Source organism: Ruegeria sp. A4, assembly GCF_056543025.1.
In genome coordinates this window covers 1-48755 of the sequence record NZ_JBQGAW010000013.1, presented here as the reverse complement: position 1 = coordinate 48755, position 48755 = coordinate 1, and the positions used below count along the sequence as shown (strand labels likewise).

Below are 48755 nucleotides of genomic sequence, written 5' to 3'. Positions count from 1 at the left end.
CTAAATCCTAACCTCAGATGCCCCCGGTCTCTCCCGAGTGTAACCGCCGCTTCCGCCGCGTCCCAGCGCCTCAGCAGCGCCGGTGAAGGGGGTTCTAAGTATAACAAACAAATCCCGCAAGCGGAAAATACACAAAAACAGAAGAAATTCTTGAAAAGTTCATTTATCCATCAATTACAGATACTTAAACCGGATCAATCAAGCGCACCGCCGCTGACAACCATGTAATGACAGGTCAGAATTCCCGGTTCAGCGCGTTATGCACATGATTACCCACAGACTCACGCCCGAGTCAGGCGGAATCGGCCCTGTTGGACCGGAAAGACAGGTTGGGAATCGGCCGGCGCAGTGCAAGCAGGGCGATGATGGCCGCCAGGTAAGCAAGCGGCTCGATCTGAAATCCTTTTGCCAGCAAGAGGTAATGCATCGCCCCCAACAATGCGGCCGCGTACACAAGGCAGTGCAGCTTGCGCCAGCGCGGTCCCAGTCGGCGCACCGACCAGTTGTTGGAGGTCAATGCCAGCGGAAGCAGAAGAAGGAACGCCGCCATACCGACCGTTATGTACGGGCGTTTGAGGATGTCCGCCCAGATCTGGCTGGGAAGCTGCACATCCAGAACCAGCCACACAAGAAGATGCAACGCGACGTATACAAACGTGAGCACCCCGATCGCGCGGCGAAACTTCATCAGGTTGAGGCCGACATGCCGGCGCAGGGGTGTGACCGCCAGACCGGCAATCAGCAACTGAAGGGCAAGTTCCCCATATCTGTGCTCCAACGCCTCAATCGGTTCGACCCCCAGACCACCGTTCAGGCCAAGATAGAACAGCCAGGGCGCGGGCAACGCCCCCAGCAGATATATGACCCATACCGGAATACGGCGGAGTATCTGGTTAATCGCCGACATGGTCCTAATAGTTCTTGGTCAGATCCATGCCTTCATAAAGGCTGGCGACCTCTTGTTCATAGCCATTGAACATCAGGGTCGGCTTGCGGGACGCGAAAAGCCCGCCCCCGATCTCGCGCTCTGAAGCCTGAGACCAGCGTGGATGGTCCACGTTGGGGTTCACATTACTGTAGAACCCGTATTCGCGTGGATTGGACATGTTCCAGCTGGTGGGCGGTTCATCCTCGGTCAGCGTGATCCGAACAATCGACTTGATCGATTTGAAGCCGTATTTCCAAGGGACGACCAGACGCAAGGGGGCACCGTTCTGGTTGGGAATTGGGCGGTCGTAAATTCCGGTTGCCATGATTGTCAGAGGGTGCATCGCCTCGTCCAGGCGCAAGCCCTCTCGGTACGGCCAATCAAGAACGGGAAACCGCGTTCCCGGCATCTCGTCCGGGCGATAGGCCGTCTCAAAAGCCACATATTTCGCGCCGTCTTGCACGCCCGCCATATTGAGAAGGTCGGCCAGCTCAAACCCGTTCCACGGAATTACCATCGACCAGGCTTCCACACAGCGGAAGCGGTAGATCCGCTCCTCTATCGTCATCCCGGACAGGATGGCCTGAAAATCATAGTCGCCGGGGCGGTCGACCAGACCGTCAATCGTGACGCTCCAGGGTTCGGTCACCAGCGTATGAGCATATTTCGCCGGGTCATCTTTTCCGGTCCCGAACTCATAGTAGTTGTTGTAGGTGGTGATCTCTTCCCACGTGTTCGGCTCCAACCCATCCTGTGCTGCCGCCGGTTTGGCCATCGCAGTCAGGCCGACACCTGCCAGCCCGGCCATAACCTGCCGCCGGTTGAGGAACGCCGCCCGGGGGGTGACGTCGGCATGTGTCAAAGTATTGGTCCAGCGATGCGCCATATGGGTCTCCGTCATCTTCAGTGGTCGCTATTGACGTAGTGTGCTGATAGCACAGAGCCACGGAAACAGGCGTAACGATTGAGCGAAGTGATTGTAACGTTCCGATGTGACCGGGCATTCGAGTAACGTTTTCAGCACCGAAAACCATAGACCCGAGAACTTTTGGAGCCCGGCGGAAAACCGCGGTTTTCGTGGATTACCGTCAGAACACGGGCACAAAACTTTACAACTGCGGGCGCAAGGCTGCACTCTGTCAGACGGGCGCCATGCCAAGCCGAACGCGAGGCAAGGCTGCGATTGCAGCCTTTTGGCCGCAATGGGAGGAAGAAAAATGTGTGATATCTGCGTAATGAATGCCGTCAAAGACAAGATGCTGTCTCGTCGCGGGTTCTTCAAAGCTGCCGCCGCTTCGGGTGTTGCAGCAACCGCAACCGGGGCCGTCGCGCCGGCAGCACTGGCGGCCGGGCATGGCGGTGTCGAAGATATGACCCATACGCTGAGCCCGGATTTCCCGACATGGGGCGGCGAACCCGGCATTTCCGCCGAGCAAGCATTCAACTTTGCTGATCACGGCTTCAATCTGTTCAACCTTTCAATCAACGAACATACGGGCACGCATATCGATGCGCCGCTTCACTTTTCGGCGGATGGGACGTCGGTTGATGAAATCCCCGTTACGGATCTAGTCGCCCCCTTATGCGTCGTGGACATCGCCGCCCGAGCGGCCGAAGACGCTGACACGCGCGTCACCCCGGACGATCTGAAAGCCTGGATTGCGGCCAATGGCGATATCCCTGATGGTGCCTGCGTGGCGATGCACTCCGGATGGGCAGGCAAAACCGCCACGGATGAGTTCCGCAATTTCGACGGCGAAGCGCAGCATTACCCGGGCTTCCACGTTGAAGCCGCGCAGATGCTGATGGAAGAGACCGGAGCGCGATCAATTGCCGTTGATACCCTGTCTCTTGATCACGGCATGTCCGCAGATTTCGCGACACATTACGCGTGGTTGCCGTCAGGCCGGTTCGGGATCGAATGTCTGGCTGGGCTGGATCGCGTGCCTGCGTCGGGTGCAACGCTGGTGATCGGCGCACCCAAGCACCAAGGGGGCACCGGCGGGCCGGCCCGGATCTTTGCGTTGATCTGACGAATGCCCGGGCGGCTGACCAACGCCCGCCCGGCCATCTTTCCGGCAGGGCCAAAACTCCGCCACAGTTGCAGACCAAGACTTCGCGCATTCTTGATCTGTTCGGGACGCCCTGCCTCCATGTTGCTCAAACCACTTGTTGTTTCTCTGTCTTTGCTGTGCGGACCGGCATTGGCTGATGTTCAATCGTGCAAAAAGCTGTTTGAGCGCGCGCCACAGGTCCTGAGCGATCTGAACCAGATCGGGTCGGAAGTTTATGAAGACAGCCATCCGGGCCTCGACTATTCCGCCACTTTCGCAGACCCGCCCTACAAGATCACGGTTTTCTTCTATGACCATCAACAAAGGGACGTCTCATCCGAAATGGCCCTTGAAAGCTTCAAACAAGCTGCACGCGATATCGGTGCAATAGCTGCGCGGCGCGATGCCGAGCTTGGCGAAATCAACGTCTTTCAGTTGCGTGATCCGTCGCAGGTGTTGCCGTATCGGGCCGAGGCCAAAGCATCAGATGGCCTGTCCGAACTTCTGGCAGTCGGCGTCGTGGAAAATTGTATTGTGAAGCTGAGGTTCACGGCCCAGTTTCAAATGGAGAAAGCGCAGGTCTGGATGAAGGTCCTCAGTGATTATCTGAACAAAGGCTATGGAAAGCCGACATGAAAAAGGCCCGCCAAAAAAGCGGGCCTTTCAGTTCACGGTGTCAGATCAATGCACCACGGCATCGTCCGGGCGGGGTCGCTCGGAAGTTCCCAAACGATCACCGATGATCAAACCATCGGGCCCGGCGGTGACCGGAACGACGTCACCATCCTTGATTTCCCCGGCCAGCAGAGCTTCGGCCAACGGGTTCTGCAAGGCGCGCTGGATGACGCGTTTCAGCGGGCGGGCACCGAAGACCGGGTCATAGCCTTCATTGGCCAGCCATTCCTTGGCGCTGTCATCCAGGGCCAGCTCGATCTTGCGGGCGGCCAGACGTTTTTGCAGACGTGCCATCTGAATATCGACGATGCCATCCATATCGGCCCGCTTGAGGCGGTCAAAGATGATCGTTTCGTCCAGACGGTTCAGGAATTCGGGCCGGAAATGTGCCCGGACCGCGTCCATCACGTCGCGCTTGGCCTGTGAACTGTCCGCACCTTCGGGCAACTGGCTGAGCGCCTGAGACCCAAGGTTCGACGTCAGGATGATCAGCGTCTGTTTGAAGTCCACGGTGCGGCCCTGACCATCGGTCAGAACGCCATCGTCCAGAACCTGCAACAGCACGTTGAAGACATCCGGGTGCGCCTTTTCGACCTCGTCGAACAGCACGACCTGATAGGGCCTGCGCCGCACGGCTTCGGTCAGCACACCACCTTCGTCATAGCCGACATAACCCGGAGGGGCACCGATCAGACGGGCAACCGCGTGTTTCTCCATGAACTCGGACATGTCGATGCGCACCATCGCGTTGTCGTCGTCGAACAGGAAATTCGCCACGGCCTTGGTCAGCTCGGTCTTACCCACGCCGGTTGGCCCAAGGAACAGGAACGAGCCCAGCGGGCGGTTTTCGTCATTCAGACCCGCACGCGCACGGCGTACTGCATTGGCAACAGCGGTGACAGCCGCATCCTGACCGATCACGCGCGAATGCAGTTCTTCTTCCATCCGCAGCAGTTTCTCGCGTTCGCCTTCCAGCATTTTGGCGGTCGGGATGCCCGTCCAGCGTTCGACAACGCTGGCGATCTGTTCCGGACGTACCGTTTCCTCGGCCATCATGGCGTTGCTTTCGGCATTCTCGGCCTCGGACAGCTTTTTCTCAAGCTCGGGGATGATGCCATAGGACAGCTCACCCGCCTTGGCGAGGTTGCCTTCGCGCTTGGCGATTTCCAGATCGGCCCGCGCCTTGTCGAGCTGTTCCTTCAAATCCCGCGCGCCAGCCAGCTTGTCGCGTTCGGCCTGCCACTGCGCGGTCATCTCGGCGGATTTTTCCTGAAGCTCGGCAAGATCCTTCTGCAAGGTTTCCAGGCGATCCTTCGATGCCGCATCGTCTTCCAGCTTCAGCGCCTCTTCTTCGATCTGCATCTGAAGGATCTGACGATCCAGCTGATCAAGCTCTTCGGGCTTGGAGTCCACCTCCATCCGCAGACGCGAGGCCGCCTCGTCGACAAGGTCGATGGCCTTGTCGGGCAGGAACCGGTCGGTGATATAGCGATGCGACAGAGTCGCCGCCGACACCAGCGCCGAATCCGAGATGCGCACACCGTGGTGCAGCTCGTATTTCTCTTTGATACCGCGCAGAATGCTGATCGTGTCCTCGACCGTCGGTTCCTGAACCATCACCGGCTGGAAGCGGCGCGCAAGGGCCGCGTCTTTTTCGACGTATTTGCGATACTCGTCCAGTGTGGTCGCACCGATGCAGTGCAGCTCACCCCGTGCAAGCGCAGGCTTGATCAGGTTGGCGGCATCCATCGCACCATCCGATTTGCCCGCGCCAACCAGCGTGTGCATCTCGTCGATGAACAGGATGATCTCACCTGCGGCCTCGGTCACCTCGGTCAGAACAGCCTTGAGGCGTTCTTCAAATTCACCACGGTATTTCGCGCCGGCAATCAGCGCACCCATGTCGAGCGCAAGCAGCTTCTTGTCCTTCAGCGATTCCGGCACGTCGCCGTTGACGATGCGCAGGGCCATGCCCTCGGCGATCGCGGTTTTACCGACGCCGGGTTCACCGATCAGAACCGGGTTATTCTTGGTGCGGCGCGACAGGACCTGCATCGCGCGGCGGATTTCCTCGTCGCGGCCGATGATCGGGTCGATCTTGCCTTCGCTCGCAGCCTCGGTCAGGTCGCGGGCATATTTCTTGAGCGCGTCATAGCCCTCTTCCGCCGTTGCGGTGTCAGCAGTACGCCCCTTGCGGATGTCGTTGATGGCTTCGTTGAGCTTTTGCGCAGATACGGCACCCGCCTCCAGCGCCTCTTTGGCCTTGGATTTGACCATGCACAGCGCCATCAACACGCGTTCGACCGGCACAAAGCTGTCGCCCGCCTTCGTGGCGATCTTTTCAGCCTCGTCCAGAACCTTGGCCGTCTGGCCGTCCATGTAAATCTGGCCGGCATCGCCGCTGACTTTCGGTATCTTGCCCATGGCTGCGTCAAGCGCCTCGACCACGCGGATCGGCGCGCCGCCCGCGCGTGTGATCAGATTGCTTGCCAGCCCCTGATCGTCATCCATCAATGCTTTGAGTATATGTGTGGGTTCCAGCCTCTGGTGCCCCTCGCGCAGCGCAATGGTCTGCGCCGCCTGCACGAATCCCCGTGCCCGCTCGGTGAACTTGTTCAAGTCCATGATATTCTCCTTTTCCAAGCGCCCGGTGAATTTGCGCCCGCTTGGCAGCACGCAATGGTCCGGGCCTTGACCTCAATCTGGGAAACTTCTCCGCCGCTTCAAGAGGCTAGAGAGTGAAAAAACTCCTCAACCACGCGGAATCGTATAGACGGTGTAGCCCCCGGTTTCAGCCACCTGCTGAGCATCGTTCGCCTCGACCAGAGACTGCGCGGCGGCGCTGCCCGTGGGGCAGGATACAAGGTCGGCGGTGTGGTCGAGGAAATTGCCGGTAAAGGCGGTTTCGCCGGTCAACTGGCACCAGTCATCTTCGGACCGATAGCCCCGAACAAGATACAAATCATCATTGGTCGGGGGCGGCGCGACGCCTGTTTCGGTCTGTGGCGGCGTGTCGTCGCAGGCGGCCAGCGTGGCGACGACGGCCAGCGGAACAAGGTGCTTCATGGTCTGTCCCTTTGATGCAATTTTCGTTTCAGAATGGCAGCACCATAGCACAGTTGGGACAAAGCGGGGACACCGCTGGCTCCTTTGTCAGCCGTGGGCGTCAACCGCCTTCGATCTGCCGGATCAGCTTTTGCGCCTCGTCATCGTCTTGCTCGGCCGCGAGGCGAAGAAACCTCAGCGCCTCTTCGACATCGCCGGTTTCATAGAGCAACCGGCCGAATTTGCGCTGCGATTTCACATCGCCCAGCTTTGCTGCCCTGCCCCAGAACAACAAGGCTGCTTCCGTGTCCTGGGGCACACCGTCCCGCCCGTGATAGGTCAAAGACCCGAGATTGTGCAGCGCCACGACATTGTTCTGCTTGGCGGCCTGGAAATAATAATCCAGCGCCTGTTCGATGTCCTTGGAGTAGCCGTTCTCGCCGATCTCGTGGATTTAGCCCAGACGCGCCGCGGCATCGGCGCTGCCGTTTGGGGCCGCCATCTTCAGATAGTCGACCGTGCGCTGCATATCGCGTGCGACATGCGTGTCTTCGCGATAGATTACGCCGAGGTGCAGCAGAGACGGCTCATATCCGAAGAATGCGGCCCTTTCATAATAGTACAGCGCCTTGTCGATGTCGGGCGCAATACCTTTCCCGTTCTCGTAGCCATAAGCGACGTTGTGCATCCCCATCGGCAGACCGGTTTCGGCAGCCGCCATGTACCAGGCAAACGCGGTCTCGTGGTCCGCGGGAACGATCTCGCCATCATTATAGAGAGAAGCGAGCGTGTTCATCGCCAGCCCGCTGCCCTCCATCGCGGCCAGTTCCGAAAACTCGAGCGCCATTTCCAGCTTGCCGCCTTTCATGAGCGCCCGGCCAAAGGCGGCGGCGACCTCGGCATCGACATCCTGGTCTTTCAGCAGCAGATCGGCACAGATCGCCATCGCATTCTCGGCGTCCATGTCGGCCCATTTCACCCCGTCGAAATAGGGCGACTGCCCCGGAGCGGCAGCGGCCATCAGGCAGTCACACTCTCCATCCGAATAGTCGGGGTCCTGCGGTGGATCGTCAGGGTCGGGTTCCGGCCGAGGCCACCACACCCAACCGTATCATCCCGTTTTTTCCTGCGTCTTTTCTTGTCTCAATGCGTCACACGCTCTACAGAAGCGCCGATCCCGTCAAGTTTGAAAGGCCGAAACAATGTCCCGAACCGCAGATGACCGCCTGATCGTCGCCCTCGACGTCCCCAACGCGCTGGAAGGGCTGAAGCTGGCCGAGACGCTGGGCGACGCCGTGTCGTTCTACAAGATCGGCCTGGGCATGCTGACAGGCGGCGGGCTGGCACTGGCCAACGAGCTCAAGCAGGAACATGGCAAGCGCATCTTCCTGGACATGAAGCTGTTCGACATCGGCAACACGGTGGAAAACGCGGTGCGGGGGCTGGCGCAGTTCGATCTGGATTTCCTGACCGTGCATGGCGACCCGCATGTGGTGCGCGCCGCCAAGGAAGGGGCGGCGGGCAAGGATCTGAAGATCCTGGCGGTGACAATCCTGACCTCGCTGAACCGCGACGATCTGGATGCCGGCATGATGAAGGCCGGTGACGTTCAGGACATGGTGGTGGAACGCGCCGCCCACGCCTTCGAGGCCGGGGCCGACGGCGTGATCGCCAGCCCGCAGGAGGCCGCCCTGATCCGCGCCCTGCCCCAGGCGGCGGGCCGGCTGATCGTAACCCCCGGCGTGCGTCCGGCAGGCGCGGCACTGGGCGATCAAAAACGTGTGGCCACACCGGCCAGCGCCATCCAGGACGGAGCGGATCATATCGTAGTTGGCCGCCCCATTTATCAGGCCGAAGATCCGAAATCCGCGGCCGCGGCCGTTTTGACCGAGTTAAATTCTCTAAAAACGTGATGAGAAGGGCCTTCGTTTCAACTGGGATTCATGCTGAAAAAACCGCCGCAACAGGTTGACCTTACGTCAATTTTTCGCGAATCCGCGCCAAATCGTCCCTGTGCCAGAAAACACACATTCAAAAAGCGAGTTTTTGAAAAGCGCGCTTAACCCTATCTCAGCCCGAAAATCTTAGCGATTCTTAAGGGGATTTACTCCCCAACGAACCTACTCTTCCTGAGGTTCGTTACTTCCCCCCGCAAAGCGCGGGGGGTTTCTTTTCTCTGAATGATCTTTGATCGATACCACTGGATGATATAAGGAACCCCCAAGACAACTGCGGAACACACGAGGACGCAGATGCCCGGTCTTTGCCGAGATTGCCTGACCCCTTTGACGAACGAACGGCGCTGCACGGCCTGTGGCAGCCCCAGGGTAAAGTCTCATCCCGAACTGTTTGATCTGTCCATCGCGCATATGGATTGCGATGCCTTCTATGCTTCGGTGGAAAAGCGGGACAATCCGGAACTGGCAGACAAGCCTGTCATCATCGGCGGCGGCAAACGCGGTGTTGTGTCCACGGCATGCTACGTGGCCCGAATTCGCGGTGTGCGATCCGCCATGCCCATGTTCAAAGCGCTGCAACTGTGCCCCGATGCCGTCGTGATCAAACCACGCATGTCCGTATATGCCCAGGTGTCACGGGACATCCGCGCCATGATGGACGAACTGACACCAGTGGTCGAACCCCTGTCCCTTGACGAAGCTTTCATGGACCTGTCCGGCACCGAACGCCTGCACGGAGCCCCCCCGGCCGTCATGCTGGCGCGCCTGGTCAAACGCATGAAGGATGAACTGGGTGTGACAGGATCCATCGGGCTGAGTCACAACAAGTTTCTGGCCAAGGTTGCCTCGGACCTCGACAAGCCCCGCGGGTTTTCGGTGATCGGCAAGGCAGAGACGGCAGAGTTTCTGAATGACAAACCCGTAAGGTTGATCTGGGGCATTGGCCCCGCCGCGCAGGAAACACTGGACCGGGCAGGGATTCGAACCTTCAACGACCTGCTGCGTTGGGATCAGGAGGCTTTGACTGCGCGTTTCGGCTCGATGGGGTATCGCCTGTGGCATTTGGCACGGGGTCAGGACAAACGGCGCGTTTCAGCCCATGAACCGATGAAATCCATCAGCAATGAGACCACGTTTTTCGAGGACACCGCCAATATTGATGTTCTGGACGGACATTTGTGGCGCATGGCCCTGAAGGTCTCGGACCGGGCCAAGGCCAAGGATCTGGCTGGCCGGGTCGTTACGCTGAAGCTGAAGAAAGCCAATCACAAGGTTCTGACACGGCGCGTGTCATTGCGGGACGCAACGCAGATCGCGGACAGGATTTATCGCACCGCAAAAGGGCTTTTCGATCAGGTGGGGGATCAGGGGCCGTACCGCCTGTTGGGGTGTGGCCTGTCTGACCTGTGCCCGGCGGATCAGGCCGACATCTCCGGCGACCTGCTTGATCCCGGCGCCGCCCGCAGATCACAGGCCGAGCGGGCCACCGACCAAATCCGCCAGAGGTTCGGCCCGGAAGCAATCGTGAAGGGCCGTGCTTTGCGCTAGTTTCATTCCGCCGCCAGACGATGAGGTTTGGAACCGATCCTGGATATGTCGCGCACCACCTGCCGAAGGAGTTTCGAAAACGTCATGAAATTGGCGTTCGGCGCAATCTTTTCTTCGTCCATATACAAGGCCCGGTCGATTTCAATCTGGATCGCGTGTTGCTGGCGGGTGGGGCGGCCATAAGTCTGAGTCACATAGGCCCCCGCAAACGGGGCATTGCGCACAACATTCAGACCTGCCGCAGCAAACGCCGATTCGACGAGGTCCACGATTTCAGACGAGGCCGAAGCACCGAACCGATCACCCAGCACGATCTCGGGCCGTTTGTTTCGGGTCGTACCAGCCATGGCCACCGCCTCATGCGGCATGGAGTGGCAATCCACCAGTATGGCCTGGCCGAATTTCTCGTGTGATTCGGCCAGCAGGGATTTCAAACGTGCATGATAGGGGCGCCAATAGGTGTCGATACGCAGCCGCGCCTCGTCCATGGTCAGCTTGCCGCTGTAGATTGCCCGTCCATTGGCCACAACGCGGGGTATCACACCCAACCCTGATGCGACCCTGGGGTTGTGCCCATGCCTGCGGGCACCGCTGATCAGCGCCGGGTCCAGTTCATCCAGACTGCGATTCAGGTCCAGATAGGCGCGCGGCATGGTCGCTTTGATCAAAGGCGCGCCATTTTCGGCCGCAGCAGCAAACAATTGATCCACGAAGGCGTCTTCCGAGGATCGAATCACGCTTTGATTCAGAACGGACCGCTTCAAAAACGCTTCTGGATAATTCCGCCCGCTATGCGGAGATGAAAAAACCACGCATGAACTGCGGTTTTCTGGCATATCCAATACAAAGGCTGCGTTCTGCATGATCCCTCCATGTTCGCAATCAACATAGACCGGAAAATAGTTCTACCAAACCCCTTGAACCCCTTTGCGACTCCTTTTATAGACCCCGCTACCGGCGCGGGGTTCCGCGCCCCATTTCGTTATGGGGCTGGGCACGCAAAGGGAAAGTGGGCGGTTAGCTCAGCGGTAGAGCACTTCGTTGACATCGAAGGGGTCACAAGTTCGATCCTTGTACCGCCCACCATGATTTCACTGTTCCGGAGATCCGGGACACCCGAGTAACCCAGGCGCTGGCCACGTCCTTGATGAAGGCGCCGCAGATTGGAGACAGACCATGAAGGTCAAGAACTCGCTCCGCTCGCTCAAGAATCGGCACCGCGACTGCCGTATTGTGCGTCGCAAAGGCCGCGTCTACGTTATCAACAAGACGCAGCGCAAGTTCAAAGCTCGTCAGGGCTGAGAACAGCGAAACATCGTTTTAGAAAACCGCGCTCTTGAGCGCGGTTTTTTTTGTTTTCTGCACCTGTGCGCCCGACGTGCTACCCTTGCTTCGATATTGCGGAGTGTAAAACCCATGCGCGAACACGGCATCGACGTACTGGTGGGGACGACCAAGGGAACGTTCATTATCTCTGGTGATCAGAACAGATCAGGCTGGAAAGTGACGGGCCCGCATTGCGAAGGATGGCCGATCAACCACGTCATCGGCGACAAGGGAACGGGCACGCTTTGGGCCGGGGGCGGTGGTGACTGGCATGGCGCCGGTGTCTGGTGTTCCGAAGACGGCGGTGTGACTTGGCAGGTCGCAAAACTCACCAAGGGCCAAATGGACGAGTGGGCCGCCAACGATCAGGATTTTGCCCAGATGATTGGCTGGACCGGAGAACCCGCACCATTCGCCGATGAGTTTTCTCAGGTCTGGTCTTTGCGTTATCAACATGGAACGTTGTACGCTGGCACAAAACCGGCCCGCCTGCTTGCCAGCCACGACAATGGTCGGACATGGGACACGCTTGAGGGCCTGACAAACCACCCCTCAGCACCCGATTGGAATCCCGGCGGTGCGGGACTGGTCCTGCATACAATCGTGACTGACCCAAATGATTCGAAAAAGCTCTGGGTCGGCATTTCCGCTGCGGGTGTGTTTGCAACCGAGGATGGCGGCGCAAGCTGGGAGCGGCGCAACAGATTGTCCAACGCCGAATCTTGCACGCATCATGATCATCCCGCTGCCCCCAGGGATGGTGAAACGGGTCATTGCGTCCACAACATGGTTCAAGCTCCGGGAACCGCGGATTTGCTCTACCAGCAAAACCATCACGGTGTCTGGCGCTCGGCCGACGGAGGGCGCAGTTGGGATGACATCACCAAAGGCCTGCCATCCACCTTTGGATTTCCGATTCATGTGCACCCACGCGATCCTGACACGATCTGGACATTACCTTTGAACGGAGACAGCATCGGGCGCTATCCACCGGATGCCGCTGCGGCAGTTTGGAAATCCACAAATGGAGGCGCAACATGGCAAGACCAGCGGCGTGGGTTGCCGCAAGAAAGCTGTTTTTTCACTGTTCTGCGACAGGCCATGGCCGGAGACCACCGAGACCCCGCCGGTGTCTATTTCGGGACCAACAGCGGCTCGGTTTTTGCCAGTGTTGATGAAGGGGACACCTGGACGGAAGTCGCGCGCCATTTGCCCACGATCCTTGCAGTTGAGGTACTTGATCGTGAGTGATCCAGACACTTCCCTGTGACGCGGATCTTCCCGTTCAACTCAAGTCGCGCCCGCCCGGAAAAGCCTCGCAAGGGCGCCTGCGCTCATTTGACCAAGTAAATCTGTCGGATTTTCTTGCATCTCGCTGAGAATCGTATAATTGAGCAAATCAGTCGGGATATCGACCGACGCGAAATTCAATTGTTGGGGCAAACAATGCTGAAATCCACAACCTGCCTGGCTGCCGCTCTGTCGGCATTGATCGCAACATCAGCCGCGGCTGAAGGCGAGCTGAACCTTTATTCGTCGCGCCACTATGACACTGACGAACGTCTTTACACGGACTTCGAAGAAACGACCGGCATCAAGATCAACCGGATCGAAGGCAAGGCGGATGAATTGATCGCGCGTATGGAAGCCGAAGGCGCGAACTCTCCGGCGGATGTCATGCTCACGGTCGACACGTCTCGCCTGGCGCGCGCCAAAGATGCGGGCATTCTGCAAGCCATCGACAGCGAAACCCTGGAGGAGCGCATCCCCGCCAACCTTCAGGACGAAGACAACCAGTGGTTCGGCTTCTCGCAGCGCGGTCGGATCATCTTTTTCAACAAAGAAAACGTTGCCAATCCGCCGGCCACTTACGCGGACTTGGCCAAGCCGGAATACAAGGGCCTGATCTGCATCCGGTCCTCGACCAACACCTACAACCAGACCCTGCTCGCCTCGATCATCACACATGAAGGCGCCGAAGCTGCAAAATCCTGGGCGGAAGGCGTTGTCGCCAACATGGCCCGAGACCCGCAGGGAGGTGACACCGACCAGCTGCGTGGCATCGTTTCGGGTGAATGCGACATCGCTGTATCGAACACCTACTACTATGCACGGGCTATCCGCAAAGACGTCAAAGGCCTGTCCTCTGATCTCGACAAGATCGGCTGGGTCTTCCCCAATCAGGACAGCTATGGTGCGCATATGAACCTGTCGGGCGGTGGCGTCGCGGCACACGCACCGAACAAGGAAAACGCAATCCTGTTCCTCGAGTATCTGGCAAGCGATCAGGCGCAGAAGTACTTCTCGGCGGGCAATGACGAATTCCCGGCAGTACAGAGTGTTGAACTAGCGGAATCGGTAAAGGCACTGGGTGAGTTCAAAGCTGACGGCGTGAACCTGTCGGAAGTCGCAAAAAACATCCCGGAAGCACAGAAAATCTTTAACGAAGTCGGCTGGAAGTAATCCACTGCCTCGTCAAAAGCTGGCAGAGGGCGCGGAGTTTCTGCGCCCTTTTTCATTTACACAACCATATTTCTTTTGTACTTTTCCCGTAAATGAAAACTCCTCTCGTTTTTGATCCATGCTCGACAACCTCTCAAACCGCCTTGCCGTCCGTTTGAACGATCTCCGCCACGGGCGCGGATGGTCGCTGGATCAACTGGCCGCTCAAAGCGGAATCAGCCGCGCCACGCTGTCCCGCATGGAGAAAGGAGAGGTCAGCCCCACCGCTGAGAATCTTGGCCGCCTCTGTGCCGCTTATGGCCTGCCGATGTCCCGGCTTTTGATGATGGTCGAAGACAGCTTTGACCCCAAAGTGCCGTTTGAACGCCAGACCGAATGGCGCGATCCCGAAACTGGCTTTACCCGCCGTGCAGTTTCACCCCCTGCAAACGGCCTGAACGCCGAGGTCGTGGAATGCCACCTGCCGCGCGACACGGTCATCACTTACGAGGCGCCGCCCAAGTCCGGACAGGAACACCATCTGATCCTGATCGACGGCGCACTGACACTGACTGTTGACGGAACACCTCATGCGCTGAGCGCCGGAGATTGCCTGCGCTATCACCTGTCGGGCCCGACCCGGTTCGAAACAGGCGCATCTCGCGGTGCGCGTTATCTCTTGGTGCTGATATGATCTCGCGTCTGACCGATCCCGATTTCAGCGCGGCAGTAGATGATCTGGCGGAAATCCTCCACGCCTGTGTGCATGACGGGGCCAGCATCGGCTTCGTCCTTCCGTTTACCGAGGGTGACGCACGAAAATACTGGCTGCAAAACGTTCGACCTGGGCTGAAATCCGGTGCATTGGAGCTGTTTGTCCTCCACGACAACGGGCGCATTCAGGGCACGGTGCAACTGATCCCCGCGACCATGCCCAATCAGCCGCACCGCGCCGATGTCGCGAAACTTCTGGTGCACCCTAACGCCAGACGGCGCGGTTTTGGCCGCGCCTTGATGCAAGCCCTTTTTCAACGAACGACAGAGTTGGAACGCACGATGCTGGTTCTTGATACCCGCAGCACCGACCCTTCTCGATTGCTTTATCTGGACCTTGGATTTCAGATCGCCGGGGAAATTCCGAACTATTGCCGGAACCCGTTCGAAACCAGACTGGAACCCACAACTTACATGTATAAAGAGCTGTCAGCCTGACGCCAAACAGCGGCCGTATAACCGTGGATCATGGATTTTTCCCCAGTGGCCCACGCGAAGTCGTGCGAAAGGTTCGGGGCATTCCCATGCCGCGCTTTTGCGCGGCGCGCGCTGCAACCAGGCCTGAACACAGCGGAACTCAATCGCCCGGCCACCTGAAGGGATGACCGGGCAATCAACTTTGTGCCTTGCGTTTAGAAATGCGCTGACTTCGTGCCTGCGGGCTTTTCCATCGGAGGCGCAAATTTGGTCAGGTCGATACCTTTCACGGCCGATTTGTATTCCTCGGCGGTCGGCATTCGGCCCAAAACAGCCGACAGCACCACCACCGGGGTCGAAGCAAGCAGGGATTCGCCTTTCTTGTCCGCCGCGTCCTCAACAACACGCCCCTGGAACAGGCGTGTGGACGTGGCCAGCACAGTGTCACCCTTTGCGGCTTTCTCCTGGTTGCCCATGCAGAGGTTACATCCCGGACGCTCCAGATACAGGATGTTCTCGTATTCCGTCCGCGCTTTGCTCTTTGGGAACAGATCGTCGAATTCAAAGCCTGAATACTTCTGAAGAATGCTCCACTCGCCTTCTTCTTTCAGCTCATCGATGATGTTGTAGGTGGGCGCAGCAACGACCAGAGGGGCCTTGAATTCTACTGTGCCCTTCTCCTGCTCGATGTTTTTCAGCATTTGCGAGACGATGACCAGATCGCCCTTGTGCACCATGCACGATCCAACAAATCCCAGATCGACCTTCTTTTCCCCTTTGTAGTGGGAAACCGGCCGGATCGTGTCGTGGGTGTAACGCTTTGAGACATCGGCGTTATTGACATCCGGGTCGGCGATCATGGGTTCGCTGATCTCATCCAGATCAACCACCAGCTCGGCAAAATACTTGGCGTTTTCATCCGGTTTCAGGGCGGGCTTTTCACCCGACTTGATTTCCGCGATGCGCGCGTCGGCCTTGTCGATCAGACCTTGCAGTGTCCGGGCCTCGTTATCCATTCCCTTGTCGATCATGATCTGGATACGGCTTTTCGCGATTTCCAGAGATTCGATCAACGTGTCATCCGCCGAGATGCAGATTGAGGCCTTGGCCTTCATCTCGGCCGTCCAGTCAGTAAAGGTGAATGCCTGATCCGCCAGCAATGTGCCGATGTGAACTTCGATGATCCGGCCCTGGAACACGTTGTCGCCGAATTTCTTCAGCATCTGCGCCTGGGTGGCGTGAACCACATCGCGGAAATCCATGTGATCCGCCATCTGGCCCTTGAATGTCACCTTGACCGATTCCGGGATCGGCATGGTGGCTTCGCCAGTGGCCAGCGCCAGTGCGACAGTACCCGAGTCAGCGCCAAACGCGACGCCTTTGGACATACGTGTATGCGAGTCGCCACCGATGATGATCGCCCAGTCATCCACGGTGATGTCGTTCAGAACCTTGTGGATGACGTCTGTCATCGAGTGATAAACACCTTTGGGGTCACGCGCGGTGATCAGACCAAAGTTGTTCATGAATTTCATCAGTTTTGGGATATTCGCCTGCGCTTTGGAATCCCAAACCGAAGCAGTGTGACAGCCAGACTGATAGGCGCCGTCAACGGTGGGCGAGATCACCGTAGCCGCCATGGCTTCCAGTTCCTGCGCCGTCATCAGGCCGGTGGTGTCCTGCGAACCGACGATGTTGACCTTCACCCGAACATCCGAGCCCGCATGCAGAACTTTGCCTTCGGCTACGCCGACCGCGTTCTTGTTGAATATCTTTTCAACCGCCGTCAGGCCCTGCCCTTCATGCGAGATCTCTTTGGACGGTGCAAAAGCGGATTTCAGCTCGATGCCGAGCGTCTCGGCTGCGAATGTCTGGAGCTTTTTACCAAAGACAATGGCATAAGATCCTCCGGCCTTTATGAACTCGGTCTTTTGCGGCGTGAAGGATGATGACAGATCGACCAGCTCTTTGTCGCCTGCGTCATTGTACAGCTTTTTGTCCTTGGTGTTGATGGTCAGTACCGTTCCGGTCTCGACGGAATATTTCTGCTCGAGGATAGGATTGCCGTCATTGTTCAGGATCGGATTGCCGTCGGCATCCACTTTCTTGACCCAGTTCTTGAGATCGATGCCGATCCCGCCGGTGACGCCGACGGTGGTCAGAAAGATCGGTGAAATCCCGTTTGTACCGGCAACAACCGGCGCGATGTTCACGAATGGAACATAGGGGCTAGCTTGCTTTCCGGTCCACAATGCAACGTTGTTGACACCGGACATGCGCGACGATCCAACGCCCATCGTCCCTTTTTCAGCAACCAGCATGACGCGCTTGTCCGGGTGCTGTTTTTGCAAGTCCTGAATCTCGGCCTGTGCTTCGGGTGAGATCATGCACTTTCCGTGCAATTCGCGGTCCGACCGCGAATGCGCCTGATTGCCGGGCGACAGAAGATCGGTCGAAATATCCCCTTCGGCCGCCACATAGGTCACAACCTTGATTTCTTCTTCGATGTCGGGAAGCCGGGTAAAGAACTCGGCCTTGGCATAGCTTTCCAGAATGTCCCTGGCAACGGCGTTCCCGGCCTCAAAGGCTGTTTTCAGACGGTTGGTATCTGCGTCGTACAGGAACACCTGGGTTTTCAGAACTGCCGCCGCTTTCTGCGCAATCTCTGCGTCATCGCCCAGCGCCAGATCAAGCAGAACCTCTACCGATGGGCCGCCCTTCATATGCGACAGCAATTCAAACGCGAAATCCTGCGAGATTTCTTCGACCATCGCTTCACCCAGGATGATCTCTTTCAGAAAGCGCGCCTTTTCACCTGCGGCGCTGGTTGTGCCCGGAAGCGTGTTGTAGATGAAGTAGTTCAGTGAATCGGCACGATGAGCGTGACCCGTATCTTTGATCTGCCCGATGATTTCCTGCAAAAGAGCACCGTCTTCGATGGGTTTGGGGTGCAGACCCTGTTCTTTGCGCGTCTCGATTTCGTTCAGGTATTCTGTGTAAAGGCTCATGACGGTTCCGACCATTTAGCTGATGCACCGGGCCATGTGAAAGCCCGGCACCTTGAATTTGTATGCGGCGGTATACCAAACTGTGCCGGCGTGCAAGATACCGATCTGCGACCCAGTGTCCTGCCCTACGGGCGATGCCCGCCGCAATGTCGGGCGGTGGGTCGACGTGAATGTTCGATCCCCTACCCCCCGAAAGCCGCAATAAGCGCTTTCGCCAAGGGAAAAGAAGAATAGCCCACCCGTGAAGGTGTAAGCCCCATCCGCACGACGACCATGTCACGCGATGGGAAAATTCCGATGGACTGACCGTCATGCCCTTGCAACCAAACCGCGTCTTCAAACGGTGGCAGGTCGCCCGGCGATTTCAACCAAAGATGACCTTTGGCATATTCCCCACCAGACGCCGCAACGGGTTCGAACATCCAGTCCACAAAACCTATGGGCAGAATCTGTGCGCCGTCCCAAACCCCTTTTTGCAGCAGAAACTGGCCATACTTCGCCCAGTCTCGGGCCGTGGCGTACATATAGCTGGATCCGATGAATGTATCGGCGACATCCGTCTCGATGATCGCCGAAGCCATGCCAAGCGGTTCAAAAAGCGCATCCCGAGGATAGCTCAAACCGCCATCGGGCAGCTTGTCCTGCCAAACCCGGGACAACACGGTGGACGTGCCCGAGGAATAGTTGAAGTCGGCTCCAATGCCGGCTTCCAGTGCACGGTCAGCAGCGAAACCGGCCATGTCATTGCTGAGATACAGCATCCTGGTCACGTCTGACACGTCTCCGTATTCTTCATTCCATTGCAGACCGCTTGTCATTGCCAGCATGTCCGCAACAGTAATGTCTCGCCTTGCGTCTTCTGCCCAATTGGGAAAGCTGTCGACAAGGGTGTCCGATACATTCATCTGACCCGCGTTGATCAACGTTCCGATCAGCCCGGCCGTGACCGTCTTGGTCATGGACCAGCCCAGCAACGGTGTGTCGGCGTCGAACCCTTCCGCATAGCGTTCGGCCACGATGCGGCCGCCTTGAACCACCACTATGGCGCGGTACCCTTCGCCAAGCAGCGTATAATCCGACAAGACGGCCTGAATTTTGGGATTATCAGACAGCGCAACGTCGTTTCCGCTTGGCCAAAGACCTGTCGGCACGGGATTGGCGGCTTCAAGTCGCTGCGTGCTCAGGGATGTAGCATGCACGTTGGTGCAGCCAAGCCCCTGCCGGAACTGCGACCTGGCGGGCGCGAAGAACCGAAAGAGCCGCGCATGAACAGTCTGCGCCTCTCGATCGACATCAATCGAAACATGTTTGAGCAGCGGATGCCCCGGGGCCTGCACATCCACCGCAAGGACCTCTTCCGGATCACGTCCCGCAATGAAAACGTTTGAACAGACAATCTTGGCCGAGTAATTCGTGCCCACTTTCAGCAAATCCGGGGGGGCGATCAGCAGATAACCAAGCAGCCCGACGATGCCCAGAACCACGACACCTATACCCGTTTTCAATACCTTCCTGAACATCCGTTGACCTGCCCTGTTGCTGTCATTTCAGCACAGGTTAGATACATCCTGCCCGGTTTTGCCACTATTCCGTTGCGTATTCTTCCGACGCTGATCGGCAGACCCGGCACCTTTTTCGGTGAACGGCTCAGGTCGCGTCGTCGCTTTGATCCTGCGACAACCAAAAGCTTTGCGATTGCCCGGCAAGACGTTGCCAAATCAATTCACTGAACTCTGGCTTCGCTTCGGCCAAACGGACCATTCTTATTGTCAGCGCCTGCGCAGGCAGGGCGTCTTCAACGCTTACAAGCTGTCCCTGAGCAAGCGGCGTGGCGACCAAAGAATAGGGCAACCAGGCAACGCCGATTTCATTCACGGCATAATGCAGCATCGCCAGCGTCAGGGCCGTCTCGGCCTTGGCCACGAGTCTGGTTTCGTCGGGCAAACGCGGTGCAATCAATCGGGAAAACACTTGCCCAAGAAAGACATCAGGCGGGTAGACAATCGCAGGAATGGTCTTGCAATCCAATTCCCGGCGCATTGCAGGTGCGCATACCGGGATCAATGTCTCAGCACCAAGCGTTTTCGCCTCAAACGCACTTTCAAGGTTCTGCACCCCGCCGTCCGATGCCGCGTACATGATCGCGAAATCGACTTCTTTCGAGATCAGCTGCAACAGGCATTTATCCTGGTTCCCCGATCGCACCTGAACCGAGATATCGCTGTTTTCGGTCAACATCCGGACCACTTTCGGCGAGACGGTTGTCGTCAGCGCATGCTGGCACACGAGCGACAAAGACTGGCTGGCCTGATCGCTTTCTGTTTTCAAACTGTGACGCAGTTTGTGCAGACGCGCGCTCAGCTCGCGCAGTTCAGGTTCCAACGCCTGAACGCCCGGCATCAGGGATACGGGTTTGCGGCGACGATCAAACAGGGTCGCACCGATACTGCCTTCGATGAGCCGCACCCGACGGGTAAAGGCAGATTGGGTCAGCAGCCGTTTTTCGGCAGCGCGCGTCAGCGATCCGCTGTCCAGCACGGCCAATATGTCGTCGATCCATTCCAAACGCATGTGAACCAGATAGCGCAGGCCTTACTAATATGCAATTTTTGCAACATACATACTGAATTTCGAATTAGCAGAGCGGCAACACACAGCGTAAATTGACGAAAATCAATATTAGGAATTGTGACATGCATCTTGCGCGCTTTCCCCGCCTTCACCTCGCCCATCTTCCGACACCGCTTGAACCGATGAAGCGGCTTTCCAAAGAACTGGGGGTGGAAATCTGGATCAAGCGCGACGATTGCACCGGCATGTCAACCGGCGGCAACAAGACCCGCAAGCTGGAATTCCTGATGGCCGAAGCAGAAGCACAGGGCGCCGACATGGTGATGACGCAAGGTGCCACCCAAACCAACCACGGTCGACAAACCGCAGCCTTTGCCGCCAAGCTGGGCCTTGATTGCCATATTCTTCTGGAAGATCGCACCGGCTATCAAGATGGCAACTACAATACAAACGGCAATGTCCTGCTGGATCACTTGCACGGCGCGACCACCCAGAAGTTTCCCGGGGGGCACGATATGCCGGGCGAAATGGAAAAGACTGCCGCGAAGAAACGGGCAGAAGGCCGCAATGTCTATGTCATTCCCGGCGGCGGCTCGAACCCGACCGGGGCGCTGGGCTATGTAAACGCGGCCTTTGAACTGTTGGGTCAGGCCAATGACAGCGGATTGCGGATTGACCGGCTGGTACATGCAACAGGGTCGTCCGGTACGCAGGCAGGTTTGGTGACGGGAATGTGCGCCATGAATGCGCAGGTGCCCGTGCTTGGCATCGGGACAAGGGCCCCTCGGCCAAAGCAGGAACAGATGGTGTACGACCTCGCCTGCAAGACGGCCGAAAAGCTGGGGTGCGCGGGCGTGGTAAAGCGTGAAGATGTCGTGGCCAATACCGACTATGTCGGCGAAGGCTATGGCCTGCCCACGGAAAGCGGCATCGAAGCGATCCAGATGTTTGCCGAATTGGAAGGTATCCTTCTGGATCCCTGCTATTCGGCCAAGGGTGCGGCGGGCCTGATCGGTCTGGCGCGCAAAGGCGAATTCAAAGACCAGCGGGTCGTTTTCCTTCACACGGGCGGCGCGGCGGCTTTGGCGGGGTATGACTTTGCCTTCGATCACAAAGACCGCTGGGTGAATATCTGAGCAATGACGCATCGCCCCATCGGCATTCTTGGCGGCATGGGCCCCGAGGCAACGATCCTCCTCCAGCGCAAGCTGGTCGAGGCCGTGCCGGTGAGCGACGACCGGGACCACATTCCGCTTTTGATCGACATGAACACTCAGGTCCCGTCGCGGATCGCGCATCTGATCGAAGGGGCGGGCGAAGATCCGGGGCCGACACTGGCGGCCATGGCACGACGACTTCAGGATGCCGGTGCCATGGCGCTGGCAATGCCCTGCAACACGGCGCATCACTATGCAAAGGCGATCACCGAGGCCGTGACCGTTCCGCTGTTGAACATGGTTGAACTGGCCGCGGATCACGCCGTCGGGACACTCGGGAAGGGGGGGTGCGTTGGTGTGCTCGCTTCTCCGGCGGTGCGCCGTACTGGCCTTTTCGAAACAGCCCTGCAAGCGCGCGGGCTGTCAACCGTTTGGCCAACGGATGACGGCGCGATGCTGGAGGCGATCCGCGCGATCAAGGTCAACGGTCAAAGCGACAAGGCGCGCGAAACTCTGCGAGCGTCCTCAAGGGCCTTGGTCAAGGCGGGGGCGGACTTGCAGTTTGTCGCTTGCTCTGAATTCTCCCTCATTGCCGACAGCGTCGCGGATGACGCCAATGCAGTGGATACGATTGATCTGCTGGTCCGCGCGATCGTCAGTTTTTCTCAGACGGACCGGCATACGAGGTAAAGGCGCATCTTCCGTTCAATGGCCGGTTGGTGCGCCAAAACGAATCCGTCCGGTCACAAACGCTGCCAAAGCTGGTGCGCGATCTGATCCAAACTGGCCGGATTGGAAAAGGCTGAAATCGTCAACGTCGCACACCATGCATCGTCACCGATCGGCACCAGCAAGCCCTGATCCAGCTCCGCTGAGATCGACGTTTCGGGCATCCAGGCAAATCCGCTGCCGGTCATCAATCTACGTTTGATCGTTTCGACCAGGCTATCGACATATATCGTTTCGGTATTCTGGGGTTTCCGGTCAACGGTGTTTTCAACGACCATGCCCAAGAAGGACGATCGGTCATAGGCCAGATAGGGGATCGGCGGGCCATCCTGCCGGGACAAATCCCAACCCAGTGTCCGCACCGGCTGAGCGGCAGCCACCGGTATCAGACGGTCCTTCAACAGATCCTTACGCTCGAACGCGGTTTCGTCGATCATGGGCGAGACAGTATGGTGATAGTAGCACAGCAGGATATCCACCGCGCCTTCGACCAAAAGATCACAGCAGGTGCTCAGAGAATCGGACAGGACGCGTGTGCGCAAATCGGGGATCTGTTTCTGCAACTCTTCTATGCGGGTTGCCAAAAAATTAACCGCAATGGTGTGCAGAACCGAAAACCGGATGAACCGACTGTCGCCCCGGTCGGCGTCCCGCAGGGATTGGCGGGATTCAGACAGCTGTGAAATTGCCGCCTGGGCAACAGGCAGGAATTGTTTGCCGGCCTCGGTCAATTGAACCGGATAGGTTGCCCGATTGACCAAAGGCAGCCCCACCCAGCTTTCCAACGCTTTGATTCTGCGACTGAATGCGGATTGCGTGATGTTACGTTCATCAGACGCACGGGTGAAGTTCAAGGTCCGGGCGAGGCATTCAAAATCGCGTAGCCAATTCAGATCCAAAGCGTGTCCCCGCTTGTGAAAGAGCATTTTCAGCAAGGGTACAGAAAACTATGCAGAAACAGAATAGTTTGATGAAATGTTCGAATTGGCTCTCGGAAAAGCTCCTGTTCTAGACTTCCGGGCAGGGTGTGGCGGTTGGCCTTGTTTTCAGCCTCCCGTCCGAATGTGTCGCCAAAGGCAAGTTGGCGCGCCCCTATTGCGCGACGGGAAAATCGAACAACGGAAAGAACGACGCCGAACCACGGCGCATTTCAACAGAGGAGAAGACCATGAGAACCAATCTGAAAAAGCTGGGGATGGCTGCTGCGCTCAGCGTCTGCGCTGTGCCGGCATTCGCAACCGAAGAAGTGAAAATCGGCGTGCCATCCTGGACCGGCGCCCAGGCGATTGCCCATGTACTGGGCGCAGTCGTGGAAATGCGCATCGGGGGCAAAGTGGAATATGTGCCCGGCAACAACGCCACGATCTTTCAGGCGATGGATCAGGGCAAGGGCGATATCGACGTTCATCCCGACGTTTGGCTGCCCAACCAGGAAAGCTTCACCAAGAAGTATGTGGACGAAGCGGGCACCGTCACCCTGTCATCGAACCCCTACGAGGGCAATCAGGGTTTCTGCGTCAGCAAAGACTTTGGTGAAGCCAACAACATCACCGACATCGCCGATCTGGGCCGCCCGGATGTGGCCGCATTGATGGACAGTGACGGCAATGGCAAAGGTGAAATGTGGATTGGCGCGCCGGGTTGGGCTTCGGCCAACGTGAACGAAGTCAAAACCCGCGACTATGGTTTACTTGATTTCATTGAGCCGATACGTGCCGAGGAAAGCGTGAAAACCGCGCGGATCAAGGACAGCATCGCCAAGGGCGAAGGCTACGCCTTTTATTGCTACAAGCCGCATGCCGTCTGGTACATGTTCGACGTCCAGATGTTGACCGAGCCACAATTCGACCCGGCAAAATACGTGATGGTCCAACCGTCTGATGACCCGGACTGGTACAACAAATCCAATGTTGCGACCAAGGACGCCCTCAAGAACGTGCAGATTGCGTGGTCCAACACGCTGCCAGAGCGCTCTCCGGCGATTGCCGATTTCTTGGCGAATTTCGCATTGACGGCGGATGATGTCAGCGAGTTCGCCTATGAGATCAGCGGCAAGGGCCGCGACCCGGCGGACGTTGCCCGTGAATGGGTCGAAGCGAACCCGGATCGTGTCGACGCCTGGCTGGGTCTCTGATCTCTCGTCCCAAACAGGGTGGCGGCGATGGACGGCGCCACCCAGATGCGCACCTCTGGGGGACTTATGAGCGACGATACCGTTATTGAAATCTCGAATGTCTGGAAGATTTTCGGGAGCAGGCCCGAGGTGGCGCTGCAGGCAATCCGCGACCGTGGATTGGACAAAGCCCAGGTGTTGGCGGAATACAACTGCGTTGTCGGCGTCGCGGATGTCAGTCTTTCGGTCAACCGGGGCGAGATATTCTGCATCATGGGCCTGTCAGGCAGCGGGAAGTCCACTCTGGTCCGCCATTTCAACCGGCTGTTGGAGCCCACCGCAGGCAAGATCGAAATCGAAGGCACGGACGTGATGGCCCTGGGCCCGAAAGAGCTTCAGCAGTTTCGCAACAACAAGATTGGCATGGTCTTTCAGAACTTTGCGCTGATGCCGCATCGGTCTGTGCTGGACAATGTCGCAATGCCGCTGGAAATCCGGCAGGTCAGCAAGAATGAACGCATGCGTCAGGCCGCGGCTATTCTGGATATCGTCGAACTCGGAGCCTGGGGATCGAAATTCGCCCACGAGCTGTCCGGGGGAATGCAGCAACGTGTGGGCCTTGCCCGGGCACTGGCAGCGAACCCGGATGTGTTGTTGATGGACGAACCGTTCTCGGCGTTGGACCCGTTGATCCGTCGGCAATTGCAGGATGAGTTCATTCGACTGAGCAAAATCCTGAAAAAGACGACGATCTTCATCACCCATGATTTGGATGAAGCCGTCCGCATCGGGAATCGGATCGCGATCATGCGCGACGGCAAGGTGGTGCAGATCGGAACGGCCGAAGACATCGTCATGAACCCCGCCGATGACTATGTCGCCGATTTCGTGGCGGGTATCTCAAGGCTCAAGGTGGTGCGTGCCCACGCCGTCATGCGGCCCATACCGGAACATGTCGCGACCCATGGCCCTCTACCCTCGGACGCCCCGCGTGTGAATGAAGGCGAAAACCTGAGCACGCTGATCAATCTGGCAATCGACACCGACAGCGCGATCCTTGTGGAGGACGGCGGCGTGGATGTTGGCGTCATAACCCGTGCCGATCTGTTGCGCACCGTGATCGAAGGAACCGAAGTGTCATGAGTTCTTCAGATGTGAACCCGCTGGAAGATACCGAGAGCGAAGCAGCCCAGGCATATGCCGAAGAGCGGCGCGAAAACATCCGAGCCTTTGTTCGCACCAGCCCCGACTATTACATCCGCAACTTCGACAAGATCGGCGCGTCGTCCCGCTTTACGCCGACTTTCAATCTGATGGCCGGGTTGTTTGGCCCGGTCTGGTTCGGTGCACGGGGCTTGTGGTCATGGGCGTTGCCATTTCTGATCCTCGAAACAATAGCCTACGTGCAGATCGCGCGCGGGTTGTTCGGCGACCTGGCGGCCGAGGCAATGGAACGCATCGCGTCAATTGAAGGGACGCTTGAGCTGCGCCGACAGCAGTTGGCCGCTGCCATCGAAAACAATTCGGACAAGATCGACGTCTATCAGCGAACGGTGGACTCGCTCGAGGAAAACATAGGTGGCATCCGCGCCGAAGCCGAAGCAATGGCTGCTGAAGGGCCATACATCGTTCTGACCGGCCTGATCATTCTGATCATCGTCAAGCTTGTTCAGTCACAGGTGGCAAACTGGGCGCTCGAGGCGCGTTTCTCGGAATGGCTGTCAGATCGTTCAATCCGATCTGCAATGCCGGTATCGCAGATCGTGTTCAGCGCGATCTTCATGGCGCTGATCGTTGCTGCGGCGATGATGCATTACAGCTTTCCGGGGCGTTTCTCGTTGCTCAGCCATTTCCCGACAGACCCCAATATCCGCCTGACCAGCATCACTTGGGTGGAAGATTTCATCGCCTGGTGCGTGCGCAACAGCGAAGCGTTCTTTGACGGGCTGACATTCGGTATCCGTACCCTGCTGGACGCGCTTGAGGTCATCTTGGTGCAGACGCCATGGATCGTGATCGCCAGTCTCATCATTCTGCTGACATGGCTGACTGCGGGCGTCAGCACGGCAATCTACTCGGGCGCGTTTCTGGCCTATATGGGGCTTTTGGGCTTTTGGGAGGGCGCAATGACCACGCTGGCCTTGTTGGGGACAGCGGCGTGCCTGTCTATTGTCATCGGAATTCCACTGGGCATGTTCGCGGCGCGTCGCCCTCGGTTCTATGCTTTCATCCAGCCGATCATGGATTTCATGCAAACCATGCCCGCCTTTGTTTTCATGGTCCCCGTGATCGCGTTTTTTGGTGTCGGCAAGCCGGCGGCAGTCGTGGTCACGATGATTTTCGGTGGTACGCCCGTGGTGCGCCTGACCGTCCTGGGCTTGCGTGGCGTGCCCGAAAGCGTGCGCGAGGCGGCGATCAGTTTCGGCGCCAACAAATGGTATCTGCTCACCAAAGTCGACTTGCCGCTGGCAAGCCCATCGATCCGGGCGGGGATCAATCAGACAATCATGTTGTCACTGGCAATGGTTGTTGTTGCGTCTCTGATCGGTGCCAAAGGGCTGGGCGAGGATGTTCTTGAAGCGTTGCAATACGCGAATGTGGGCCAGGGTATTCTTGCGGGGTTCTCAATCCTGTTCTGTGCCATGATCCTCGATCGGATTGTGCAGGGCGGCCGGAAATGACACCCATCGTGTTTGTTCACGGGTTCCTTGGCGGCAGTCGGCAATGGCAGCGGCAGGTCGAGGCCTTGCGGGGTTACGATGTCATCACGCTGGATCTGCCGGGTTTTGGCGAAAATGCGCAACGTGACGCGTTTTGCAGCATCTCGGGATTCGCGAACTGGGCGCTGAATGAGCTGAAGATGCGCGACATCGAGACATGCCACCTGGTTGGTCACTCGATGGGTGGAATGGTCGCGCAGGAAATGGTTGCCCGTGCGCCCGAACGTGTTGACCGTTTGGTTCTTTATGGCACCGGGTCCGTAGGAGTGCTGCCCGGGCGGTTTGAGACCATCGACACTTCGAAAACCCGTGCCTGTGCAGACGGGCCAAAAGTGACGGCGCGGCGGATTGCGGCAACCTGGTTTCTCGAACGCGAAAACGCCTTGGAATACGAGCTTTGCGCCACGATAGCCCAGAAAAGCAACCTGAAGGCCATGCTGTCTGGTTTGGATGCGATGCATTCCTGGAGCGGCGCTGAAAACCTGCCGGCAATCAGGACCAAGACGCTGATTATCTGGGGGGATCGTGATCGCACCTACCCATGGAGTCAGACGGAACAGCTGTGGCAATCCATTCCGAATGCAAACCTAGCGGTGATACCAAACTCTGCACATGCGACCCATCTGGAAAAAGCTGAACTGTTCAACGGGATATTGCGAGATTACTTAGTTGCCTGATGAATTGTGCCAAACAAATGAACCGGTCAGTTGATGCCATTCTGCTGCAAACCGGATGATCAATTTGGTCGAAGGCCATGGTTTGTAAGATAAACCCATCGACCGGCAGGATTTTCCGTATCAACACGTCGCTGCAAGACCACCAGTTCGCTGCCTGATATTCAGCAGGGCCCCAAATATGCTTGCGTTCCTGCCCTCACGCCGGATTCGTGGAAAAGCTTCCTTCGCGCAATTTGTGCACCCAACCCAACGGCACTGCGCAAACCGATCAGATTTGCAAAAAACGAACGTCAGGCATGGACCGGATCGTGGCCAGATCCTGTTCGTAAAGCTCTGTGAACGCTTCAACTATGTCGGAATTCCAGCCCGGTAAATCGAGCTCTTCTTCGATTTGCTCCGGCCGGGCGTATTCGTCCAGAATATTCGCCATCTCTTCACGTCGGCGGCCGTGATCGATGGCGTCCCCTTTTCTCACGATGTCCAATACATGACGTTGTCCGGCTTCTGTCAAAAGGGAGGACAGGAATGCAAACTCTTCATGAAGCACAGCCTCGTCAGGCAGTCCCGCTATGGCGCGGATGATATCGCCCCAGATAAGCGGGGAATTCTCGTGTTCCCACAAGGTGAGCTGAACCTGAGGCGCAAGATCCCGCAGGTCTTCGATCATGCCAAGCCAGCTGAGGCAGCTTAAATCCGTGCTGGCCAGAATGTCCCGCCGATGGTCTTCATGGATCGAGGCCAGAATCTTTGGGATAAAAACCCCGGGGTTCACCAGCCCTGCAAACACTTGAACCTGCACGCCGTCCAGCAGAGTGTCCGTATGGGCTGTTCTATTCCCTGCAAACGGATAGATCTGGCCGTCTTGCAGCGCGGTGCGCCTGGGGCCAAAGAACTTGTCGCTCGACACAACCACGCGGTCCAGATTCTGGTTTCCGGCAACAAGCTCGGACAATCTGTTCCGTGCGTCTGCATCAGATACACCCTGCAGAATCGAGTCAGACATCACTTTGACGAATAGCCGGGACCGCCGCGGCCCCAGAACCGCAGTTCGGTATTTGGCCAGTACGCTCCTGTTCGCGCCAAGCGAGGACATCACCAGCCCTTCATCCGAAAAGGCAACACCGGCGTGGATGGCAACCTGCATTTTTTCCTTTACCCCTTGGCTTTTCTGCATAGCCGCGTCCGTTACCACTCGCGAGATATTTGCAACGGATGAATTCAGCGTTTTTTGCACGTTCTCAAGAAATCGGGCAATGTCTAAGTTTAGGCTAAAATTCAGGCTTGCAGTCTACTGCCAGAGGAAGTAATCGACAGCCAGTGCCCCTATAGCTCAGCTGGTAGAGCAACTGATTTGTAATCAGTAGGTCCGCGGTTCGAGTCCGTGTGGGGGCACCACTTTAAAATCAATTACTTACACTGATGTTGCACCACTTATCCCGTGACGCTATTTCATGCTGGGGGACAAATGGGGGACATATTGCGTGAATTTCTGCATTTGACGTGGGAATCGACTCGTGTGCTAAGAACCGCCGCCCTGCGCCCTTTTTTCGTTATCAGGCGGCTGGTGATATCGGCACCTCGGCACCAATTTGAAACTGCATGCAAAGGCGGGCTATCGAGTGTCAAAAAGATACCTTGAAAATACCTTTTCCAAGCTCCGCGTTGCCGTGCAAGGAGTAGCAAATTGTTAACGGAGAACGTTTGTGAAACAACTTATTTCACTCAGCCTGTCTGCTCTTGTCCTTTCATCTGCAGTTGCATTTGCTCAGAATGAGCCCAAAGAACCAGGCAATATTCCAGTAGCCACAGAGTCATTTTGGACTCTTATGAACAGTAAGCAAGACGCGAAGGTGTACAACGCAGCGTGTTGCAAGGTGTGCCGAAAGGGTAAGGCTTGTGGAAACAGCTGCATCAATCGGAGCTACACCTGCCACAAGGGTGTGGGTTGCGCTTGTAACGGATAAGCGGTCGCCACTTTACTGTGTCTGGGGAATACATGGGACTCAGAATCTGGGGTCCGGGTCGAAGTTGCAGACTTCCATAACCTGATCCTTTGTCGGGTTTCCCTGCGCCGCGCCGCCCCAATCGTAGTAATAGAGTTTTAGGCCGCAGCTCAAACCGTGATTAGCATAGTAGGCGTTTCTGAGGTTCTCGTGGCTAATTTCAGCGTAGGCAAGAACTGCGACGCTGAATGCAATCACCAAACCTATGGCGGCAAAATATAACTTGAACAACGCATCAATCATACGAAATCATCTTTCTTCCCGGCGGAGGTAAACAAAGTGCAACTTGCTGCTTCCGACTCAACGAACGTTTTTGCTTTGTTACCAATATGATGCTGTTCGCTTCAAGGTTTCTCGCTACAGGTATTGGTCTGGGGCCTTTTTTGGGTATCAATTCTGTCCAGCAGTGCATTCTGCGCCCCCTCAGGTAAGGGATTTCAGGGTGGCCAAGACATTGCGCAGAACGTGTTTATCTAGGTCGCCAGCAATGCCTCCCGTTAGGTCCATGTTTGCTTCGTCGCTCAGTGCAAACTCCAACTGTATGGCGGCACCTTCGGGAGTTGTTGCAGGCGTCGTGCAAATCAACTTGTCCAGCTCTCGCAAGCGCAACCAATCGGGGTGATCCATTCCAAAGTCGGTGGTGCCGGGGTCGTAAAGGCGGTCGTGTATTGCGCTATATTCGGCGACCCATGCGCGGTGCGGATCTAGTAGGCACCGCATCAACAGGTGGACCTGCACGGCAGGTCTTGCTCTATTTACCATCAGTTAACCAACCTGCCGCCATTGTTGTTCAGCAGAGGAAGGCAATGGGTGCGACGATGAAAAGTCAGATACTAGACCAATTGAGGGAAGTTATTAGCCGGGACAAAAAGAGATTCGGCAAGTTGGTCAAATTTGATGGACAGAACGGCTTTTCAGAAGACGCGATGCAAGGACTCAAGGATCTGGAAGCACGAACACCGCCACCTGAAGCAATCACCGAACCGGCTCACACGCCCGGATACGTTTACCGCGACCGCCTATCGCCAAAGAACGCAGCAGGGGGCGGCTTAGTCAAAGGTGATGACGGTGCAAAGCGTCCACACTATTGGGGTCACCGCGAACGCCTGCGGCAGCGCTTCCTAAAAGGCGGTCATGAGCCGATGCCCGAATACGAGTTGCTTGAACTTCTATTGTTCAACGCAATTCCCAGGATCGACGTCAAACCGCTGGCTAAACGCCTATTGGCGGAATTCGGTGACCTCAACAGTGTGATTGCAGCTTCGAAGCATCGCGTCCTACAGGTCGAAGGGGCTAACGATTGGGTCTATTATCATCTTCGTGTCGTTGAAGCCTTTGGGCACAGAATGGCGCAAGCGCAAGTGATGAAGCGGGACGTTATGTCATCATGGGAGGATTTGGTGACCTACTGTCGCACTGCAATGGCGCATCGTGAAATCGAGCAGTTCCGCGTTCTGTATCTCGACCGAAAGAATGTTCTGATTGCCGATGAAGAACAGGCGCGGGGCACAGTTGACCACGTGCCGGTCTATCCGCGCGAGGTAGTCAAGCGTGCTCTGGAATTGAATGCCAGTTCGATCATCCTCGTTCACAATCATCCGTCCGGCGATCCGACTCCGAGCAAATCAGACATCACTATGACTGAACGTATCCAAGACGCCTGTAGCACCTTGGGTATTCTCGTCCATGACCACGTTATTATTGGAAAAAAGGAAGAATTTTCGTTCGGTTCTAGTGGTTTGCTACTCAAGTATTAGTCTGTAAATAAAGTTTGCGAGACGCGATTGATACGGAATCAATATTAGAATGAAGACCTTTTTGCCCGCTCTAGCACTTTTCCTCGCAACTTCCGCAAGTGCCGCCAGTCTGCATGTGCGAGACGCTGATACAATCGTCGTTGATGGAACGCCTGTGCGATTGAACGGTGTAGACGCTCCAGAACTAGGCACACAGTCTGGTCGGAACGCAAAGCGCTGGATGGTGAACTATCTGCGCGGTAAGTCGATATCCTGCGATTTGAACGGTGAGCGCACTTATGACCGCTGGGTAGGTGTCTGCTACGCGGATGGGCAGGACATAGGTGCCGCTGTAATTGCCGCTGGGCATGCTTTGGACTGCCGTAGGTACTCAGGGGGCCGATACAGGCATTTGGAGACTCCAGCAGCCAAATCACGGCTCAGGCGTGCAAGGTATTGTGAGTGAGAACTTGGCTGTTTTGCTCAGCAGCACGTCAGGCAGTGAAAAATTGCTGCCTGCCCAAACATCGAAGCTGAATTTCATATTGCCGTTCAGATGATTGCGATAGCTCTTCATAGTATCCTGAAAACGCCAAACTGGTGACATAGTCTTCATCGAAATTGATCTTGAAATTGCCAGCTTGCTACCAGCCTTGATTTTTGGCTAAATTGACCGAAATCATATTTTTCAAGGCTAGATTGAGGATTCTTCTCGTGTGCACGTTCCTTTCGACGTCATTTAGAAGTGGAACGATTATCAATGCCAAGAAGCGCGGCGAGGATACATCTGGCGCGCAGATAGTGAACACCTTCCGAGATGCTAGAAAAATTGGCCTTCAAATAGCTCCGCGAAAAGATGCCTATCTAAGTGCGATAACCACAGCATTTGCAGCAAAATCTGATGCCCGTGTTTTCTGTGCTGAAGACGAAGATGTTACAGCTAGGTTTGACCCGGGATTGATCCTGGACTTTCCATTGACAACAATCGAGGTTGGCGGGTGGACGCTGTCAGCGCGGTCCTGCCTGACCGTCTGTTCTGGACAAGCTCAAAGCAAGGTTTGGACCCGCGTTGTCGGTAATTCTAATTTTTCCCACCGCTCGCTTTCGGAGAGTGATGTGCGCGAACTGCATAGAATCTCGAAGTCCTATGCTGAAACTGCAAACGATATGATTGTGCAACTCTACGAAAGCGACTTTTCGAGCGCGCAATCGTTGGACGTCTCACTGGAAAAATCAGGCTGGATCGATGTCTTTGCTGTGGATTGCGCAGGGTCAGAGATATCCTCCGCTATTAGGGATTCATATTCTGAACTCTCATGGTCGGTTGAGACAAAATCGATAGCTAACTCAGAACTGGCTAAGACTCTTAGGAGAATTACTGCAGTTTCTATGCCAGAGAATGGGCAGGATGCGACGTCCACTCCTGAGTTTACGTTGAAGGAAAGCTCTGAATTTGTTCCGTTTCACGCAAGAAATGGGTCCGAATCCGTGTTCGTGGCTACTGCCGATGACTGTCACGCGTACATTTCAGGCCTTGTCGATGCGGGAAGTGACTCGACGGCCGAAGAAAAGGAAAACGAGACTGACACGCCCAAAAGCGTTGGGGCTACCGCTGAGTTGGCAATGCAGATAGGCGCAGCATATTAGTTGTACTAGTAACAAGTTAGGTTCCAAGATTGAGTGATTTCAAAGACCGCTTCCTTGAAGCATTAAAACCGTACCATCGAGCCCACGTGGCACTTCAGCAGTTTAGTCGTGAAGGTAGCGCATTAGTTGACGGAGAGCAGCTAGTCGAAGCAGCTTCACTCGGCGTTATACTCAAAGCAGCGGAAGACATAAGTCGGCCCGATAGAAAGAGGCTCTCAGAAAGCAAGAAAAATGCAAAAGAGCTACTCTCACAAGATAGCATTACTCTATCAGCGGTTGGATTTTCGCGAGATGATATTGCAAGCTTGAGAGACGTCGATGCTGGCCACGGAAACAGCTTTCGATTTCGAGTGTCAAAAAAAAATGGTTTCCAATTTGTAAAAGTTAACCCGGACGCGGACGAAGAAGTCTTGTTTGATCGTGACAAGTGGGAAAAACAACGTCTGAGCGCGCTCGATACAGCGATTGCGCAAGGTGCAAACATTATTAGTTTTGGCGAAACAGACTACCAAGAACACTCTGACCGGGCGTGTGAAGAGAAATTTCAAGAAAAAATCAAAGCTAAAATCGATGCGGTTGAAAGGCCTATTTTTCTAATTGCAGGCACCGACTATGACCATGAAGAGAATGAGGCGGCTTCCACGTGCCTCAACAGGGCTCGAATTTTTCCCAACAAGACCCTATTAAGCCAAGAACGCGATGACATTCCGAGCAGACCGATACTGCATCCAAAACTACACGCCGCCGAGCGCACTGACGAGAGAATATCTTCTCCGGAACGCCCTAGAATAGTCTACTATGAAACTATTCTGGGCAATATAGCCGTACTTATTTGTGTGGATGCCTACAACCCAACAGTTGTAATGTCTCTTTTACGAAACCGGGGAAGCCTCGACAAAGATCAAATAGACTTCATATTGGTGCCCTCCTATAACAAGAGCGCTAAGCTCTTTTATGCGTGCCAAGTTCTGAGCCTCTTGTCCGGAAGCGTTGTAATGCTGATTGACACGTGCGGAAAAGAAGCGACTAAACCAGCGCAAACAGCTGTTTTCGTTCATGGGCGACTTTTTTCAGACCTGCTTGAAGACCCTGATGTGGGTTTAGATACATGTGGTGAGTACCTTTCTGAGGATCCGCACTCTCCGGTAAGGACCTGTCGCCTGTCATTGGACTTTCTACGAGAACTGCGTTCCAAGGAGACTTCTCTGACACCGACATTCAACCAGGTAGTGCATCATTTTTTGCGCGCTCCATAGCCTTCAATCGAGAATTCCCATGTCTCAACCCAGGCGGATCTACTCTGAACGAAATTGAGCTTTTCGTCGCTCAGCCTGCAGGTGCTCGCCTTCTCCAAAGCAAATCCCTGACCCTACGACCGTCAGCGGCGATTTCGTTGGGCAACTCACTCAAGTCTCTAGAGTAACTAAGTCTCGGTCTTACATTGTATCGCTCGTTGATGACGCATTCTTCGAATGGACCTCTAATGTGGGAACACGCTATGATTAGATAGCCAAAAGTTTCATCGGCTTGATGGATATCACTTCGATCCGCCTTTGAATCCGCCATTTGTCAAAATGACCTAGGCTTTGCCGTCTGACCTTTCCCCTTCGCCGGACCTCACAACGTACATGTCGTCTGAATTGTATGGCCTGAGCAGGCCAAACGCCTCATCTGCACTACCAACCATCCATTGTTCGTAGTCGTCAGGCTTCAGGATCACTGGCATTCTGTCCGGATGGATTGGTTTAACAATCTCGTTGGCAGTTGTCGTAATGACAGTAAATGTCTCGATTTCTTCAGGGCCTTCCTTGCCCTGGTAGCGCGATGTCTGCCACATTCCGGCAAACGCGAAAGGCGGGCGGCCTTCGTCGCCTTTGAGAGCAAACCAGTAGTAGGTCGCAGGATTGCGACCCTTGGCCTCGCAGAACGAACTGGCAGGCACGAGGCAACGCCGACCCTCGAAGCTTTCTTTCCAAAGACCGTTTGAGCGTACCTTATCATCCCGCGCGTTGTTCCATGCTGCAGGCTGGATGATCGACCCTGTCTTTTTTGATTTCTTGGTTGTGCGAAACCCCCAACTAAGTGGTAAGAGTTCCCGTCTTCCATCCTCCGCCATCCTGACGACCGGCCCCATGTGTTTCGGAAAAATTGCGGGTAGGGGTTCAGCATTCCCGAGATAGTTCCGTTCAACGGAAACATCAAACAGTCGGCGCATCGCTTCGGCGGGGATCGTGTTGGAGTACAGATTGCACATGAGACGACGGTAAGCTTCTAAATCCGTTTGGACAAGCTCCTGAAGTTCGCTATCTGTTCTTCATGTCAGATTGGCCTTATCGAATCCCCTATGACCTCCACAAAGAGCTTGAATCCCGGCGAGTTGATGACTGGCAAGCCGCAATACGCTCTTGGGCCAAATCTCATAGCCTAAGGATCAAGTTACACTGGTGGCCTTCCCTTGAACGGCAGATAGCCGACTTACAATCACGGCGGTATTTAGCTGGACCACAGGATCACTGGGCAGCAATGCGTGATTGGCTAGTTCAGAATGACGTTCCTGCTCCAAGGAATCTGCCGGGATGGCCGGAACATTTATAGAGGCTGGCTGAGGGGGTCGAGGCCAGCCTCTATCTTCATCACGAGGGGGTAAGTGGTTATTCTAATCCCAGATTACTCAATTTGAGCGAAGCCCGAAATTGGGGGATTCCCGTAACGGCGCTGTTTCGGCCAAAATGGTCCGTTTCCGTTGGGTAAACAGTCAGTTGCCGAACGAGCTATGGACACAACTTTGCCACAATGCGATCCTCTTGACGTGGGTGGCATGCTATTATTTTAGCACTTTCTGGTTTTTCTGACTGGATTTGAGGGGGTTACCTAGTACAGTGTGCCACCCCACGAGCTTTCCGTGAAACAGACCGAAGCACGAACCGTGTTTTTCAAATGTCGTGGCGCTTTCGTAATCTTCATTGAACGGTCGCATTCAGAACACTTCGCTCCCATATCACTGTTATGCGGCGCGTCATGATGGGGTTTAGCGATTTCAATGAGGGGGTACGAGTTCGGCGCGTCGTACCCCAAACACATAATCAAATCCACTTGGCATCCCAGGGCAGGTTAACGGTTGCGCCAACCTTCTTACCTATCTCGATGCCTGTCTGGTCGAAGCGACGCATGAACTCAGCGCCCGACTCGTCTTGTCTCCGTTCCAAAGTGACAGTTTCCTCTGAATCCGAAACGCTCACTATGGCACGATGAACGTCCTCTTTTAGATTGGGGGGCCTGCCGTTTTGGGTCGAAATCGGGCTCCCATGCATGTCAAAGAACTCGCCTTTAGTGATGACGACTTTGAACTCGTTTCCTGCGTCCTTTTCCAGTTTTTCCACCCTGCTACGAACACTCATTTTGATGCCTCCAAAGCTGCTATTCGTTTCTCAAGTTCCGTCGTTTCCAGAACCCGCCTGTATTGCTCGACAAGCCCCATGACTGTCGCTCCCTCCAAAGGTGTCACGTCACCCTGAGAAACGGCCCGTAGCACCGCCTGTGCGGCCTCTGTTGCGTCGGCAGCGGATCTGATGGGAGGAAGGTCGAAATTGACCGGTGCGTCCTTTCTGGTAGGCGCTACCCGCTCCAGACACAGACGCAGGGCCGTGCTGTCACCCTCAAGCGCCAAGTCAACTGCTTTTTGCGTGATTGCCTCCGATTGCCCCTCAAGCAGTTCCTCTACTGCCCGAGTGACCCGGTTTCGGGTTCCTCTGGGCTTGCCGGGATTACCAGTCGCAAAGGTTCCATCCGGGTTTCGTTCGTCCGTATTAGTTCCGTTTTTTCGGCTGGGTTCATCCGTCATTGCTCATGCCTCGATGTGGTTGGTTTTTTGGTGATTTCTGGGGCAAAGCCCCTTTTGACCGGAAGCGGTCAACATAAGTAATAGATAAACCCCTCCCCCCTGCATCAGGACACCTCCTTGGCAACTAGAAGCGAACGGACGTTGGGCGCATCTGGGCGAGAGCGCACCAGTTGATACGACCGAGGATGGTTACCGGCGGAGTATTCCTTTGCGATGCCCAAAAGGCCCGCAGAGCGCAGTGTTTGAATGGCAGCCCTGAAGCGGCGGCGGCCAAGGTTGGTGTGCCCCGACTTGGTCATGGCAGCATGATCGAGTGGGAATATCTGGCCGGGAATATGCCCGTGGTTGGATTGAAGAACTACAAATAGGCCGATTGCGTCATACGCGTTGTCAAAAGTGGACAACCTGTCCAACGCTGTTCGGTTGACACGAAATTCACTGTCGCGTCCTTGGTACACTTTGCCCTCCAATCGCTTGGTCCAGGCCCAATCGGCAATTTTGCGAAGTTCAGAATCTGGCATTGTGGCCGGATCCTCGCATTCGTCGTCCCGAATGAATGCAAGGTTGCAGAACAACTCGTCGAGCGTTTCAACGGCCTCTACCATTTTAATGGCGGCTAGGCTTAGCTCACGGTTGCGGTTGCCTTTAGTAATGGCTCCGGCGCGGAATTGTGCCTCGCTGGTTTCTAGTGAAATCGTAGGCAAATCACTCTTGCCCAAAGCTCCGGCTAGTGGTTGGTATTCGCCGCCATCTGGTCGGACAGAGTGCGGCCCGACGACATAGTTGCTGGCACCGCGCTTCACATCTACAGGATAGCCCTGAGCGCGGAGGTTGGGCACTTTACCGCCAGCATCCTTAAAATACAGATGCACGCCACGCGGGGTCGAAACTTGGACCGGAGACATCCCAAAGCGCGCCTCCATGTCTGTTAGCAAAGATGGGTTGTTTTCGTCGCAATCGACTACTGCCAGCCCATCAAGGCGAACCCCATAGCAGGAACTGCCCTTGCCGTACATCGGCCCAAGCACGCGCTTGAGGGGTAGGCGTGATGGGTCGGTTAAGCCGAGTAGGGGCGACTTCCCGTCGATGCCACCTCCGAGCGGCAACAAGCTGTGGCCGAGCGAGTGAAGGCGGGCCATCTCCTCAACCGGCACACAGCCCGATTGGGCGTTGAGCGCTCTATGATATCCCATCTAAGCCGCCTCCGCCTTGTTGAGCGCGTCTGTAAACTCCGGCAGCAACTCAGCCCGGAACGACACGCCCTGTTTGCCAGGGCGCATCTCACCATCTTCAGAGACGAAATAGACGCGGATGTTGATGAGGTCGTATCCCCGGAACTCATCGCGGCTGATACGGTATTCCTCACGGCTGTTCTTCGGGATCTGGGTGATGAGGGCCATTAGCGGCCCTCCCCAAAGTATAGCGTAGCGACAATGCGTGCAGCAGCGTCCGAGAGGCCGTGCTTGCGACGAAGTGTGTGGATCTGAAGGTCGCGGGTTCTCATGCCGCTACCTCCTGACCGCCAATACGGGTCACGCTGTCCAAAAGGTTGTAAACGCCAAACCGGCTGCGTCCGGCCTTTGGGTCATTTTCGAACCACACCGTCTCGATGTTTAGGCCCTGCTCATCTCGTAGACCCATGACGAAGTGGCTCAAACGGCAGGGCGATGCGCAGTGAACCGGGCCGTCAATCAACGAATCCAGCATGCGGCGCTTTTTCTTACTTACCCAGATGTTGCGGGTTTCACCGGACTCACCGGTTACACGGTACTCAGCCGGTTCGGTGTCTGGCGACAGGTCACGCCATGCGGTAACCCACAATGCGTTTCTTACGAGTAGTTCGGGTGTTTTGGTATTCATGCTCAATTCCTCAAGCTTGCGCTTTAGGTCAGAACACGTTACATTTCTTGCAGTCATAGCCACCGACTTACAAACGAAATGCCGCGTGCCCATGTTTGACCCATGGTGCGCGGGTTTCGTTTTAAGCAGCGAACTCTTTGGATTTCTCGTCAAACCAGCGGTCTAGCTCGTTGTATTCCAAACGAGTTGCGCCACCGATTTTGACAAACTTAAGAGCCCCCGTCTTCATCTCTGCATACAGTGTTGCGCGGGACATGCCGGTGTAGGCAACTGCGCCAATGATATCCGTGGCGCGCGGCCTAACGGTGATTTGAGTAGTGCTATCCATCCTGCTCACCTCTGTGTTGCTTCGATGCACACAGGGTGTCAGGCGCTATTCGCGCCGAAAATACCGCCGAATTCGCGCCAATCGCGCCGTTTACTAATATGGATAGATTTTCGCGCGATTTACCCGCGTTTGGACTTTACTCCCGGCCTTGAGCCATCATCGGGCTTGTAGGCATCCCACAATAGGCGCTCTTTGTCCCTAGTGATACCATGAGCCTTTCGCCATTCTTCACGTTGTTTCTGAGTTGGTTTTCGACCAGGGAAGCTATCAAGAAATGTGTTGTAAGCTGCGTCTCTTTGAGCAGTGGTTGCGAACCGCTTGGCGGGCTTAGGAGATAGGTTCTTGAGTGCAACTCGGATCCTGTCTGCCTCAATGTCCGATACGATAATCTGCTGCCCTTCAAAGGGTTCCAACTTCTGTGCAAAATCTAGAGAAATTTGGTGCCCTGTCAGTTTGGCCGAATCAAGGCGAAATAGAATAGCGACACCAACAAACAACTCAGGTTCCATGCCTTTTGCTGCGTCTCGAATCTTGGCGAGTGAGACCACACCGGAGCCTGCATCTATGAACGCAAACTCCATCCGTTCGCCCCATTGGATCGTACTCAACAAGTCTAGCGAAACCTGTACCGGCTGTTCACCAGGGCTGTAAATCGCCACCGATCCAACTTGACCAATCTGGTTGGCGAAATCATCCCAACTGACGTTAGCATTGCGGTATTCTGAGGCAATCTCATAGAGAGACACATATCCGGTTGGGTTAAACATTTTGCCGCCCCTCAAGCTCAATCACGTCCGCGCTTTCCTGCGTCACTAACTCGGCCCATTTATCCAGCGCCACGGCGCGCTCCGCTAGCAATTCGGTCTGATTGTAAACACGGGCAACAGCACTGGCCTTTGATGCAGTGGCTGCGTGGTTCAACACCCGGTCAACCACAGATTCAGGTATCCCACGTTCGGCCATGTGCGTTGCAAATGCCGTCCTGAAATCGTGTAGCCGCCACGGCTCGAACTCATCGCCAAGCAACTTATCAAGCCGGGTTTTCATTTTGCTCCACCCAGATATTGGGGTGCGGCCCGTTGTGGTGAATAGGAAGTCTGATGCGGCAAGGGTCTTACCGGATTTTTTGCTTTTCTTGGCCTCTGCCTTAGCTTGCTCTTGGCGAGCTAGGACCTTTTCAATCTCAGCCATTGCCGGGGCCGATAAGTGGGTGATGTGTCCTCGGTCGTTCTTTTCCTGCGAAATGGCCTTCCTGAACCGCGACTTTGCAAGTTCCAGTTCACTTTTGCGCAGGTTATTGATTGAGGTGCGGCGCTGAACAGTCAGCAATAGAAGGCGAACAGGTGGCCCCCAAAGGTCGCCAAGCTCATAGGTCAATTTCCATATTGCCCGTATCTCATCCAGGCTAAGCACTCGATCCCGAATTTGCTCTTTGGTCGCGCGTTCCAGCCGGTCGCCCACATCCTCGCTCAGATACTCACGACGCCACGCCCAGCGCGTGAAGTGCTTCAAAGCCGCCCTTATCCGGTTCGCCATGAACATCTTGCCCTCTTTGGCCTTATCATCAATCGGCTTTTGAAGGCTGGCACGAGTCAAGTCGCCAATAGGCTGGGCAAGGTGTTTGCGCAATGCGTCCTCAAGCTGGCGCTTTCTCTCACCCTGACGTTTAAGGGTGGAAAGGTGCAGTTCGTCATATACGTCCAAAACGTCTTGAAGGGTTTGGGCCGTAGCGGCGGCGCGCTCCTGATCCCTGCGGGCTTGCTGGGCTTCAAGTACTCGATCAAACCCACGTGCGGCCTCAGCCTCTATCTCAAGAGCCAATACACGGGCCTCAGCCAGCCCAATCGCACCGTCTTCGCGCTTTCCGGTCGCGGACCATGTGCAATAGGTTCCAAAGGTATGCTTCCGCTTCGCACCGCCCTTAACCCTTTTTTCGTACATCCACACCGCGCGGGCAGGGTAGACACGCAACCGCAATCCGACCCGCTTTGTATCCGATATCTCGTCCCGCCCTTCTGCCGGTCTCTTAAGGCTCTTTAGGTATCGGTCGTTCAGTTCTCTTTTCATCAAATCGCCTGTGGGGGACTCATGGGGGACAAAATGGGTTGGATTTTGATAGACGGTTATGGATGACTGTAGACTCTATTTGTCTGGGGGACAACGCGCGAACAGTCAAAAACCTTTTAAATCAAGAGGTATTTTGGATTGATGTAGACGGATGCGGACGACAGTGGAAAAAGGTGGTGGGATGGGGGTCTCTGATTTGTAATCAGTAGGTCCGCGGTTCGAGTCCGTGTGGGGGCACCACAGCATCCGCTAAAACATTGTAAATCATCAACTTTATCTCAGGATGGAGCCACCGCAGAACGTGGCGGAGAACAAAACTGCACCCCACTCATTTGTCAAAGATGGCGTTTTCTACTTTGTGCGGATAGTCCCGAAGGATCTGAAGCAACTCTACACGTGGTCGAAAATCTCACACATACTGAGAACCAGATCAGCTTCAGTGACAGCACTAAGGGCTACAAGAGCTGCACAATATCTTGACGAATAATGGTATCACCTTCGGGTCAAGGACAGCGACTTACCGGGCAAACACATGCTTTGACTGGCGCAAAACGCCAATACCGCTCCGGTGACGTTCGTTGCGTTTTCCACTATGCGGGAGACGGTCAAGCTATCGAAGGCTGGGCCAACTATCTTCGACTGAAGGGCCATGCCCAAGTGCCTGTAGGACCGCGTTACGTAGAGACCCTTGGTGATGGCGCAGAGTGCTGCAACCGTCAGATCACAGCCCATCGCAGTCACCATGTGCCACCGCTCCGCCAGCTGATCTTGCGTCATGTTTGGTATATCAACCTCATTTGCTCACTGCGGCACGAGGAAGTTCGATCCGCTTCTATTTAACAAAGTGAGGGTTCTGAGTTCAGAAATCTGTGGCCACCGCCAATAAAGATGTGACACATCCGCAAAATGTCTGACCTCGCTACCTTGAACGCACGGGAATCGGCGTCTGCAAATGGTCCGAAAGCTGACGTTAAAACACTTGGAAGAGGGCTTCGAGCCCAGGGCAGACTAAGTGAATTTCAATCTTAATCTAATACCAATCATCCCTGAGGTGTGTACCAGATAGGCGACGTATAAGCCCTTTCTTGTATCGACCAAGGGGCTTCGTCAGGGATTTCTGTCCCGAACACCTTGGCGTCGTATGTCGTCCAGCGCGGCGTTGGTATGGCCAGCACTCTGACGTAGTAGAACGCGCTTTGCGTCGGGTCATAGTCCGGGTCTTCCCAATATCCGGCGAGAATTGCCTCGCCGATGTCATTTGTCCAAGTCGCGTTTTCTACATCCACCGTATTGCCAACCGGGCCGTCACACGCCGCGTTTACAAGTTCACGCTCGCCGCAAGCAACATCATAAATACGTTCCGACGTTGTGCCGTCACTGTTCAGCCAGCCTTTGACAATCTGAATACGGTCGAGGTTGGCCCCATCGGGGTCGCGGAGAGCACGGATGAGAAATCGCGGAGATCGACCATCACTATCCGCTGGCAAATCCGCCCCCATAGGGACGCCATTTTCATATCCATACGCGGCAAAATCCGCACGTGGCAGGTCGGTTTCGTCGAATTCATATCCGGCAAAAACGCGAACACGCATGCGCGGCCCCGTGGTTGCATAGACTTCTTTCCGAGCAAAAGCATCCCAAATCGCCTCGCGGGTGTTTTCCCTTGCCCAAACGGCCGCCAAACCCGACGCCGAAGTCTGCCATGCATATTGTGCAACACTCTCGTCACCACCAATACCGCCGACGACTTCTTCAAATCGGATCGGGTCAGCAGTAGGTTCAACAGCCGCGACTTTCCCGAAGAAATTGTCCTCGCCAACCGTGGACAGCGATGTATGAGCGTCAGTTGAGCCGATCACGCCAAACTTGAACGGGTTTGTCCCAGTTTCCGCCTCGTATCCTAGTCCACGACGCAATGCCGCGCGTGCATACTCGCGTGGAAGCATCTCCGGTGTCTTGGGCTCTGGTCCAAGTTGTCCTTTGTCCCACGTTTCAAAGTCGGCAAATTCATCGTCAGGTGACAGCATGGGATGTGCTTCGCCGTCACCTTTCATTTGTGTGATTTCGTAGATCGGTTCCCACTTGGCACGCTGTTTGAAATACTCAACATCGAACGGTTCGCCGGACAAGCGCACTTCGTCGAACATCAACCCGTTGGACAAATTGCCATTGTGCGGGATCGCGAGCAGCTTTTGGCCTGTTGTCTCTTCGGCTTGTTCCATCCATGCCCAAAGGTCTTCGGGGTCGAAGCTGTCAAAGTTCGAGAACGGGATGATCTTGTCAGCGCCCTCTTTGCCACCATTGAATATGACATTCCTGTGCAGGTTGTTCCGCTGTGGGTTTGAGGTCCACTCGAACCCGATAAGCGCAGTAAACAAACCCGGTTGATTGTGTGCCTCAGCGGCAGAGGTAATGTTGCTCCACGCTGTTTGGTAAATCTCCTGATAATCCGCCAAGGGGTCTGTGCCAGTGGACTTGGCTTGGCTCCAAATCGACCATGCGCCAACCGGATCACCGGCCTCGACAGCAGCGTTCAGTTGCTGGCCAAACTCCGTGGAGAGCAGCGTGGCATCTTTGGCTGAGAGCAGCGGCGCGAGACCAAGGTTCTCGGCGTGATCGGCAATAACCAAAAAACCCAATGGTCGGCGCAACCTCGCTTCGACGCCGGTGCTGGATGTAACGACTTCGCCTTTGGCAAACCTGTACGCTTCATCAGGGCCAAGTACATTTCCGATCATCCCAGCATCGGCAGAGTATGATGTATGCAAATGGGTGTCGCCGAAAAAGACCTGATTAGGGAAGTTTTGTTGTGGGTAAGGGGAATACTCTCTGTCACCGGGTTGAGTGTTCGGGATGTCCTCGGCATGCGCGGCAGCAGTAAACGCAACAGTCAAAATAGATGCTAAACGGAACATTTCCTAACCTCTTATTTTGTTCAGAGCTTACAACACTCAATACAAGTAACCCTGACGCAAAATCTAAACTATTTTCGCCCAGCAAAGCTGCCGCTAAAGAAAACTCTGCTAATGATGGCTGCGAGCCAAAAGTACTGTTCACGCAATAACTAAAGCATACGGCTGTACCGAAGTCTCAAATAGAAATGGTATTTTAAGTTGGTTTGCTTGAGAAGGCCGGGGTTCCATCGTTTTTGGCAGTTCGACGACGCGCAATCTCCTGTCGAATTAGATCTATGTGCAAACGCGCATCATATGCTCCCTGGCGGTATGCGAGAGGCAGATTCAGATTTGCAAGGGCGGTGTCCACGTCTTCGATATTTTTGGCGACCTCTTCTACTTCAGTTGAGGTCTGTGCCTTGCCGAGTTCCTCCTCAAGCGCAGCGATGCGCTGATAAAAACGCCAGACCCGGCGCTTTTGAAACCACACGTAACTGGACGGGACGATCCGCAGAAACGGTACTAAGAACAACAAAGGCAACAGCAATAACAATACGCTGCCAAACTGCGCCGCTATCCAATATGGCAGGACGCCATGCAAAAAGTTTGGCCCAGAGTTTATAAGTTCTGTGGCAATCTTGTTTAATGGTACAGGTGGCGAAGCCGTGTTTGGATACTCGCGCGCACTTTGCAAAATATTAGGTTCGCTATGAATGTTCTTTGCTGCATTTACTAACCTATCGGTTACTGCAGGGTGCAGATCGGATGCGGCGATAAGTGAAGCTCGCAATGCTAAGATCTTAACATCCTCTGGTGGTCTCGGAGGGTCGAGTGTGATTGATCCTGCCGGCACAGTTACAGAATTCGCTCCGGAAAGTTTCAATGCAAGGGCGTCGACCAAAGCCATAGGGACGAAAATGATTTCTGGATCAAAAATTGCATCCATAAGGTAAGGTGCATCGAGTGGAGCGACAAACAACGCTGCATCCGCTTCGTTGGCATACAACGCCTCTATCGCATCATGCCCCCCGACATCGACGAGGTCTATGCCGACATTTTGCAACCCAGCAGCCTCAATTAGCGCTAAAGCGGCGGCGCGAGTACCAGACGCCTGAGATCCTGCAGCTAAGCGTATGTCTCCCCATTCTCCTGCATTAGCTCCGACTGGACTAGACTTTCCGCGGAACACCACCATCGGTTCAAGAAAAATGGCACCCAGAGACTGTAAGCTTTCGTCCTGAGGGAGTTCGAGGCCGCCTTGTACAAATGCGGCATCCACTTCGCCAGAAACAAGTCTCTGAATATTCTCAACAGACCCTTCGGTTTCTACTAAAACTACCTGAATGCCGTCACGTGCAAGTTCTGCTTTGTAGAGTTGTCCAACTTGCCAATATCCCCCGCCGTTTATGCCAGCAGCTAGCTTAATACTGTTGGGCGGCTTCAAGCCAAAGATCAGAAAAACAAGCAAACCGACAAAAATAATCGGAAAGAGAATGAAAAGAGCTAAGCGCATTTATTCTCACATTCAGATGATCGGAATCGATAATTCGTTCTCTTTTGATAGCAATCTTTTTGCCAACGAGAAACCGATCACAGTGAGTAGCACTCGAAAGTTCGAGTTCTTCGGTTCAAGTATCCCGACATATTTAGTGGGTGCGCAAAAAACCAAGTGCGCTTGAAAGAGTTTGAAATCAAAAACTGGCTGTCGCAGCAAAGCGCAGAGCTTAAGCGCCACTTTCAATCCAAATATTACTCGACCGGTGACCAATTCGTGTCTGGATCATAGGCAGAAATTTCAGCTGCAATACTAAGTGTTTCCGGGCCAAAATCTGCCTCGTAGACTATGCCGTTTTCGCCAACCAGAAAGGAATGGATGCCAGTTTCTCCGTAGTCTGCCGGTATTGCCAGCAAGGCATGTCCTGCAACAAAGTGATCCCCGACAAAATAAGAGTAGGCACCCCCCGGAGCGTTAGGGCCCTGCTCTTGCAGGATTGTGTAATAATAGCCAAGAAACGGTTCGGCTTCATAGTCAACCTGACCGTCACTCCACCCCGAAGCTGCGGCGCGGGCAAGCGCTGCACCGACAAAGCTGTCTTTTCCAGGCCAGAAGAGTCCGTTTTGCTCTTCCGGATCTGAAATGATCGTCTGAGCGAATTCCATAACGCCGTTCCCGTTATGGTCCACAAGCCGGAAAGCTGCCTGCAGATCGACATAGGCCTCAAGCAATTCGATCACTTCCAACTCATTCAAACCTATTTCGCGGGCTGAAAGCTCTTCGATCCCTGCTTCCAGGTCAAAGCGCCAACCGTCATCTGTACGCAGAATTGGAATTGGAAAAGGCCAACTGTCTTCACCCAGGAGAAGTACAACCCCTTCATCCTCAGGCTGAAAGCGATACCCCTCAGCGTACATGCTTAGCACTTCCTGCCTTCTTTCTTGGTCTTCCGCCGGATCGCCCGTTCCCACCAAGTCTTCGGCTTCAGGACCAAAAACTTCGAGCATCTTGCTCTGATCATTGGCCTTCAACGCACCAACAAAAGCATCCAGTGCGGATTGCGGGGTATCGAAGTTGGCCCCGCCAGAGAGGGCCGGGCTTGCACTCCCGGCGAGCAACAAAATTGTAAATACTGATCTACGCACCTTACCGTCTCCGCTTGCCTTTAGCTGCATGTCCACGCTTGGACGCGCTTTGCGTTCTGCTACCGGACGCTTTTTTCTTCATCGCTTGCCCTTTGGATGCCTTGGGCTTGCCCTGCGCCGATACGGCCTTCTTCGCCAACGGCTTCTTCGCAGTCTGCGGTCCTTGCGCGACTGGCTTTTTCGTAGCATCTGGACGTTTGGTGCGATCAATAGCCTGTTGCTTTGCGGCGACCTTGTCCCGATTAGCGTTGCCACGGTTCACCAAAGCCCCGCCTGCTACAGCCCCTGCACCGACCGCAGCCGCGGCCGCCCCGCGGTCTAGGCTAATATCCGCAGCACCAGATTCTCGGCTCAACTTTGCACGCAGTTCATCGGTGCGACCGTCAGGACGGTTAACCGGCAAGTCGCCACGGCCACCTTCAGGTCTTTTGTGGTCAGCTATTTTGTTCCGGGCCTCCTGTTGCCGGTCAGGATCGGGATTCCATCCGATATTCGTTCGGTCACCTAAATCTATATCATTGCCAATATTGACGTTGCCATCGACGTCAATATCGATGTCTGGATTTCTGTAAATTGGACCGCCGCCCCAACCACCACAATTTCGGCACCCCCAATAGTCGTACCAATCATCGTCGTCGTCAAAAATCTCGTCGATCAGGGCAACAGTGCCAAAAGTCAGTAATGCGGCGCCCACAACATCCCCGGTTGACCGGCCAGTATAAACAGTCTCGGGATTGTATTGTGGGACGTATACCGTTTCGGGCTCCGTCGGTGTAATTATCACTGTGTCGTCGTCAGATACTTCGACAGTTTGCTCGGGCCCTGAAACAAGAGCGCCGCTGTCAATTGCCTGATCCCGCATGACCTGCACCGCATCCATCACATCATCGGACTGGGCCAACATGGCTGTGCCGACTGTCTCGGTCCAGTCAATATGGGTGGCCATCTGACCAACAATTTCGGGGAACGCCGTCGCCAACACACTGACGGAAGGATCCCATCCCATTGCTTCGATTTCCAGCTCAAGCTCAGCAGGGTCGCGATCGGCGTTGTCCAGCAGATACCGTTCAGCCTTAACAATTTCCAACGGCTGGGTGGCCGCGACAAATATCTGTATGAGAAGCGTGTCGGGATAAAGAGCAACCGGGGCGACCAATGTCTGCAACTCAGCGCCAGTTAGCAGGCTGGATGAGGTCGCCGAGATATCATCTTTTGCCGCTACATCTTCGGACGACTCTTGCGCTAACGCGGAAGTAGATACGCAAATACCGAATGCAATTAATAGAAACCTGAACATATTGCGATCCTTCGATTTCTTGAAGGATCACCTAAGACCGCGATTCTGGCAACCAATCAGTCAAATAGACTGTTGTGGGATAATTATCGGCACCCAGCCAAGTTTGAGCGAATGGCCTCTTTGGGCTCAGAGCGGTCGTTCGCTGCGTTCCGCATGAATGACCGCTCTGCGGACAAAGCAGACTTTGTCATCCGCAACAACTATCGCCATTCTGGATCGGCGGGCAAGGCACCGTTGCATAGGAGCAGTAGACACAACAATCCCCTTCCAATGGTTTCAAGACTGCTGCGCAAGACTTGC

Annotated in this window: 50 protein-coding genes, 2 tRNA genes and 1 pseudogene; 23 read left to right on the top strand and 30 right to left on the bottom strand. The window is 55.4% G+C overall.

Going from position 1 to position 48755, the window contains the following annotated elements; genetic code table 11:
- The coding region (locus ACR0E2_RS20015) for a hypothetical protein (protein WP_480447664.1) at window positions 1-228 on the top strand (228 nt) is incomplete at its 5' end.
- A gap of 64 nt (window positions 229-292) precedes the next feature.
- Here the strand turns inward: ACR0E2_RS20015 and msrQ are convergent.
- Complete coding sequence (gene msrQ / locus ACR0E2_RS20010) at window positions 293-907, bottom strand: protein-methionine-sulfoxide reductase heme-binding subunit MsrQ (RefSeq protein WP_480447663.1); 615 nt, start codon at window positions 905-907, stop codon at window positions 293-295.
- A 4-nt stretch (window positions 908-911) separates the two neighbouring features.
- The gene (msrP, locus tag ACR0E2_RS20005; RefSeq protein WP_171172626.1) at window positions 912-1814 is read right to left on the bottom strand and encodes a protein-methionine-sulfoxide reductase catalytic subunit MsrP; all 903 of its coding nucleotides are present in this window, start codon (window positions 1812-1814) and stop codon (window positions 912-914) included.
- A gap of 331 nt (window positions 1815-2145) precedes the next feature.
- On the opposite strand from msrP, the gene ACR0E2_RS20000 reads away from it, so the two are divergent.
- Entirely contained in the window at window positions 2146-2961 is an 816-nt protein-coding gene (locus ACR0E2_RS20000) for a cyclase family protein (RefSeq protein WP_480447662.1), read from the top strand.
- Between the two features lie 120 nt (window positions 2962-3081).
- Window positions 3082-3618: a hypothetical protein gene (locus ACR0E2_RS19995; RefSeq protein ID WP_480447661.1), complete on the top strand. Its 537-nt coding sequence runs from the start codon at window positions 3082-3084 to the stop codon at window positions 3616-3618.
- A 45-nt stretch (window positions 3619-3663) separates the two neighbouring features.
- Here ACR0E2_RS19995 and clpB read toward each other — a convergent pair whose 3' ends face one another.
- The 5 genes and pseudogenes from clpB to ACR0E2_RS19970 form a co-directional block, all read right to left on the bottom strand.
- Window positions 3664-6282 (bottom strand): ATP-dependent chaperone ClpB, encoded by a 2619-nt coding sequence (gene clpB / locus ACR0E2_RS19990; RefSeq protein ID WP_480447660.1) that lies wholly within the window; start codon window positions 6280-6282, stop codon window positions 3664-3666.
- Between the two features lie 126 nt (window positions 6283-6408).
- A complete protein-coding gene (locus ACR0E2_RS19985; RefSeq protein WP_480447659.1) occupies window positions 6409-6723 on the bottom strand; it encodes a hypothetical protein in 315 nt (104 codons plus the stop codon).
- 100 nt (window positions 6724-6823) lie between these two features.
- Window positions 6824-7069 carry a tetratricopeptide repeat protein gene (locus ACR0E2_RS19980; RefSeq protein WP_480447658.1) on the bottom strand — a complete coding sequence of 82 codons (246 nt, stop codon included), beginning with the start codon at window positions 7067-7069 and terminating at the stop codon, window positions 6824-6826.
- 15 nt (window positions 7070-7084) lie between these two features.
- A pseudogene (locus tag ACR0E2_RS19975) lies at window positions 7085-7147 on the bottom strand (hypothetical protein); the annotation flags it as partial.
- Between the two features lie 9 nt (window positions 7148-7156).
- Entirely contained in the window at window positions 7157-7804 is a 648-nt protein-coding gene (locus ACR0E2_RS19970) for a tetratricopeptide repeat protein (RefSeq protein WP_480447657.1), read from the bottom strand.
- A gap of 100 nt (window positions 7805-7904) precedes the next feature.
- Here ACR0E2_RS19970 and pyrF point away from each other — a divergent pair, with 100 nt between their 5' ends.
- Both pyrF and ACR0E2_RS19960 read left to right on the top strand, forming a co-directional pair.
- The gene (gene pyrF / locus ACR0E2_RS19965) at window positions 7905-8615 is read left to right on the top strand and encodes an orotidine-5'-phosphate decarboxylase (protein ID WP_480447656.1); all 711 of its coding nucleotides are present in this window, start codon (window positions 7905-7907) and stop codon (window positions 8613-8615) included.
- Window positions 8616-8954: 339 nt separating this feature from the next.
- On the top strand, window positions 8955-10208 hold the full coding sequence (locus ACR0E2_RS19960) for a DNA polymerase IV (RefSeq protein WP_480447655.1): 1254 nt from the start codon (window positions 8955-8957) through the stop codon (window positions 10206-10208).
- Between the two features lie 2 nt (window positions 10209-10210).
- Here ACR0E2_RS19960 and ACR0E2_RS19955 read toward each other — a convergent pair whose 3' ends face one another.
- The gene (locus ACR0E2_RS19955) at window positions 10211-11071 is read right to left on the bottom strand and encodes an N-formylglutamate amidohydrolase (protein ID WP_171172618.1); all 861 of its coding nucleotides are present in this window, start codon (window positions 11069-11071) and stop codon (window positions 10211-10213) included.
- Between the two features lie 148 nt (window positions 11072-11219).
- Between ACR0E2_RS19955 and ACR0E2_RS19950 the strand changes: the two genes are divergently transcribed.
- From ACR0E2_RS19950 to ACR0E2_RS19925, 6 genes are all read left to right on the top strand, one after another.
- Window positions 11220-11294, top strand: a tRNA-Val gene (locus ACR0E2_RS19950).
- 90 nt (window positions 11295-11384) lie between these two features.
- Complete coding sequence (gene ykgO, locus ACR0E2_RS19945; protein WP_008755722.1) at window positions 11385-11510, top strand: type B 50S ribosomal protein L36; 126 nt, start codon at window positions 11385-11387, stop codon at window positions 11508-11510.
- A gap of 114 nt (window positions 11511-11624) precedes the next feature.
- Window positions 11625-12785 carry a WD40/YVTN/BNR-like repeat-containing protein gene (locus ACR0E2_RS19940; protein ID WP_480447654.1) on the top strand — a complete coding sequence of 387 codons (1161 nt, stop codon included), beginning with the start codon at window positions 11625-11627 and terminating at the stop codon, window positions 12783-12785.
- A gap of 195 nt (window positions 12786-12980) precedes the next feature.
- Window positions 12981-13997, top strand: coding sequence for a Fe(3+) ABC transporter substrate-binding protein (locus ACR0E2_RS19935; protein WP_480447653.1), 1017 nt, complete (start codon window positions 12981-12983; stop codon window positions 13995-13997).
- A gap of 118 nt (window positions 13998-14115) precedes the next feature.
- A complete protein-coding gene (locus ACR0E2_RS19930) occupies window positions 14116-14670 on the top strand; it encodes a helix-turn-helix domain-containing protein (RefSeq protein ID WP_480447652.1) in 555 nt (184 codons plus the stop codon).
- On the top strand, window positions 14667-15188 hold the full coding sequence (locus ACR0E2_RS19925; protein ID WP_480447651.1) for an N-acetyltransferase family protein: 522 nt from the start codon (window positions 14667-14669) through the stop codon (window positions 15186-15188). Before ACR0E2_RS19930 ends, ACR0E2_RS19925 begins: the two co-directional genes overlap by 4 nt.
- A gap of 194 nt (window positions 15189-15382) precedes the next feature.
- Here ACR0E2_RS19925 and ACR0E2_RS19920 read toward each other — a convergent pair whose 3' ends face one another.
- The 3 genes from ACR0E2_RS19920 to ACR0E2_RS19910 all read right to left on the bottom strand — a co-directional run bounded on the left by ACR0E2_RS19920 (window position 15383) and on the right by ACR0E2_RS19910 (window position 20746).
- A complete protein-coding gene (locus ACR0E2_RS19920; protein WP_480447650.1) occupies window positions 15383-18175 on the bottom strand; it encodes a bifunctional aconitate hydratase 2/2-methylisocitrate dehydratase in 2793 nt (930 codons plus the stop codon).
- Window positions 18176-18357: 182 nt separating this feature from the next.
- Window positions 18358-19695: a serine hydrolase domain-containing protein gene (locus tag ACR0E2_RS19915; protein WP_480447649.1), complete on the bottom strand. Its 1338-nt coding sequence runs from the start codon at window positions 19693-19695 to the stop codon at window positions 18358-18360.
- A gap of 127 nt (window positions 19696-19822) precedes the next feature.
- Window positions 19823-20746, bottom strand: coding sequence for a LysR family transcriptional regulator (locus tag ACR0E2_RS19910; protein ID WP_480447648.1), 924 nt, complete (start codon window positions 20744-20746; stop codon window positions 19823-19825).
- A 122-nt stretch (window positions 20747-20868) separates the two neighbouring features.
- Between ACR0E2_RS19910 and cuyA the strand changes: the two genes are divergently transcribed.
- Both cuyA and cuyB read left to right on the top strand, forming a co-directional pair.
- A complete protein-coding gene (gene cuyA / locus ACR0E2_RS19905; protein ID WP_480447647.1) occupies window positions 20869-21882 on the top strand; it encodes a D-cysteate sulfo-lyase in 1014 nt (337 codons plus the stop codon).
- Between the two features lie 3 nt (window positions 21883-21885).
- Window positions 21886-22593, top strand: a complete 708-nt coding sequence (cuyB, locus tag ACR0E2_RS19900) for a cysteate racemase (protein ID WP_480447646.1) — start codon at window positions 21886-21888, stop codon at window positions 22591-22593.
- Between the two features lie 53 nt (window positions 22594-22646).
- On the opposite strand, the gene ACR0E2_RS19895 is transcribed toward cuyB, so the two are convergent.
- Window positions 22647-23531 (bottom strand): LysR family transcriptional regulator, encoded by an 885-nt coding sequence (locus tag ACR0E2_RS19895; protein WP_171230771.1) that lies wholly within the window; start codon window positions 23529-23531, stop codon window positions 22647-22649.
- 269 nt (window positions 23532-23800) lie between these two features.
- On the opposite strand from ACR0E2_RS19895, the gene ACR0E2_RS19890 reads away from it, so the two are divergent.
- From ACR0E2_RS19890 to ACR0E2_RS19875, 4 genes are all read left to right on the top strand, one after another.
- Window positions 23801-24766, top strand: coding sequence for an ABC transporter substrate-binding protein (locus ACR0E2_RS19890; protein WP_480447645.1), 966 nt, complete (start codon window positions 23801-23803; stop codon window positions 24764-24766).
- A gap of 66 nt (window positions 24767-24832) precedes the next feature.
- Window positions 24833-25888 carry a quaternary amine ABC transporter ATP-binding protein gene (locus tag ACR0E2_RS19885; protein WP_480447644.1) on the top strand — a complete coding sequence of 352 codons (1056 nt, stop codon included), beginning with the start codon at window positions 24833-24835 and terminating at the stop codon, window positions 25886-25888.
- A complete protein-coding gene (locus tag ACR0E2_RS19880; protein ID WP_171641806.1) occupies window positions 25885-27426 on the top strand; it encodes an ABC transporter permease in 1542 nt (513 codons plus the stop codon). The genes ACR0E2_RS19885 and ACR0E2_RS19880 overlap by 4 nt, the downstream gene beginning before the upstream one ends.
- Complete coding sequence (locus ACR0E2_RS19875) at window positions 27423-28142, top strand: alpha/beta fold hydrolase (protein WP_480447643.1); 720 nt, start codon at window positions 27423-27425, stop codon at window positions 28140-28142. The genes ACR0E2_RS19880 and ACR0E2_RS19875 overlap by 4 nt, the downstream gene beginning before the upstream one ends.
- Window positions 28143-28410: 268 nt before the next feature.
- Here the strand turns inward: ACR0E2_RS19875 and ACR0E2_RS19870 are convergent, their stop codons facing one another.
- Window positions 28411-29316, bottom strand: coding sequence for a hypothetical protein (locus ACR0E2_RS19870; RefSeq protein ID WP_480447642.1), 906 nt, complete (start codon window positions 29314-29316; stop codon window positions 28411-28413).
- Between the two features lie 145 nt (window positions 29317-29461).
- Between ACR0E2_RS19870 and ACR0E2_RS19865 the strand changes: the two genes are divergently transcribed.
- Window positions 29462-29537, top strand: a tRNA-Thr gene (locus ACR0E2_RS19865).
- A gap of 608 nt (window positions 29538-30145) precedes the next feature.
- Here ACR0E2_RS19865 and ACR0E2_RS19860 read toward each other — a convergent pair.
- Both ACR0E2_RS19860 and ACR0E2_RS19855 read right to left on the bottom strand, forming a co-directional pair.
- On the bottom strand, window positions 30146-30388 hold the full coding sequence (locus ACR0E2_RS19860) for a hypothetical protein (protein WP_480447641.1): 243 nt from the start codon (window positions 30386-30388) through the stop codon (window positions 30146-30148).
- Window positions 30389-30568: 180 nt separating this feature from the next.
- A complete protein-coding gene (locus ACR0E2_RS19855) occupies window positions 30569-30772 on the bottom strand; it encodes a hypothetical protein (protein WP_480447640.1) in 204 nt (67 codons plus the stop codon).
- 191 nt (window positions 30773-30963) lie between these two features.
- Between ACR0E2_RS19855 and radC the strand changes: the two genes are divergently transcribed.
- Window positions 30964-31902, top strand: coding sequence for a RadC family protein (gene radC, locus ACR0E2_RS19850; RefSeq protein ID WP_480447665.1), 939 nt, complete (start codon window positions 30964-30966; stop codon window positions 31900-31902).
- A gap of 49 nt (window positions 31903-31951) precedes the next feature.
- A complete protein-coding gene (locus ACR0E2_RS19845) occupies window positions 31952-32347 on the top strand; it encodes a thermonuclease family protein (protein WP_171330287.1) in 396 nt (131 codons plus the stop codon).
- On the opposite strand, the gene ACR0E2_RS19840 is transcribed toward ACR0E2_RS19845, so the two are convergent.
- Entirely contained in the window at window positions 32315-32458 is a 144-nt protein-coding gene (locus ACR0E2_RS19840; protein ID WP_480447666.1) for a hypothetical protein, read from the bottom strand. The two genes, ACR0E2_RS19845 and ACR0E2_RS19840, sit on opposite strands and share 33 nt — an antisense overlap.
- 92 nt (window positions 32459-32550) lie before the next feature.
- On the opposite strand from ACR0E2_RS19840, the gene ACR0E2_RS19835 reads away from it, so the two are divergent.
- Together ACR0E2_RS19835 and ACR0E2_RS19830 are read left to right on the top strand one after the other, a co-directional pair.
- Window positions 32551-33528: a hypothetical protein gene (locus ACR0E2_RS19835; protein WP_480447639.1), complete on the top strand. Its 978-nt coding sequence runs from the start codon at window positions 32551-32553 to the stop codon at window positions 33526-33528.
- Between the two features lie 29 nt (window positions 33529-33557).
- Window positions 33558-34784 (top strand): carbon-nitrogen hydrolase family protein, encoded by a 1227-nt coding sequence (locus ACR0E2_RS19830; RefSeq protein ID WP_171330291.1) that lies wholly within the window; start codon window positions 33558-33560, stop codon window positions 34782-34784.
- A gap of 323 nt (window positions 34785-35107) precedes the next feature.
- Here the strand turns inward: ACR0E2_RS19830 and ACR0E2_RS19825 are convergent, their stop codons facing one another.
- From ACR0E2_RS19825 to ACR0E2_RS19785, 9 genes are all read right to left on the bottom strand, one after another.
- Window positions 35108-35782 carry an SOS response-associated peptidase gene (locus ACR0E2_RS19825; RefSeq protein ID WP_480447638.1) on the bottom strand — a complete coding sequence of 225 codons (675 nt, stop codon included), beginning with the start codon at window positions 35780-35782 and terminating at the stop codon, window positions 35108-35110.
- Between the two features lie 829 nt (window positions 35783-36611).
- A complete protein-coding gene (locus ACR0E2_RS19820; protein WP_480447637.1) occupies window positions 36612-36926 on the bottom strand; it encodes a hypothetical protein in 315 nt (104 codons plus the stop codon).
- Entirely contained in the window at window positions 36923-37369 is a 447-nt protein-coding gene (locus ACR0E2_RS19815) for a DUF5681 domain-containing protein (RefSeq protein ID WP_480447636.1), read from the bottom strand. The genes ACR0E2_RS19820 and ACR0E2_RS19815 overlap by 4 nt, the downstream gene beginning before the upstream one ends.
- Before the next feature lie 104 nt (window positions 37370-37473).
- Window positions 37474-38562, bottom strand: coding sequence for a bifunctional DNA primase/polymerase (locus ACR0E2_RS19810; protein WP_480447635.1), 1089 nt, complete (start codon window positions 38560-38562; stop codon window positions 37474-37476).
- Window positions 38563-38769 carry a transcriptional coactivator p15/PC4 family protein gene (locus ACR0E2_RS19805; protein ID WP_480447634.1) on the bottom strand — a complete coding sequence of 69 codons (207 nt, stop codon included), beginning with the start codon at window positions 38767-38769 and terminating at the stop codon, window positions 38563-38565.
- Window positions 38770-38869: 100 nt separating this feature from the next.
- On the bottom strand, window positions 38870-39229 hold the full coding sequence (locus ACR0E2_RS19800; RefSeq protein ID WP_480447633.1) for a hypothetical protein: 360 nt from the start codon (window positions 39227-39229) through the stop codon (window positions 38870-38872).
- 121 nt (window positions 39230-39350) lie between these two features.
- On the bottom strand, window positions 39351-39557 hold the full coding sequence (locus ACR0E2_RS19795) for a helix-turn-helix domain-containing protein (protein WP_480447632.1): 207 nt from the start codon (window positions 39555-39557) through the stop codon (window positions 39351-39353).
- A gap of 119 nt (window positions 39558-39676) precedes the next feature.
- Window positions 39677-40324, bottom strand: a complete 648-nt coding sequence (locus ACR0E2_RS19790) for a hypothetical protein (protein WP_480447631.1) — start codon at window positions 40322-40324, stop codon at window positions 39677-39679.
- Entirely contained in the window at window positions 40317-41624 is a 1308-nt protein-coding gene (locus tag ACR0E2_RS19785; protein ID WP_480447630.1) for a tyrosine-type recombinase/integrase, read from the bottom strand. The genes ACR0E2_RS19790 and ACR0E2_RS19785 overlap by 8 nt, the downstream gene beginning before the upstream one ends.
- A gap of 283 nt (window positions 41625-41907) precedes the next feature.
- Between ACR0E2_RS19785 and ACR0E2_RS19780 the strand changes: the two genes are divergently transcribed.
- Window positions 41908-42111, top strand: a complete 204-nt coding sequence (locus ACR0E2_RS19780) for a DUF6538 domain-containing protein (RefSeq protein WP_371419724.1) — start codon at window positions 41908-41910, stop codon at window positions 42109-42111.
- Window positions 42112-42664: 553 nt separating this feature from the next.
- On the opposite strand, the gene ACR0E2_RS19775 is transcribed toward ACR0E2_RS19780, so the two are convergent.
- The 5 genes from ACR0E2_RS19775 to ACR0E2_RS19755 all read right to left on the bottom strand — a co-directional run.
- A complete protein-coding gene (locus ACR0E2_RS19775; RefSeq protein ID WP_480447629.1) occupies window positions 42665-44539 on the bottom strand; it encodes a DUF3604 domain-containing protein in 1875 nt (624 codons plus the stop codon).
- A gap of 193 nt (window positions 44540-44732) precedes the next feature.
- Window positions 44733-46031: a TAXI family TRAP transporter solute-binding subunit gene (locus tag ACR0E2_RS19770; protein ID WP_480447628.1), complete on the bottom strand. Its 1299-nt coding sequence runs from the start codon at window positions 46029-46031 to the stop codon at window positions 44733-44735.
- 236 nt (window positions 46032-46267) lie between these two features.
- Entirely contained in the window at window positions 46268-47188 is a 921-nt protein-coding gene (locus tag ACR0E2_RS19765) for a DUF2950 family protein (RefSeq protein WP_480447627.1), read from the bottom strand.
- On the bottom strand, window positions 47160-48455 hold the full coding sequence (locus tag ACR0E2_RS19760) for a DUF3300 domain-containing protein (protein WP_152456667.1): 1296 nt from the start codon (window positions 48453-48455) through the stop codon (window positions 47160-47162). Before ACR0E2_RS19760 ends, ACR0E2_RS19765 begins: the two co-directional genes overlap by 29 nt.
- 187 nt (window positions 48456-48642) lie before the next feature.
- On the bottom strand, window positions 48643-48755 hold a 113-nt coding region (locus ACR0E2_RS19755; protein WP_480447588.1), incomplete at its 5' end, for a GDCCVxC domain-containing (seleno)protein.

Excerpts from the sequence above, each read along its gene's own strand:
- ACR0E2_RS19880 (WP_171641806.1), top strand. The coding sequence starts at position 25,885 with ATGAGTTCTTCAGATGTGAACCCGCTGGAAGATACCGAGAGCGAAGCA.
- pyrF (WP_480447656.1), top strand. The coding sequence starts at position 7,905 with ATGTCCCGAACCGCAGATGACCGCCTGATCGTCGCCCTCGACGTCCCC.
- ACR0E2_RS20000 (WP_480447662.1), top strand. The coding sequence starts at position 2,146 with ATGTGTGATATCTGCGTAATGAATGCCGTCAAAGACAAGATGCTGTCT.
- clpB (WP_480447660.1), bottom strand. The coding sequence starts at position 6,282 with ATGGACTTGAACAAGTTCACCGAGCGGGCACGGGGATTCGTGCAGGCG.
- msrP (WP_171172626.1), bottom strand. The coding sequence starts at position 1,814 with ATGGCGCATCGCTGGACCAATACTTTGACACATGCCGACGTCACCCCC.
- ACR0E2_RS19995 (WP_480447661.1), top strand. The coding sequence starts at position 3,082 with ATGTTGCTCAAACCACTTGTTGTTTCTCTGTCTTTGCTGTGCGGACCG.
- radC (WP_480447665.1), top strand. The coding sequence starts at position 30,964 with ATGAAAAGTCAGATACTAGACCAATTGAGGGAAGTTATTAGCCGGGAC.
- ACR0E2_RS19920 (WP_480447650.1), bottom strand. The coding sequence starts at position 18,175 with ATGAGCCTTTACACAGAATACCTGAACGAAATCGAGACGCGCAAAGAA.
- ACR0E2_RS19935 (WP_480447653.1), top strand. The coding sequence starts at position 12,981 with ATGCTGAAATCCACAACCTGCCTGGCTGCCGCTCTGTCGGCATTGATC.
- ACR0E2_RS19855 (WP_480447640.1), bottom strand. The coding sequence starts at position 30,772 with ATGGATCACCCCGATTGGTTGCGCTTGCGAGAGCTGGACAAGTTGATT.
- msrQ (WP_480447663.1), bottom strand. The coding sequence starts at position 907 with ATGTCGGCGATTAACCAGATACTCCGCCGTATTCCGGTATGGGTCATA.
- ACR0E2_RS19820 (WP_480447637.1), bottom strand. The coding sequence starts at position 36,926 with ATGAGTGTTCGTAGCAGGGTGGAAAAACTGGAAAAGGACGCAGGAAAC.
- ACR0E2_RS19780 (WP_371419724.1), top strand. The coding sequence starts at position 41,908 with ATGGAGCCACCGCAGAACGTGGCGGAGAACAAAACTGCACCCCACTCA.
- ACR0E2_RS19765 (WP_480447627.1), bottom strand. The coding sequence starts at position 47,188 with ATGCAGCTAAAGGCAAGCGGAGACGGTAAGGTGCGTAGATCAGTATTT.
- ACR0E2_RS19940 (WP_480447654.1), top strand. The coding sequence starts at position 11,625 with ATGCGCGAACACGGCATCGACGTACTGGTGGGGACGACCAAGGGAACG.
- ACR0E2_RS19845 (WP_171330287.1), top strand. The coding sequence starts at position 31,952 with ATGAAGACCTTTTTGCCCGCTCTAGCACTTTTCCTCGCAACTTCCGCA.
- ACR0E2_RS19800 (WP_480447633.1), bottom strand. The coding sequence starts at position 39,229 with ATGAATACCAAAACACCCGAACTACTCGTAAGAAACGCATTGTGGGTT.
- ACR0E2_RS19960 (WP_480447655.1), top strand. The coding sequence starts at position 8,955 with ATGCCCGGTCTTTGCCGAGATTGCCTGACCCCTTTGACGAACGAACGG.
- ACR0E2_RS19930 (WP_480447652.1), top strand. The coding sequence starts at position 14,116 with ATGCTCGACAACCTCTCAAACCGCCTTGCCGTCCGTTTGAACGATCTC.
- ACR0E2_RS19825 (WP_480447638.1), bottom strand. The coding sequence starts at position 35,782 with ATGTGCAATCTGTACTCCAACACGATCCCCGCCGAAGCGATGCGCCGA.
- ACR0E2_RS19860 (WP_480447641.1), bottom strand. The coding sequence starts at position 30,388 with ATGATTGATGCGTTGTTCAAGTTATATTTTGCCGCCATAGGTTTGGTG.
- ACR0E2_RS19770 (WP_480447628.1), bottom strand. The coding sequence starts at position 46,031 with ATGCGCTTAGCTCTTTTCATTCTCTTTCCGATTATTTTTGTCGGTTTG.
- ACR0E2_RS19785 (WP_480447630.1), bottom strand. The coding sequence starts at position 41,624 with ATGAAAAGAGAACTGAACGACCGATACCTAAAGAGCCTTAAGAGACCG.
- cuyA (WP_480447647.1), top strand. The coding sequence starts at position 20,869 with ATGCATCTTGCGCGCTTTCCCCGCCTTCACCTCGCCCATCTTCCGACA.
- ykgO (WP_008755722.1), top strand. The coding sequence starts at position 11,385 with ATGAAGGTCAAGAACTCGCTCCGCTCGCTCAAGAATCGGCACCGCGAC.
- ACR0E2_RS19810 (WP_480447635.1), bottom strand. The coding sequence starts at position 38,562 with ATGGGATATCATAGAGCGCTCAACGCCCAATCGGGCTGTGTGCCGGTT.
- ACR0E2_RS19795 (WP_480447632.1), bottom strand. The coding sequence starts at position 39,557 with ATGGATAGCACTACTCAAATCACCGTTAGGCCGCGCGCCACGGATATC.
- ACR0E2_RS19815 (WP_480447636.1), bottom strand. The coding sequence starts at position 37,369 with ATGACGGATGAACCCAGCCGAAAAAACGGAACTAATACGGACGAACGA.
- ACR0E2_RS19760 (WP_152456667.1), bottom strand. The coding sequence starts at position 48,455 with ATGTTCAGGTTTCTATTAATTGCATTCGGTATTTGCGTATCTACTTCC.
- ACR0E2_RS19890 (WP_480447645.1), top strand. The coding sequence starts at position 23,801 with ATGAGAACCAATCTGAAAAAGCTGGGGATGGCTGCTGCGCTCAGCGTC.
- cuyB (WP_480447646.1), top strand. The coding sequence starts at position 21,886 with ATGACGCATCGCCCCATCGGCATTCTTGGCGGCATGGGCCCCGAGGCA.
- ACR0E2_RS19955 (WP_171172618.1), bottom strand. The coding sequence starts at position 11,071 with ATGCAGAACGCAGCCTTTGTATTGGATATGCCAGAAAACCGCAGTTCA.
- ACR0E2_RS19910 (WP_480447648.1), bottom strand. The coding sequence starts at position 20,746 with ATGCGTTTGGAATGGATCGACGACATATTGGCCGTGCTGGACAGCGGA.
- ACR0E2_RS19985 (WP_480447659.1), bottom strand. The coding sequence starts at position 6,723 with ATGAAGCACCTTGTTCCGCTGGCCGTCGTCGCCACGCTGGCCGCCTGC.
- ACR0E2_RS19775 (WP_480447629.1), bottom strand. The coding sequence starts at position 44,539 with ATGTTCCGTTTAGCATCTATTTTGACTGTTGCGTTTACTGCTGCCGCG.
- ACR0E2_RS19875 (WP_480447643.1), top strand. The coding sequence starts at position 27,423 with ATGACACCCATCGTGTTTGTTCACGGGTTCCTTGGCGGCAGTCGGCAA.
- ACR0E2_RS19885 (WP_480447644.1), top strand. The coding sequence starts at position 24,833 with ATGAGCGACGATACCGTTATTGAAATCTCGAATGTCTGGAAGATTTTC.
- ACR0E2_RS19805 (WP_480447634.1), bottom strand. The coding sequence starts at position 38,769 with ATGGCCCTCATCACCCAGATCCCGAAGAACAGCCGTGAGGAATACCGT.
- ACR0E2_RS19925 (WP_480447651.1), top strand. The coding sequence starts at position 14,667 with ATGATCTCGCGTCTGACCGATCCCGATTTCAGCGCGGCAGTAGATGAT.
- ACR0E2_RS19870 (WP_480447642.1), bottom strand. The coding sequence starts at position 29,316 with ATGCAGAAAAGCCAAGGGGTAAAGGAAAAAATGCAGGTTGCCATCCAC.
- ACR0E2_RS19915 (WP_480447649.1), bottom strand. The coding sequence starts at position 19,695 with ATGTTCAGGAAGGTATTGAAAACGGGTATAGGTGTCGTGGTTCTGGGC.
- ACR0E2_RS19840 (WP_480447666.1), bottom strand. The coding sequence starts at position 32,458 with ATGAAGAGCTATCGCAATCATCTGAACGGCAATATGAAATTCAGCTTC.
- ACR0E2_RS19790 (WP_480447631.1), bottom strand. The coding sequence starts at position 40,324 with ATGTTTAACCCAACCGGATATGTGTCTCTCTATGAGATTGCCTCAGAA.